This window comes from Photobacterium sp. GB-210, from assembly GCF_003026075.1.
Lineage (GTDB): Bacteria > Pseudomonadota > Gammaproteobacteria > Enterobacterales > Vibrionaceae > Photobacterium.
Genome location: NZ_PYNU01000029.1, coordinates 1 through 51,054 on the forward strand (window position 1 = coordinate 1; position 51,054 = coordinate 51,054).

Below are 51,054 nucleotides of genomic sequence, written 5' to 3' on the forward strand. Positions count from 1 at the left end.
ATATATTATTGGTTATTACAGCCAATTACGACCACATCAATATAATGGCGGATTAACACCGAATGAATCAGAACGATTATATTGGTTAACCTCTAAAACCGTGGCTAGTATTTGTTGACCACTACACAAAACGACATAGCTTATGTGATGATTTTCTTATCTTACTTTAAAAGATTCATGCTTGAATCAATTATTTATTTAAGAGTGAATGAATGAAATCACTATCCGAGATTGTGGAATCAACTAGATTAAACCTATTGCTATCAGTAATATAAATATTGTTATTTTCTTTCTTGAATTTAACTATTTTTGAAATTTTTATTCCTTCTGAATTGACGTGTCCAAAATAAAAAATAATACTATTACTTAACTCAATAGATAACATTGGATTCAAGGTTAACAAATTAGATAAATAAGATGCTTTATTATGACTAAGAAAATCTGATGAAAATAATTTATCAATACTATCATCACCCTGTAACCCTCTTGCATCGTCAAAGAAGTTCATCAACAATTCACTTTTAATCTCATTCTCATAAACTTCAACATTAGCAATAAGAAATAGATTACAACTATTTTCTATTTTTTTAACTATACAGTTTCGTTTGAAATCTTTGTTAATATTATTATTTTTAAAATTATTGTCATGCTTTTTAATCAATGCATACAATGGAATAATATACGAGTATTTATTTTCATTAACATCTGGAAATTGATAACCATGCTTCGTTTTTTCTAAAGAGATAACTTTATTACTTCCCTCTACAGAAAGAACATAAAACACAAAGTCACCAATTTGACTATAACCCTCTAGTAAAATTGAATTCGACTCTCTCAACCAAGAAGAATTTCTATAAATAAGTGAAAACATTTCATCCGAATATTTTTGTTTTCTGTTTTTATTGATGAAATCATAAAACATCTCTTTATTTTTAAAATTACTGATCGTTTTAGATAAAAACTCTTTACCTGGAAATTTAAACTCGTTATTAGATTTTATATCTACAGCACCATTAACGACTTTATAATCAACAACTACACTGAAATCATTATATTTATCCGTACCAAGATACATTGGGATGTTATATTCTACATTTATATTTTCAGAATAAGAAAAAGTTGGAGTAAATAAAAATAAAATACAAAAAAATCGCATCATCATCTCTAATTTTTGACTAGACATAAAATATATATACTTAAAATATAATAAATCAAAAAAACACGTTGAATTTTAAAGTTACATCAGCAGATTTAATTAGTAAATAAATAGGAAGTCAGCAGCTTTTTTTAGGGAGTTATATCGCAGAATTACAGGTCTTATTACATACATTAGCATCAATTTATAAAATAAAGGAAAAATGTAAAGTAATATCACCACCGATACCAGAGAATATATTAATAATATCTGAGTTTCGGTGGTGATAATAAAATTCGCCTAACTAAACTTATAGTTTATAGCTACCGATATCGCCGTTCCGTTATTTTTCACAGAGACAAGGCGAGTAGATCCCGTATAGTATTCTTTCGGTATGTAATGCTCTTGAAGCCATGCACCAGTAACTGTCCATTTATTATTGAATTTATAGCTTGTTCCAAGACGGTATCGCTTATCTTTACCACCTAAACTATCAATCACTTCATACTCACTATAGCCAGCCATAAATAACCAATTACCCCATTGGTAACTGCTCGATAATGCGACACGTTTGCTATTTCTCTCCCCCACAAGTAAACCAAATGGGTCATTGTATTCACTGTAATGAATACCTTTGCCTTCCCACATAGTTTCACTTACAGAAACATTTATTGTCCATGCTTCGGTCGGTAACCAAGAAAAATAAAAACGCGTTTGAGCAGGGAGATCAAAGTTAGCCTGATGATCGCCAAAATTACTGCCATATTGATGTTTTACCGCAAAACTTAAATCAGATCTTGGTTTCCAAGTTAGACTCAGAGATCCAGACCAACCGTTGTCATTACCTTCCCATCGACTATGTTTATCACGACCAAATTGTCGACGATTCTGCTCTAACTCATACTCGGCATGCATGTATTCGACACTTGCTGCAATGCTCAATGTTCCCCAGCGGTACGCTAATGTCGGTACAGCAGATAACACAATTGGACTAACCCGTGTTTCATAAAATAATGGAAGAAAACTCGAACCAATGGCTGGAACAGAAATATCAGCCGCAATTCGACTATAAAGACCAAATCCAGCATAAAAATTATGACTTAATGGCGATGATATAAAGAATGATGGTATTGGATGTTTCTTTTTATACTCAGACACCTTACCAAATATTTCATAATCTGATGTCACGCTATATTGTGTAATCTCAGCGGTGATCTCTTTAGATTCCAATTGGGTGATACTTGAAAGTGCCAGTGCAAGTACACTTGCATCCAATGCAATAGCGCCATTAGCCGCAGCTAGCGCAGTATTCGTTGCTGATGATTCAGAAAAACTTAATCCTGTCGCAAATATTGATGAAGAAAAGAGTAACGGAATAAGTGAAATAATTGGCGAGACAAAGGTATTCCTTTAATACAAATATGCACTAAATGATTCAAACTAATATAGTGAAGCATTGGAGTACGTTTTTTAAAACTATATGATATTCACTTTAAAGTGAGCACAATTAATTAAATATAAAAAACTTATCTATATATCACATTAGGTTACCTGATTAACGGCTAGATTAAGCTAACATAAAAGATTTATTCTGATCTCAGTTATGATTAAGTACAAAATTCAATCAAGACTTAAAGGTAAGAGAGCATTTAATCTATGACAGTTAAATAGAACAATTAGGTAAATGATCATTTATTCCCTCTCTATTCTTCTTCACAATGACGAAAACCACTTATCTTTCATAGCGACCACTCATCACACTATCCTGCCACTGACCTATTAACTAAATGCAGCTAACTAAAAAGACCAATACCATACACCCTAGCTTCCCCCTACAATATTAAGGACAATTGCTATGATGTGGTTTCTGACCTGTGTTGCCGCGCTTATTGGTGGCTACTTTATTTACGGTGCTTTCGTAGAGAAAGTATTCGGTATAAAAGAACACCGTAAAACCCCTGCACATACCAAAACAGATGGTGTCGACTTTGTTCCTATGTCGACAAAGCGTGTCTACCTCGTCCAGCTACTCAATATCGCCGGTGTTGGTCCTATTTTTGGCCCTATCATGGGTGCGCTGTATGGCCCTGCTGCCATGCTCTGGATTGTGGTTGGCTGCATTTTCGCAGGTGCTGTTCACGATTACTTCTCTGGTATGTTATCTATCCGTAATGGCGGCGCATCAGTACCGAGCATTACAGGTCGTTACTTAGGCAATGGCGCAAAACACTTTATGAACCTTTTTGCCATTGTTCTACTCTTGCTTGTCGGTGTGGTCTTTGTTTCTGCTCCTGCCGATATGATCACTAACCTTATCAACGACCAAACCAGCCTAAGCGTTAATGTAACTACTATGGTTGTGCTTATTTTTGGTTACTACATTCTGGCAACGATTGTGCCTGTCGATAAGATCATTGGTCGCTTCTACCCATTATTTGGTGCTCTTCTCATTTTCATGTCTGTGGGCTTAATGGCAGCCATTGCGTTCTCTAGTGAACATACCGTAATGGGTGATTTCAAAGTGAGCGAAATGTTCACTAACTTAAACCCGAATGACATGCCACTATGGCCTGCATTGTTTATTACTATCGCTTGTGGTGCTATCTCTGGTTTCCATGCGACACAATCGCCATTAATGGCGCGCTGTATGCACAATGAGAAAAATGGCCGCTTCGTATTCTACGGTGCGATGATCGGTGAAGGTGTGATTGCGCTAATTTGGTGTGCTATTGCTCTGTCTTTCTTCGGCTCGCTTGAGTCACTTTCTGAAGCGGTGAAAAGTGGTGGTCCGGGTAACGTAGTTTACAGTGCATCCTTTGGTTTACTGGGTACGTTTGGTGGCATCTTGGCGTTCTTAGGTGTTGTGATTCTACCTATTACCTCTGGTGATACTGCGTTTCGTTCAAGCCGTTTGATCTTAGCTGAGTACTTCAATGTTGAGCAAAAAACATTGCGTAATCGTCTACTTATGGCTGTTCCATTGTTTGTATTAGGTGGCATTTTAACCCAAGTCGATTTCGGGATTATCTGGCGTTACTTCGGCTTTGCTAACCAAACCACAGCTGTAATGATGCTTTGGACGGCTTCTGCTTACTTGCTTCGCCATAATAAGTTGCACTGGATCACTACCGTTCCAGCCATCTTTATGACAACGGTATGTGTGACCTTCATTTTAAATAACAGCACATTAGGTTTCGGCTTACCAATGCAGATCTCAACTATCGTAGGTATTGTATTCTCGCTATTCGTAACAGGTTACGTAATAAAGATATCGAAAGGAAAAGGTGATACTGACTTTGCCGATGAGGAAGAAATAAAAGCAACGTCAGAAATAGCATAATCACAAACATTAATTTGCTTGATTCCTCAATCTAAGAGCCTGCGCACCGCAGGCTTTTTTTGTTTACCTTACAATCGCGCATTATTTTTATCATGAGCTCCAATATGGAATTGATAGTCTCTTTGCTACAGCAAATGTGTGTTTACTTAGTACTGGCTTATATGCTGAGTAAGACCCCCATTATTTTGCCTTTGTTGAGCATTTCTTCTCGTTTAAGCCATAAGCTAATCTGTTATGTGCTATTTTCTGGTTTTTGTATTCTCGGTACCTACTTCGGCTTACATATCGACGATGCAATTGCGAACACCCGTGCTATTGGTGCCGTTATGGGTGGGCTTTTTGGTGGCCCTGTGGTGGGTTTTGCCGTTGGTTTAACGGGCGGTATTCATCGCTATACTCTTGGTGGCTTTACCGATCTTGCCTGTACCATTTCGACCACTGCTGAAGGCTTAATTGGTGGCTTACTCCATGTTTACCTGCTTAAACGTAACAAAGGCGCATTGTTATTTAACCCTTGCATGGTATTTGGTGTCACCTTTGTTGCTGAAGTAGTGCAGATGATCATCTTAATCACTGTCGCCAAACCTTTTGACCAAGCCTATGAGCTCGTTTCTACCATTGCCGTTCCAATGATCATTGCCAATTCCGTTGGTGCGGCACTGTTTATGAGTATTCTGCAAGATCGTAAAACAATATTTGAAAAATACTCAGCGGCCTTTTCTCGCCGTGCTTTAACCATTGCAGATCGCTCGGTCGGTATTCTTAGTACCGGCTTTAACAGTGACAATGCCAATAAGATCGCCCGTATTATTTATGAAGAAACCAAGGTCGGTGCCGTTGCGATCACAGACCAAGAAAAACTTTTAGCCTTTGTGGGGATCGGGGATGATCACCATAAGCCAAACACCCCTATTTCTTCACAAAGCACCTTAGATTCGATAGAACAAAATGACATCATCTACCTTGATGGTCGTGAATCCCCTTATCAATGCTCTCTCGCCCATGACTGTAAGCTTGGTTCGGCGCTTATCATTCCACTACGCGCAGGCAATCAAGTTGTCGGCACCATTAAGTTATATGAGCCAAAACGTAAACTGTTTTCAACCGCTAACATGTCAATGGCAGAAGGTATTGCACAGCTACTATCCAGCCAAATTCTTTACGGTGATTACTTGCAGCAACAAACCTTATTATCACAAGCCGAAATTAAACTGCTACATGCGCAAGTGAATCCTCACTTTTTGTTTAATGCCCTTAATACCATCAGTGCCATCACAAGACGCGATCCAGATAAAGCCCGAAAGCTTATACAAAACTTATCGCAATTTTTCCGTAGTAACTTAAAGCAAAATATTAACACCGTGACGCTACGAGAAGAGTTGGCACACGTAAACGCCTACCTCACTATAGAAAAAGCCCGTTTTACGGATCGTCTTGATGTCGACATTAATATTCAACATGAATTACTTGATACCAAACTGCCCAGTTTTACGCTTCAACCTCTGGTAGAGAACGCTATCAAACATGGTATTTCTACACTGTTAGAAGGTGGAATAGTGAAGATTTATAGCCAACCTCACCCATTGGGCTACGAAATCACGGTTGAAGATAATGCAGGAAGTTATCAGCCACCAGCAGATACCCATGTCGGATTGGGAATGGAGATAGTAGATAAACGCCTATCCAATCAATTTGGTCGTGATTCAACGCTAAAAATCACATGCACACAGCACCAATTTACCCAAATAAGTTTTATTATCCCCAACGCACAATAAGTACAGCAAATCACATAAAAGGTAAGCTTGGATGTTAACTGCTCTTGTCATTGATGATGAACAATTTGCCCGTGAAGAGCTGGCAGAACTATTGGAAGAAACAGGCTATGTTACGGTGATTGGTGAAGCGCCAAACGCTATCATTGGGCTAAAGAAAATCAATGAGCTAAAGCCAGATATTGTCTTTGTTGATATTCAAATGCCACAAGTAACAGGTATTGAACTATTAAGCATGCTCGATCCTGAAACTATGCCCTATGTGGTGTTTGTAACCGCTTACGATCATTATGCTATTCAAGCGTTTGAAGAGAATGCTTTTGATTATTTATTGAAGCCAGTTAATCCAAGTCGTTTAACCAAAACAGTGAGTCGTTTACATAAAGTGATACAGCAATCAACGCCTCAACAAGCCATCTCCGCTATTGCACCGAATAAGCTCGATCAAATCCCCTGCATTGGTCATAACCGTATTGTGATTCTTACCACCGACACCGTGGAATGTGCCTATAGCGATATCAGTGGCGTACAAGTACGTTCCTATGATCAAACTGCTAGCACACAACTCACCTTAAAAACATTGGAAGAAAAAACGCCATTGGTGCGTTGTCATCGTCAGTATCTGGTGAATATCAAAATGATCAGTGAAATTAAGTTATTAGAAAATGGATTAGCTGAAATTATTACAAAAACAGGGTATGAACTTCCCGTTAGCCGTCGCTACCTTTCAGCACTTAAAAAGCTACTTGGTATATTGTAAATCACATTGCTTTATTGAAAATAATGGTCTTATAAATCAATTTAATTGACCTATAGGGCTATTTCTATAACTTGATTTTATTTATAAACGTTAAGAAAAATATTTTTAAAATAAACACTTATTACATATAGAATTTATATAAGAGACGCAATTTTCTATTAGAAAAAACAATGAAGATTAAATCCCCATATAAATATGAAATAATTATAATATTAATACACTTACATTAATGTCTTTATTTTATGACAATATACATTTCAATTTTCATATTAATAATTAATTTTAATAATTTTTGAAATTATATTTTAAAATCTACGGTCTGATTTTTTGGTGCATTTAATTTTTCTATCTTAAGGCTGGAGATATTATGCTTTTTAGTTTACGTGGTTCTTTCATTGCAATTCCAATACTCGCCCTATCTTCTTTATCTTATTCTCAATCATACGATTCTTTTAAAAACGAACCTGCCGGAACACAAATCACAGAAGTTGATTACTCAACAGATTTTATAGGTGATTCTTTTTCATATTCTAAGGGCTGGGCTGGTCAAGGTTTTGGTTTATCAGGCACTCAGAGAGGTGCTCCTGAATATATTGTTTCTCAAACAGTTCCGAACACTGAACAACATGCGTTAGTGTTTGCAAGTAAAAATCGGAATGAGGCATGGTATGCCTTACATCCTGGAGCGGCAGAAAGCAATATATATGCTGTTTCTGATGATGATGGACAAGATGATTTTTTCTTTTATGGTCAACCTTGGGTAAAAGAAGACAACCCTTACTTTTATGGACAACTCTATTTAGGCGAGGCTTCTCAAGTTACATCATTTAGACTAACAGTGAAGAGATTAAATAATAATCAACTAAAAGATCATTATCCGGGGCTTTGGATTTATCAGGATAGGCTTCATGTCCGAATACCTAAAAAAGTTAACTTTGATGTGAGGTTTCTAAATAGCTATCAACCATTATCGGGATGGATAACTGCAGGAATACATATTTCTGACACGGGTGAAGTAACTTATTATTTGAAAAAAGGCATGTATGATGAATATACTTTGTTTACATTACCTGATTTTAGAATTACAGCATCTGATGCCGCAAAATTATTGGGCTTTGAACGTTACTCGCCACGAGTAGTTGAAAGAAATGATGCTGCTATTATGTTATCTCAAATCATCTCAAAAACTCATTTAAATGATTTCTCAGATGGAAAGTTCAATGCGATTAAAGAACTGAAACAGGGAATTAATTTTGAATTAGGATGCGGTAATTGTGAAAAGATTAATAATTTAACTGAGGCGACTACTTGGGTACAAGTTAATTCATTCAGCCCCGAACAATATGACATTTCATCCTATGAATCGGTCAATCTAGAAGTTTCTGTTGATGGTCGAGTTTATTCAAACGTACTTTATTACTTTGATAACGAAAACTGGCAACATAATTTGTGTAGCTCACTCGATGGAGAAAATGATCCACTCGATATTCTACGATGTGGGACACTAATTGATAACGGGGAGGTGGTTACCTTATTGGGTCAAGAATATAATTATTTATTCAGTGATAGACCCGGTGTTGTGGTATCAGTGAGCTTCAATCAACCTATTGAACCTGAAAACAATAGTGAATCTGTTACGCCAAATGATGAACAACCTGATACGACTGAAGATATCAACGAATCGTCTGATACCGACAACAGTGAAACAACGACATCTCATCCAAATAATGAATCTTCATCAAACCCAGTTTCATCTTATTTTATGATGTTATTGACTTGGTTAATAAATATCATTAATAGTATTTTTTCTCGATGATATATTCTAACAATGATGACTAGTGGTATTACACCCCATAATACCACTATTTTTTAATGGTATTATGGGTGTCGGCAAGCTCGATATAATGTCATTATTTTAACTGGCTAGTAACGCTAAACTACAGCGAAATATAAGCAATTTAAAATAATGGCTTATCCGAATTAGGCGTTGGGAATAGCGATATTGAATGTTAAATTTTAATTAGAAAAGACATATCAAAGGAATGAGCCATGAAAGCAATAGCACTATATTACTTACATCTTAAATTCTTCTTCTAACCACACCTAAGTGATGTGCTTTTTCTAACTCTTTTTTGGTTGTTTTTTGTCTATTTATCATTATTAACCCAAGCATTATTTTCTTTAGTCGCTAATAATTTTCCGACAATATCTCTCAATTCAATTTTTACCGTGAAAAAAGGAGCATATGAAGAAGATGATACTTTCGCACCTCTTAAACATTTCATAAAAACAGTTTCAGATTTAATTATTTTATCTAAATCATTAATGTACATAATATTATATACTGACATTTATATTTCCTATTTATTTTAAGTTATTACTATGATTATTATTTAATTATTATCTAAACTTTATCGAGAAATAATAGAAACAAATATAATAATGATAAAAGCAATATTTTTAAGTGTTCGATAATGGGGCAGCAATAAAATGCTACCCTTTAGAAAGTCTTATAAAGCAACGACATTTGAAGCTTGAAGACCTTTTTGACCTTGTTCGACATCAAAAGAAACCTTTTGGCCATCCATCAATGTCTTAAAACCTTCAGAAACGATAGCTTGAAAATGTACAAATACATCTGCACCGCCATTGTCTTGGGTAATAAAACCAAAGCCTTTATCTTCGTTAAACCATTTTACTAAACCAGTATTTTTATTAGACATAATGTGTCCCTTAAATAAATTCATAAAATATCGCAAATGCGAAGTACTAAGAGTCTGAATTATCGATGTGACGAAGAAGCTAAGGGAAACACAGAGGATGGCAACAATAACGAAGATATTCTGAGGGTTTTACTTTTACTTGATGTTTCATTAATAACTCTGAACAACAGAGCCATTACAGTAGAGCACTAAATCGATAGGCTGTATATGTTTATTTTATCAAAATAAGAAAATGAAAACCAAGCAATTGATTTAAAACACATTTTATTGTTGGATTTATTTTTATATCTATTATTTGAATAACCTGTACAATAGCCGATGCAAAACAACGATTAATTAAATATTCCATTAAAAGCTTCTCTGTTTCTCTTCCATTTAATTCATCACATCTATTCTGCAATATCTTTTCTTCATTACTGAGTTAGATGATTGTCTTTGCACTACACCTCTAATATAGCGAGATCATGATGCGTAAATCTGGAAAGAAACCTGGAAAAAAAATAAGAAAGAATGCTTTTGAAGATCGATTTGCTCTTATCGTTGAAGACTACCACAAAGCCAAAGAAGTACTGGATTCCTTAATAGTAGGAACAGCTGAACATAACAAACAACAGACGATATGTAATAACCTTTTTGCAAGCGCAGAGCGCTGTATAAAATCAGGATCATAATAAAAATTAACTATCCTTAATTGTTACTATCTTTCAAAGCCGTAAGCTTCCTATCCACTCTCTATACAGCGTTTCAACATTCGACTGACTTTTACTTTTGAGTACCGACACCATGAAACTAATGACTTTTCGATCTGAATGTATTTGCGGTACTGCGACTATGCCAGCCTTTTTGTCAAAGCTTGGTGTCAAAATTCACAAAGTAGAAATAGCTAATGAACCTTCAAAAAAGGCTAAACAGCGCATGGGTGAAACAGGTATTTACACGATAGAAGTACAAGATAACCACACGTTAGAAAGCTTACGAGAGCTAATGACGAAAGAGATTGAGCAGGAAGGTATGTTTTTAAATCTACACAAATGCTACCAAACATTAAATCTTGGTATGTCGCCAGATGAAAGACATTTCAACAGCTAGTGCGAAATTTATCTCTTAAACATTACCTTACTCAATCAGCCAATCTCTACGTTTATTCATATCCCAAATAACGTAAAATTTAAGGACACTTATGATCACTATTAACCTTCGCCTACCGCATGGCAGCACTGAAGACTATACCCAACAATTTATCGCTTACACGAAATCGGGTGCTTTTCTTCAAGATCTTGATGGTGCGAACAAAGTCACTATTCCAGCCTACAGCATACTGTCTGTTATCCTAAAAGACGGTACTTTCAGTACATCAATGAAAAAAGATTTAAAATTAACAGAGCCAACAAAATTTGGCGATTACAAAGACTCGATGAAATTAATGGAAACAGCCGAGAAAAGCAGTAAAGAACAATAATAAACATTAGTGATGGGGTAAATATTTTCCATCACTTGTCTTTTAATCATTTATTCTCGAACTAGTTTTAATTATATAAATATGTGTAATTCCTCTTACACATATAACGACTAAAATATTCAAACGCTGAAATCAAATAAAAGATCTTCATACTTTCTTATAGTATTTCTTCCATGGCTTTTCTCCTATTTCAGTAGGAAGCCTATTTGTTTGAACCACTCTGCCATCAAGAATCAGCAGTAATCGCCAAGCAGGATAAGGAATTGACGATTCTCCATCTATCCAGCGGTTAATTGTTCGCATAGGGTTCGATTTCCCCTTTATACCCAGCATTTTTGTCACGATGCCTTTACTATGAACATGCGCTAAATGTTCAAATACCTCGCGTATTTCACTCGGTGTCGGTTCTCGATATTCAGGATCATCAATAGAACGGTAAGAATCAGGTTGATTGATGCTTTCTGCAATAAAATGAACGTAAGAGCAATGTCGACGACTTAATTCTTGTTCATATTCGTGGCGCTCATTAATTTCAGCCTGAACTTCTGCCGATAAACTAAATAAATCTGTATTCACTCTCAAGGTATCTTCCTAAAATAGCTGTAGAGCAATTATTTAAAATGACGTTTTTTCTAGGTAAGTTAGATAAAATTCCCATTAAGCTCATTGATCATTTAGCTAACTCAAAGTTAATACTTATATCCATAAGTTTTACCACTCGCCGACCAGCAAACGACTTTTAACACCATTAACTTGCAAACCCATCGCTTCAAAAACATCATCAAAGTTACGGCACGCTAACGGTAAATGAGGCAGTGATAATACCGCTTCATCAAAAAAACGTTTTTGCTCTTGCTCTGTTTGCCATGCTACTTGCCACCAATTAACGATACGCTCTCTCGAATCAATTAAACGGCGTCTTGTCGGCACTCGTGCCCTTTTTTGGTTATTCTCATTTTTACTGGCAGGCAATAAATTCCACTTATCATTATTCGGCCAATAAGCAAACGGTAAGCAATGATCTACCTGATAATCAGGCTGTAAGCGTTTACCACTCCATACACTTTCCAGTTCTACACCGTTTTGCTGTAAAGCAATGATCTTCTGGCGTACACCTCGGGTGTCATGACTTTCATCAATCCATTTTAGACAGTCGTAATAAGTTTGTAGCGGAATATCTCGCGCTTCATTTAACTTATAACGACGCATTTCCGCTATCCATTGATTCACGACTAATGGCTCTATCCAGCTACTGTATAATCGCAAACATTCCCACAAACTTTCGTCTAGCACGAAATAGCCAAATTCAGCTAACGCTTCTAGTTCAAGTACAAAGCAATCTGCTGTACGTACTTTTTCACGCTCCATTTGAAATAACGTATTATTTTTATCTCCCTGATAAATAAACGTAACAGGGCCATCTTGAATTGTTTTCAAACTATCTCGGATCGCTGTTTGGAGTGCTTTAGCTTCATCACCCGTAAACATCGCCCCAATAGATAAATCATCTGCACTAAGGTGTGTCAGTTTTTTCCAGCCTTGCTCTTTTACAAAGCCTAAGCCTTTTTTACTGTCGCTACTTTGTTGGATACCAAAGCCATCAATATCAATATCGATTAAGCGTTTAAATTGTCGTATCCAATAAAGTGCCACTAAGCCCAATGGCAATCGAACTTTATTATCTTCACGGCTGAGAACAGCACCGGGATGGGCGTCAGCAATATGAAGAAGAGTACGAAGTAACGCAAGCTTGTACGTGGCAGACTTAGCATCATTAACAATGATCTGCCTAACCTTGATCAGATCACCCGTACCATCATCAGGCAACTGCATCACCACGGTTTGCCATTGCACACTGCTACGACCTAATTCATCGGCATCATGTTCAGAAATGAAGTTAACTTGTAAGGCATGTTTATTGGCTAATTGTTCCAGTTCTTCAACACTGACATCATAGGCTTTGCGAGAATCAGAAAAATCACCATAACGCAGCGAGATCACTAGCTTTCCACTCGGTGCCAATAGGTTAGATAATTTGCGAAATGCTCGCTCACGCGCACAAGAAGAAAGGTGCATCCAGACCGCAGATAACAAAATACAATCAAAGCGCATACCAAGCTCTACAATACTGTGTAGCTCGGGTAGCTGATCATCAAGCCAAGTGATTTTATCATCATACTGCCGAGTATATTTTTCACCTTGTTCTCGTAATGCTTGTGCTGGCTCTATTGCATAGACATCACAATGATGCTCCGCAAACCATAGCGCATCACGTCCAGCCCCTGCACCAATATCAAGCACTTTTAAGGCATCTTTCGATGAACTGACAGGCCAATGCGCTTGCCAATTTTTATGTACTTGCTCAAAGGTTAACGACTGATATTGCTCACTCAGGCTTTGTGCATTTTGGTGATAAAAATCAATGGTTTTAGACATGATGATAGCTCTGAAAACAAGGTAAATTTATCATACTGTAAGTTATTGATATTCACGATTGAAATTTCAGTAATATTCTAATTTTGCTAAGGTTTTAATAATGTTTAGGCATTATTCTAAAAGCAAGTTTTATTAGATATCTAGCTTACAAAAAAGAAATGCCATTCGCTTTTCACAAATGGCATTAGCTCTAACGTCGCCTTTTTCCAAGCATCATTATTATATTTTGAATGTCCCTACATGCTTATCCAGCGTTTGCGATAAGTCTGCTAGTTGCTGGCTGGATGCCTCTAATTGTTCACTGGCGTTCAAACCAAGTTTAACTAAGTGACTCACCGTATCCATATTCAAGTTAATCTCATTCGCCACTGTTGATTGCTGCTCAGTGGCTGTCGCCACTTGGGTATTCATATCTAAAATAGTGGTGACTTGCTGTGAAATAGATTCAAGTGCTTGTCGCGCATGTTCTGTTTCGGTTGCCCCTTCGTTAATCAGTGCCTTACTGTTACTCATTGAGCCTACCGCGCTCTGGGCTTCTGTTTGTAACTGGTGGATCATGGCATCAATTTCATCTGTTGATTGGGCTGTTTTCGTTGCAAGATTACGTACTTCATCTGCAACAACTGCAAACCCGCGTCCTGCATCACCCGCCCTTGCTGCTTCAATCGCGGCATTCAATGCCAGTAAATTGGTTTGCTCTGAAATCCCACGTATTACTTCAAGAATCGTACCTATAGATTGCGTATTATCCGCCAAGCTAACAATGATATTTGAAGTACTGTTCATCTCATTTTCAAGGTTAGAGATGGCCGTTGTTGTTCGTTGTAGCGTTTTATACCCTTCTTGGGTTTCATTGGTTGCCATACTTGCTGCATCTGCGGCGTTCGCGGCGTTAGACGCAATTTCATTAACCGTGGCAATCATTTCATTCATTGATGTCACAACGAGCATGGTTTGTTCATTTTGCTCTTGTCCTCTCGCGAGTGCTTGCTGTGACTGTTCACGTAGTGCGATGGCAGAACCATTTAATTCCACGCCAGAATTCACCACTTGGGAAATAATGCCATGTACTTTTTCCACAAATACATTAAACGCTGACGAGATCTGGGCAACTTCGTCATTACCTTTTATTGGTAAGCGCACCGTTAAATCACCATCACCTTGCGAGATATCATGCAATGCATCTTTAAGTACCGATAGTGGGCGCATTAATTTATTAAGCAGTAGAGATAGCACTATTAAACAAAGTACGAAGATCACAATCATCGAACCTAGCTGGTAAGTGATAATGCCATTGGTTGCTTGGCTTACTTCGGTAATGGGAATGCCAATATCAAATGTGCCGTAAAGCTGACCATTCACATAGATTGGCGCCATAATGTCGAACACCCATACCTTTTGTACATCGGCATACCATTTGGAATATTGTTGGACGCCTTTTGTCGCGCCGTCTACGGTATACGCATCATCATATTTTTTGTTTAGCTTTTGCTTATCGCTATGTGCAACAGCTGTAACATTATTATCGATAACAATGGCATAGCTAACATCAGAACGTTGTTTCAAATCATCGACTAATGCTTGAAGATCTTTTTTAGGGGTATCGGAATTTTCTAGAATATACCCTGCATTTTTGGCTAAGAATTCCGCCTGTATTTGAGATTTATCGAGGATGATATTGTCTATCTTTTGGCTAGATATAAAGTAGGTCGATGCCATACTCGCCATAACGGCAATGCCAAACATGGCACAAACGGCTAATAGGATTATTTTTTTCATTCTTATTGTCTCAACGCAAGTTGTGGATCTCTATCAACAAATGTTGTCAATCTCATCATTGATAGTTCGAACTGAATATGTCATCTCGCAACACAAGATATAACCATTCAGTTACGTTATCTGTAAAAGTCGCAACAACTTTAACAAATACGCTCAAACTTATGCTGTTATCACAATTTCAACAAAGCGCGACATCTGATGCACTTACAAAAAAGTAATTAAGTCAACATCGCGTTTTTACTTTTGAATTGTGGCGATTAAATAATCAGTTTTATCCTCGATGTAAATGCAACTGAAAAGACAATAAAATTACTTAGTGGTATGACCTTGGTTAAATATGCTACTAACCACTATTAATTTATTCTTTTGTGTATATAGTGTGTGAATAAAAAGTTGCACACCATTTGCGTGCTATATAAAAGGAAAGTAAAAAATGACTCAAGTAACATTCCAAGGCTCACCTGTTCAACTTGCAGGTACATTCCCTGTTGTAGGTACTCAAGCACCAGCATTTACCCTTTGCGGCGCTGATCTTTCTGACATCACGCTTGATTCAGTAAAAGGTAAAAAAGTTGTTTTAAATATCTTCCCAAGCATCGATACACCGGTTTGTGCTCTTGGTGTAAAAGCATTTAATCAAAAAGCCGCAAACACTGAAAATACAGTTGTGCTATGTATCTCTGCTGACTTGCCTTTCGCTACTGGTCGTTTCTGTGCAGCAGAAGGTATTGAGAACGTTCAAACGGCCTCTCTATTCCGTAGCCCTGAATTTGCAGAAGCATACGGCGTTAAACTCGCTGAAGGCGCACTTCGTGATTTAGCGACTCGTGCTGTTGTTGTACTAAACGAGGAAGGTCTTGTGATCCATGCTGAACTTGTAGCAGAGATTACTGATGAGCCTAACTACGACGCAGCAATTGCAGCGCTACAAAAATAAGATAAAGATAAAAATTGAAGTGGCTCTTAAGGGGCCGCTTATCTCTTTTTCGCAAATTCTGTATGCATGAATTCACGGTCAAAAGAGTCGCCCCTTCTTCCTCTACCCTCTTATATATTGTTCGAACTCTCCCTGCATTGAGTAATAGTCTAACTCGATAATCCTGATACAAAACATTAATAAGAAAAGCTATGCTCTATTTTATTAATCAATCAGTTACATCAAATCCACTTTATACCCATCACCACCAATAACTAACGAGCTAGGGACTTGGTTATCTTGCAGCCAACAATCTAATTCATGCCCTATATGGGTAATGATAAATTGCTTTGGTCGTAGGCGTTCATAAACATCAAAGGCTGTATCAATATCGCTATGATTACCTCGTGCTAATGTCGGTGGAAAAGAGCAATCTAGCACTAATGCATCAAGTTTATTTACTGACAATAAGTACTGCTCAGTCTCCAGAGGTAAACCATCGGTATCTGTTAAGTAAGCGACTGTCTTTCCATCACACTCAAACAGATACCCAAACGTAGGTTTGGAGTGTTGCATCGACAGTGGTGTGATTTTCAACCCTTCAACATTAAAAGGTACTCCATGCTGAAGATACGGACGAAAATCTAAACAGCCGGAATGCTTCAGTAGATCAGCACAGCCTAAAGGATCATCAGGGCACCAAACAGGAATTAATCCACCATTCCCCCAACGTAAATGGAACAAGCCTTGAACATGATCTACATGAAAATGAGTGAGCAAAAAGCCAATATATGAACCAACAGAAAAACGCTTATGAAGATCCATGATGCCTGCATCAATAAGCAAACGCTTTTTATTCTGCTCATTTCCCCACTCTATCATCGCCGAACAGGGTTTTCTTTCGAGGTGATGATCATGGGTTGCAGCCTCACATGCAGAACAATGACAACCATATAGGGGAACACCACCAGCGGCACCTGTGCCAAGTAATGTCAGTGATAACATAATTACACCACTACGTTTTTTGATTAAGACTCGTATACAGCATATTTCATTTGAGCAAGAAACTGCTCAGTACTGCTTTGAAGAGAGCCACTATTATCAACCACAATTGCACATGGTGGTCTTACAGCGTCATAAGCCACTGCGCGCTCCAACCGTTGTGCTATCTCTTCTTCACTTTCTCGCCCTCGAAGCTGTAACCGTTGCTCTAGGGCTTCAGGGCTAACTGAGATCCACACCACTTGAAGTTGTTCACCAAAGCGTGCCTTGGCGGTTTCTAAATAAGCTCTGGAGCCATTAACCATGACATCCAATCCCTTATTGAGCCAATCATCCACTTCATTGCCAACGCCATATCGACAACCATTCGCCTGCCAGTGCATGACAAATAGCCCACGATTTATACGTAAATCAAATTCGGTATCCGATAACGCTATATGATTTTCGTTCCCCATAAATGCAGGTCGAGTAATATATCGATGTGCGATCATCAATCGTTCACTTAAACTTTCTCGAACCGCATTGATAAGAGAATCTTTACCCGCGCCAGATGCACCTAATATATAGAACAACCTAGCCAACACTGTTTCTCCTCTAGAAAACCCGATTGCCTTGGCGCCATACTTGTTGAATCACGGCTTGATTAGCTTTACGACCAACAAGCATTAAGTCAGCTCTCAACCCTTCTTTTATAGTCCCTCTATCCGTCAAATTGAGTGCCGCCGCTGGATTAGCCGTTGCTAGGCGCGTCGCTGATGCTAAATCAAGCGCGTTACGTTCATCGCTTGCTAACTTAAAAACAGCATCAAGCAAACTGCTAGGAAAGTAATCAGACGACAGCGCATCCAATACACCCAGCGTTGCTAATTCATGTGCCGCAATATTTCCTGAGTGCGAGCCGCCACGTACAACGTTTGGTGCTCCCATCATCACTTTTAATCCAAGCTCATGAGAGCGTTGAGCGGCTTCAATCGTCGTCGGAAACTCAGCTAATACCATTCCTAGTGAATGTGATTCTTCGACATGTAACGACGTTGCATCATCATGACTTGCTAAAGGTATGCGTTTTTCACGACACAATTTGGCTATCGCTTTTCGATTAGTACCTGACCACTGTAGAGACTGAGCTCGCTGATATTGCTCAAACTCTGCCATTTGCTGATCACTTAGGTTGTATTTACCTTGGTAGTATTCATTGTATTTGTTGATATTGACAAACTGACGTTGGCCGGGAGAATGATCCATTAACGACACCATGTGGATCTGTTCTAAGTCGAGATATTTTTCTGCCAATTCCACTGTCGCTGAATGCGGTAACTCACATCGTATATGCACAAAATGCTCGGCCCTATTTAACCCCAACTTTCCACTTTCGATGATGGTATCAATCATTTTGTCGAGGTTTTCCTGTCGGTGTCCTCCATCACGCACATCACCAACCGCAATCGCATCTAAAACAGTCGTAATACCAGAGCCAATTAACTGAGCATCATGCGCTGCCATTGCTGACAATGCAGGCCAATTGACTTTCGGTCTTGGGGTAAAGTATTTTTCTAAATTATCGGTATGAAGCTCAATCAGGCCCGGCATTAAAAAACTTTGATTTGCATTAATTGCTTCTGGTCGCTGGCTGCTTGAATCTGACATTGCTCGAATCAAACCATCCTTGATCTCAATCGAACCATTAATAACTTCATTTTCCAATACCAGTTGTACATTGGTAATAATCATCATGACTTCCTTTTTAATGATCAATTTCACTCAATTGTGCCGTGGACATATCGTAAATCTTATCTGCTACGCGTTTACGAACTGACTCATCATGGAAAATACCAACAATCGCGGCACCACGATGCTTAGCCTCTGAAATTAACTCAACGACAACTTGGCAGTTTTTCTCGTCCAATGATGCGGTAGGTTCATCAAGTAAGAGAATAGGCGATTCAACAATAAACCCTCGTGCGATATTAACGCGTTGCTGCTCTCCGCCAGAAAACGTCGCTGGAGCAAGGTGCCAAAGTGCTTCCGGTACATTTAACCGACGAAGGAGGATTTGTGCTTTTTCACGCGCCTCATCTTTATCGACACCTAAATCAATCAAAGGCTGGCTGACCACATCTAATGCACTGATACGAGGAATAACCCGTAAAAATTGACTCACCCAACCTACGGTATGCTTTCTTACCTCAAGAATCGATTTAGGTGTCGTATTGGCGAGATCTACCCAGTCATTATTATTTCGATTTTTGCGAACAAGAATGTGCCCAGCATCGACTAAATAATTGGCGTAGAGCGCTTTAAGAAGTGTACTTTTACCCGAGCCTGAATGCCCAAGTAACACCACACATTCACCACTTTCTACCTGAAAACTGCTGTTATCAAGGACAGATATTCGCGCGCTACTTTGATTGTGCAATACGAACGTTTTGCTGATGTTTTCAACCCGAAGCATTACTTTGTTATTGTGAGTATTCATCATGCTTCTTATCCTTGTAATACCGATGAAACGAGTAATTGCGTGTAAGGATGCTGTGGATCATCTAATACTTGATCAGTTAACCCCGTTTCAACAATGCGGCTTTCTTTCATCACGATTAATCGATGAGCAAGCAAACGAGCAACGGCAAGATCATGCGTTACAATGACGACAGACAACCCTAAATCAACAACCAGATTTCTAATTAAATCAAGAAGTCGGGCTTGTACCGATACATCTAGTCCACCGGTTGGTTCATCCATAAATACCAACTTTGGATGCGTCACTAAATTTCGTGCTATTTGTAACCGTTGTTGCATACCGCCAGAGAACGTAATAGGCATATCATCAATTCGGTCTAAGGGGATTTCAACCTGCCCAAGCCAATCAATCGCTTGTGCTCTAATATCCCCATAATGTCTGTTACCAACAGCCATTAAACGCTCGCCAATATTGCCACCAGCAGACACTCTAGAACGAAGACCGTCCATTGGATGCTGATGTACCACGCCCCACTCTGTGCGCAACAAACGACGACGTTCACTTTCAGACAAACCAAACAGGCTAACACTATGATTAGTGTCAATTTGATACTGAACATCGCCACTATCAGGTACTTCACGGCCAGATAAAACGCGGAGTAAGGTACTTTTTCCCGAGCCTGATTCCCCAACAATCCCCAGTACTTCACCTGGCCAAAGTTCAAAATCGATCTCTTGGCAGCCTTTCTCAGCTTGATACAATTTCGTCAGCTGCGTCACTTTAAGCAGAGGTCGTAATTCATCACAGGTTTGATTCACAACCGTCTCAGTCTGACTCTTTTCAATATCCATTAAAGACACAATGTCGTCTCCTTACTCTTTTGCAGTGCTTGTTGTTCACGGCAATAATCCGTATCTGAACAGACAAACATTCTCCCTCCTTGATCGTCGGTTACGACTTCGTCTAAGAAGCTATCTGTCGAGCCACAAATACTGCAGGGTTCATCCCATTGCTGAATTTCAAAAGGGTAGTCATCAAAATCGAGACTTTTCACATCGGTATAAGGTGGAATGGCATAAATCCGTTTTTCTCTGCCAGCCCCAAACAGTTGTAGAGCAGGCATTTGATGCATTTTAGGATTATCGAACTTGGGGATCGGAGAAGGATCAGTAATATATCGACCATTCACTTCAACAGGGTAAGCGTAAGACGTTGAAATATGGCCATATCGTGCAATGTCTTCATACAGTTTTACATGCATCACACCATATTCTTCCAATTCATGCATTTTCCGTGTTTCTGTTTCACGTGGCTCGATAAAACGTAATGGCTCAGGAATAGGAACTTGATAAATCAATATCTGCCCTTCATTCAACGGTTTCTCAGGAATGCGATGACGTGTTTGAATCAAGCTCGCATCACTGGTTTTTTCGGTCGTTTTAACCGCTGCCACTTTTTTAAAAAACTGACGAATAGAAACGGCATTGGTCGTATCGTCAGCGCCCTGATCAATCACTTTAAGCACATCTTGCTGTCCGATTATCGCCGCTGTAATTTGAATACCTCCCGTACCCCATCCATAAGGCATCGGCATTTCTCGGCCACCAAACGGAACTTGATAACCCGGTATCGCAATCGCTTTTAGCAGTGCTCGACGTATCATCCTTTTCGTCTGCTCATCTAAGTAGCCATAGTTGTAGCCACCGGTTTGGTTTGAATCAAACATCATGAAGGCCCTCTTTGATGATTTCACTCTGTTGCTCGTCATACTCTTTTTGTAGTTTTCGAATCAATTCAAGCTCAGATTGAAAATCAACATAGTGAGGAAGTTTCAAATGGCTAACAAAACCGGAGGCTTCAACATTATCGCCATGTGACAGAACAAATTCTTCGTCTTGAGCAGGACCTTGTGGCTCTTCATCGTACTCTTTATGTTGTAGTGAACGATCTACCAGTGCCATCGACATCGCTTTGCGTTCTGAAAAGCCAAAGCTAATTCCATACCCTCGGGTAAATTTGGCTTTTTCAGTCTTACTCCCTGTAAATGCGTTTATCATTTGACACTCTGTCAATTCGATATCGCCAATTTCGACAGCAAAGCCTAATTCTTCAGGAATAATTTCTAATGTCACTTGGCCTGAACGGATCTCACCTGCGAAAGGATGATTACGTCCATAACCGCGTTGTGTCGAATACCCCAGCGCAAGTAAAAACCCTTCATCACATCGTGATAATTGTTGTAATCTTGCGCTTCGATTAGCAGGATAAGCAGGTGGGGTTACGGTTATATCTTCCGGTGATTCCCCGTTATCAGACTCTTGTACTGCCAGCTCTAGTTTCTCTAAAATCTGCAGGACTTGGGGGCTTAACGCTGGTATTTCAGTGTTATTCAGCGGCTGTTCTCTATCATCACTTTCGCTACAGATATGCGCCTGTTCACCACCTTCAGCCAGTAGCGTGAAATCAAGTAAACGGTGGGTATAATCGTAAGTTGGCCCCAGTATCTGCCCCCCAGGGAGATCTTTATAAGCCGCTGAAATTCGACGCTCAATACGCATACTTTCCGTTTGTAACGGCTCAGTAACAGCAAATCTTGGCAGTGTTGTGCGATAAGCTCGAAGTAAAAATATCGCCTCAATTAAATCGCCTCCGGCCTGTTTAATGGCAAGGGCTGCCAACTCCTTATCGTAAACACTGCCTTCTGTCATCACTCTGTCTGTTGCGCCAGCTAACTGTTCAGCTATCTGAGCGACCTCAAGAGGTTGTTGCGAGGTTGGACCGCGACGTTTTTTCTCTTGAAGCCGATGTGCGGCGGCAATGGCTTTTTCCCCACCTTTTACAGCAACGTACATAGCGTATCCTCTTTATTATTTAATCGAATTTGCGTTGTTCTAGGTAGCGCCATAACTTGGCGACCACTTGTTAAATAAAGATCCACGCCATGCGGAAATACCCCTCGCCCATTCAATACCGCTGCAAGTAATTCGTTTGATAATCCATTGATATAGGCCGTGTTTTTTCCTTGAATACCGGGGCCTGTCAGCGACAGCTCAATACCAGATTGTAACGAGTCCACTTCTATAATGAGGGAGGCACTTCTGTCTGGATAATTCTCTTCGCCTTTAGAAAAACCGTTTAACGTTGTTATTTCGTTACCTGCTAACAACCCGAAATCAGCGTGCTCTCTTATTTGTGTAAAAGAAGCGGCGCAATGAAAACGGACATTCTCAATGAAAGACGGATCATTTAAATAGTGCGAAGACATAAATACTTGCGTCGAGTTATCCACCAGAGTAAGCATTAACTGTGTTGCGGCTTTGCTAACACCACCAAAACGTACATCACTTGGTAATTCAACCACGAGACCAGGTTTAGCCATTGCGTCCATTAATAAACGAAAAGTCTGCTGAGCGTCATGAACTGGACAATCAAATCCTTTTACTAGCTGGCTCATTCATCTTCTCCTCTCACCATGGTGAAAAAGTCCACCTTGCTGGCGGAAACCTGTTGAGCCCGAGACTGTTCTTGCTTCGCAATGTCGGCATTTAACGGGTTAATGAGCCGATGATGGAGATCGCTTTGCATCGATGTTTGCATTAGGGCATCAATCACAGCCGCTATCTCAGAGTGAGATTTATCACGACCTGTGATGTAGCTATACCCTAGCTCTCCACTATCAAGTTGGATCACTGTTCGCGTCATCGTAACGTCACCGATATTAAACTGGCTCCCTGTTGAACCCATTCTTGCGCGAACTTGGGCTAGACCAATCTCAGGTTCTCGAACAAAGTGATAACTCGGATCTAAACCAAGTTGTTGCCAACCGTTAGCTAAGGCACGATGATCGCATCGAGCTAACACAGCCATCCACTTTTGTCGTTGCGTTCTTTGTTCCGTTTCCATTTAGTGCTCCAAAACAATTTCAACCAAATCCGATCGCGTATGTGAAGATGAAAATTCCACGATCCGATCAGTGCCCTTTAAGGCATTGGTGGTTTTAAATGCCATAACTGGCGTTTTGCTAGGAAGTTGTAGTAGACGACAATCCGTTTTGGTGGGCATAACGGCCCTCAACCGCGTCGAACGTCTCGTCAGTTGAACGTCTAGTTTGTCTCTCAAATAGTGATGAAGCGATCCCACTTCAAAATGTTTTACAGCAGGCCACCAGTTCACATCAGAGAGGTAATGGTCAATCACACTGGCTGGTACACCATCAATTTTTCTTAATGTGGTGAGTTTAATAATCGATGACTCAGGTAAGACACCAAAGAGAGCAGCCACCTTGTCATTGGCGCGAGTTAAACCTCGTTCGATCACTCGACTCGTCGGTAAACTGCCCTGCTCCAACAAATTATCAGTAAAATGCGCCCCAGCATGTAATGGGTACTCGAATGGTTGGCTAACCACCATATTGCCTCGTCCTTGTTGGCGTTCGATCATCCCATTAAACACCAGCTCATCTATCGCACGACGCACGGTATGACGATTTACATTAAACCGTTTAGCAAGTTCTGATTCTGATGGTAAATAGTCACCGGCTTGAAAGTAGCGGCGAACATCCTCTTCTAAGTGTTTCGCAATATTCAAATACACTCTCATCATCAATCTCTCAGCATCACGGGTGACTTATCTAGACAAGTTATGAAAAATATTAAATAAACATTTTTCGGATATGTTGTGAGGCAAAATCAATCAAACTCACAGTGACAATGACGATCAACATAATGCAAGCGGTCTGTTGGAACTGAAAACCTCTTATCGCTTCCCATAACAGAACCCCTATACCACCAGCACCCACCATGCCTACCACAGTGGCCGAACGAACGTTCGACTCAAGCCGATATAACGTAAAAGAAATCCAAAGCGGTAATACTTGAGGAAGAACGCCATATAAAATCTCTTCAATTTTATTGGCACCTGTCGCACGAACGCCTTCTACTGGGCCAATATCAATCGCTTCGACCGCTTCAGAAAACAGTTTTGCAAGTACCCCTGTGGTATGTACAAATAACGCAAGTACGCCGGCAAAAGGTCCTAACCCAACAGCAACAACAAATAGCATTGCAAATACCATTTCATTGATTGCTCGAGCAGAATCCATCAAGCGGCGCATTGGCTGATATATCCACCAAGGGGCTATATTTTCTGAGCACATCAATCCAAATGGGATGGAAATAACGACGGCTAATATCGTCCCCCACAATGCAATTTGTATCGTTATCAAGGTCTCTTCGAGGTAAAGTTTCCAGTAAGTAAAATCTGGCGGGAAAAAATCCGCCCCTAGCTCAATCATGTTTCCAGAATCTTTTATTAATTGAACTGGATTCATTTCTGCACCTTGCCAAGACCAAGCAAGAACAAACGCAACCAATAACATGATTGCAAAGCGCTTCCATTGAGAAGTGGGACCCATTGGGATATTTTGAGTTGAACGGCTCATTGCATCTATCCATTAAAAACTGTGTGGCAGCAAAGGGCTGGAAAACTCGCGCCTCCAGCCCATGCGACGCTATTCCATTGCTTCAAGAGCACTCATTTGGCGGTTTAGAACAGCAAGCTTACTCTTCGCTGATTCTAATTTTGACGCTTGCTCTTTGGTTAAACTTGTTTGTTTATTCAAGCTATTTAACTGTTTAAAGAGCGCTAGCTGGCGAATGGGTAGCAGCTGTAAGTCACTCGATGGTTTAAAAGGAGCCCAACCGAGTTCTTTTAGAACGGCTAGCTCTTTCTCATCACCAGAAGTACCGTAATCCATGAAAAAACTGTAAATTTCATTTTTTGCTGAATCAGGGAGATTTTTACGCCACACAATAGGATCGGATGGAATCAGTGGTGACTGCCAAATCACTTTGATATTGGCAAACTTTTCTGGATTGGTAAGCTCGAAACGGCGCATGCTTTCGGTATTATTCGTCGCTACATCCACTTGCTGATTTGCAACAGCAAAGAGATTCACTTCATGACTAGAATTCAACGTGCGCTTAAACTCTGACGGTTGAATGTTATTTTTTGCAAAGACATAGTATGACGGTACAAGAAAACCTGATGTTGAATTGGGATCGCCATTACCAAACGCGAGCTCCGCACGCTGAGAAATCATGTCTTCAACACTGTTAATTGGGCTGTCTTTATGGGTGATCAATAAACTCCAATAACCAGGATTACCTTCGGAGTCTACCGTTTGCGCGAAAACCTCGCCCCCAGCTCGGTCAACCGCTTCCATCGCTGATTTGTTACCAAACCAAGCGACATCAACTTTATCGAAACGCATACCTTGAATAATGCCTGCATAATCTGGCGCAAAATACGCTTTCACTTCCATGCCCAGCTTATCACTCATATCTTTTAGGAACGGGTCCCACACTGTTTTGAGATTTTGCTGTGATTCAGTCGAAATAATACCGAAATTAAGCGATTCCAATTGCTCTTCAGCAGAAACGGGGATCGCTGTTGCAGCTGTAAGTAGTCCAAGACTACAAACCATCGTCTTTAGTGCTCGTAACATCTTCAATATCCTTTGTGTGTTAACGTAGTAAAGGGGTGGAATGGGTTTCTATTGACGCGAGTGGTAGAGGTTCACTCTCATCAATATTGACTTTGGGTTGATAGCTATAGAGCTGTTCAAGCTCTTGTTGGCTGATACTTGCGCTTTCACCTTGATAAAAGACTTTGCCTTCTTTTAACGCGATGACATGTTTACAATATTTAAGGGCATGCTCGACTTGGTGCAAAGTAACAACCACAGGAATCCCTTCCCGCTGGTTAATGTCTGTCAGTAATTCCATCACAATACGAGAAGACTCTGGATCTAATGAAGCAATGGGTTCATCAGCGAAAATGATCTTCGCTTTTTGCATCAAGGCACGAGCGATGGCTACACGTTGTTGCTGCCCACCAGAAAGAGTCGAAACACGTTGATAGGCAAAATCACTCATCCCAACTCGCTCTAAAGCCGCCAACGCTTGCTGTTTTTGTTCTAAACTAAATCGCCCACTTAAAGTACGCCACAACGGTGTATGGCTCATGGCACCAATTAATACGTTAGTTAGGACAGTGAGGCGATTAAGAAGGTTGAATTGTTGAAAAATGTACCCCGCTTGGGCGCGTCTTTGTCGAATATCTACCGTTGCACGACCATGCGCTTGGACCACTTCACCTAAAACACGGATCTCACTATTTTTATCTTTATCGCCATAGACTAAGCCACTTAAATGGCGCATTAATGTTGATTTACCCGATCCCGAAGGGCCTAAGAGCGCCGTCATTTCTTTATGATGAATACTGAAATCGATCCCATCTAAAGCTTTTTTATTTCCAAACGTTTTTGTCAACGCTTTGACTTCAATAATATTATCCATGCTATTGAGTCCTAGTTAAATAATGCTCATAGCGTGGCAATTTTTTGTGTCGCTTTTATAAAAAAAACATGTCAGAAATGTGGCAAAAAATCGTATCTAAAAAAGGTATAGCAGGTAAGATTCAAGCAAAATAAAGGAGCAGAGAGATTACCTAGACGAGAGCACTAACTTGTCTAGATAACGCCTTAATGAAAAGTTAATAAATGAATCAATAGCGCGGCTATATATAATAGAAAATAAAATAGCCTTTAGATTTCATCGTATTTAACCCATAAACAAAATATACTTTTTAGGTATTATCTTGAATTTAAGTTCTATATAATCATAAGGTTGATCATATTTCTATTATAATAAGCAATATCTAAAGTAAGGCGTCTGAATTGAAAAAAGTAATAACGCTAACCACATTAATATTGGTGTTAATGGGTTGCAGTAGCCATAGTGAAAAAGACTCAGTAAGCGATAATGAGCATTGTGTTCTCGTGAGTAACCCTGCACTAATGAGCAATGATAATGGAAATTGTACTAAATTCGACTTTAGAGCATTTTTTGAAGAAAGAAATAAAGATAAAGGATAAAAGATAAAAGCGTTAAATTGCAGAAAATCAGAAACGTTAATCCAAAGTCACTGCGTTTTTCTTAAATCATTTTCCGAAAGCCTTGAGTAAGCAACAATCTACTCAAGGTATGAACAGGCTACTCTCTACCTCAAAAACGAGTCAAAATCAAATCGCGATAGATGATTACAAAGAAAAATCATAATTAGTCGATTAAACATGAAACTTTTACATTCTGATTAGTGCCCCCCCTTCCAAACTCACTTTGAATGACACAAAAATCACTTTCACCTATTTTTCAACTTATCGTTTATCTATACAATCTTGGCGTTTTAAATTTAGAAGAATAAAAGAATGAATGAGCTCCTAATCTTTCACCACCGGCTAAAACAAGCCCGTGAAGAGCATGGCATGACCCAAGTCGATGCTGCAAAACACCTTAAGATAGCAAGACAAACCTACTTAGACTTAGAGAATGGTCGAACACAACCACGCTTAGATACACTTTTAGAATTATCAAAGATGTTTAATAAAAGCATTATGTTCTTTGCTGGTGATCGTCCTTCTTTAGATGAATTTGACACCTTGGAGTTACTGGCGGAGCTGCAACAACGCTATGTGACGCTTTCCACTGACAGGACTGAAGAGGCGACGGCTCAACCGGAATAAAAAAGTCTGGAAGATAGCAACCTTTTGGGAGGGTATTGCTAATGACATCCATGCTTTAAAGATTTCTACGATTTCCTCGAAGCTCACTTTGTATGGGGTGGCCAAACAACACGCATCGTTTACGCCATGAACGCTAGCTTGTCTTCAGTTACACCCAAATCTGCTAGGCGTTGTTTCCTCCCTACCTTTTCAGATAGCACATCAATGACTTCAAGGGCTACATTCACTGCTTGCTCTTGTGTCATTGCTGCCGTGTCGATACCCATCGCTTTGGCTATATCAACAAAAAACATAGATTGGTTCAAAAACCTAATATTGGCTGTCTCACATTCGCAACAATGAGTCATTTTGATCGGTCACTTATTTACCGAACACATAGTATGTCTTTTGCGCATATATAGCGCGTGTCACTTATTCTAGAATTGATGTTAAGGATACTACGTGATGAAAAAACTCCTTTTAGCTATACTTCCTTTTTTACTATTTTCAGCTCCATCTTTCGCCTATACAAAATATACGGTTTTAAACAGTACTTCAGGTACTGTTGACTACCTTATCTTTAAACAAATGAGCGGACTTTTTTGTGGTGAGCACTATATTGATAATCTAACACCCTGGTCATTAACGCCTGATTCTGATGGCAGGGGAGCTTGCCTGCTTAAGAGTATCCAAGGAATACTTCACATTGATGGCGAAGATATACCATTGGAATATCATTCATCAGGTACGTCATATGGCCAATTCGTTATTGTATCGAAGCGTGTTGATAATAAGGTAACAGCAAAAATAGTATCCGCCGATATTTTGGGTAACTATAACAATAGTGATGATACCCCTCAATATGATGATAATCCTCAATAACTAAATAACGACAAATGGAAAATAAAAAGCCGCTCTTTGGCGGCTTTATATATGTACTTATAAGCGACCAGATCACTTGAGAGATATACTTTTTTACAAATACATAGCGCGTGTCACTTATTCTATAATCGATGTTAAGGATACTACGTGATGAAAAAACTTCTTTTAGCAATACTCCCTTTTTTACTATTTTCAGCTCCATCCTTCGCCTATCCAAAATATACGGTTTTAAACAGTACACTAGGCACTATTAATAAACTTACTTTTTATCAAATAATTTCAGAATGTAGTCCTAATTATATTTATAATATAGGTCCCCAATCGTTAAAGCAGGAACAGCCCCCTTATGACAGGAGTAATTGCCTACTAACGGACATCAAAGGAACACTTCATATAGACGGTATGGATATCCCTCTAGAGTACCATTCATTCGGTACCACATATGGTCAATTCGCTATTGTAGCAAAGCAGATTAATAATAAGTGGAACGCTAAAATAGTGTCTGCTGATATTAGGGGAGACTATCAAGAGCCTAACATACCTAAAGATGTAGAGCATCAATAACTGAATAATGGCAAATACAAATTTAATCAGGTTTAAAATTATTTATATGATACATAAAATACGGCTATTTATACTTAGTGATAAAATAATTAAAAAGAATGTGAAAAATTACATCTTTATTTCTGATTTTTAATCATCTTTATACCTAGCCTAAATGTTTGATACAAAAAAGACCGATATTTATCGGCCTTTTTGAATATCATACAGTGAATGGAAATTACTCTTCTTTAGGGTAATGAATATCAACACCGAGCCCAGGATGACAGTCATAAAGTTTTACGTCACCTTTATGTAATTCAGCTACCGCTTTAACTAAAGATAACCCTATGCCTAAACCACCATCATTTCGTGCTTTATTGATCCGGTATAATCGTTCAAACACTCGCTCTTTTTCGCATTCAGGAATACCAGGGCCATTATCTTTCATCGCGATCATCACGGATTCATTTTCTTGTCGGCAAATCAGAGAAAGCTCACTTCCTTTAGGGCAATAACGCAATGCGTTTTCCACCAAATTAGCCAGTTGCTGGATCAACAATTCACGATCACCCTGAATAACAAGCGGAGACTTTGGCGTATGAACGTTTAAGACCATCCCTGCATCATCTGCTACATCGACATAGATATCCGCAATAATATTGACTACATCAACAATATCTACAGTTTCAAATCGTTGACGACGTTGACCTGACTCAATCTGTGAAATCCGCAATAGCGCATCAAAAATATCAGCCAAACGAGTAGATTCTTTGACAGCTAATGCTAACTGCTCAGATAAATGATGGCTATCAACTGTATTTTGTTGAACCAGCATTTCATCGAGAGTCAGTAAATGATACTGCAAACGTGTGATAGGTGTTTTCAATTCATGAGCAATATTGGCAGAAATATCGCTCATTGCCGCCACAACACTTTGTAAGTGAGAGAGCATTTCATCCACCGAATAACTGATACGATCCAGATCATTATCTTGCCGAGAAACGGTGGTTCTTGCCGATAAATTGCCTTCTGATGCTATTTTTAACACATGTTCAATACGGTCAATTTTTTCTTGGTTACGTTTACTCATGTAAGTGACGATTACGCCACTCAGTAGCACAACGAGTATCCCAGATAAGGTAAAGCCTGTGACTAAAACATCGATAACATCATCTTCATCAATAGGTTCTTTGTCTATTTCAGTTGTCATTCCATACATAAAGGCTTCAATGTTTTGCTCAATCTCGTCATTTAATTCATCTAAATGATAATCAACATACGAAATCGTGATACTTGATATCAGTAGCAAGCTCACTATAGAGACGGTAACAAACATTACTCCTTGTTGAATCGCAGAATGACGTAACCAAGGATGCGAAGCGCAAAATGTCTTTATGCGTTCGACCATTAACGGCAGTATTGCGCTTCTCATTTTTTGCACTCTAATTTGTAACCCGCCCCACGTACGGTATGGATCAACTGATCGCCAAACGGTTTTTCTAATTTATTACGCAAGCGACTGATATGTGTTTCTACTACACTGGTCTGAGGCTCAAAATACAATCCCCATACATGCTCAAGTAACATAGTTCGTGTGATCACACGGCCTGGATGACGAAGAAAAAGCTCCAAAATACGAAACTCTTTCTGCTGTAACTGTAAGTTTTGCCCTTGGCGACATGCGGTATGATCAAATAAATTCAGTGAAACATCAGCATAGTGCAATTCGTTAGTGGCTTTTTCTAGCAACTGATGTGAACGACGAGATAACGCAGACAAGCGTGCCAATAACTCTGAAAAAGCAAATGGCTTAGTTAAATAATCATCGCCTCCTGCCTCTAATCCATCAACGCGATCATCTATCCCCCCCAGCGAGGTTAAAAATAATACGGGCATGGTTATTTTTGATGCTCGTAATGCCTTAACAAGCGCGAGTCCATCTAAGCCTGGCAACATTCGATCTACAATCGCGATATCAAATTGTTCCGTGAGACATATCGATAATGCATGTCTCCCATCATCAACACATAAAATATTATGTCCGGCTTCTTGGAGGCCTTTCTCAACATAACGGCTTAAACTGATATCGTCTTCAACAAGCAAGATACGCATAATAATCGCTCGGTAATATAATCAGACTCACTAAACGTGCTGTCCAATAAAAATAAATGAACTAGATCAATACAGAAAAGCAGTGAGCGCTTTAACAACATCGCTCACTGCAATTATTTTAGAGGTAGGCTTATACTCAGAAAAAGTACGACGTATTTACCGTAATATTGCCACCATTCGCGATGCTATCTACATAGTATTCCATTGCCGCACCAATGTGAATATTTCGGTAAAGGTTATAATCAACGCCAACACTTGCAACAATACCTAACGCACTGTCTTTTTTATTATCACCACCAGAGCGAGGTAGATTTATCTCAATGTCATCATTTAATACGTGCTCATATTCATCATGAGATGATGAGGTGTATTTATAATGGCTATACGTTAAACCAAGACCGCCTTTAAGCTGTATGTTTTCAGATAATGAGTAAAACATCACAGGCTTTAGGCTAATTTGTTTAACCGATAAATCCGACTCCCACTCGCGCTCTAAAATAAATCCAGGTTTATCAGACAGAAGTAACTGACTGCTATCCCCGTCTAAATCAAACTGTTTATAGCTAAGTTCAAGACCATAATTGTTTTCTGTTTTATAGCCAATAAAACCACCGAACACAGAGCTAGAATCACTAGCTACAACCGTTTTATTATCAGCGAGAAAGTGTGTTTGGTAATCGTGTTTTACTGATGCTGCACCATATTCCAAACCCATATAAGGCGAAGCCACTGCACTACCACTTAGGAGGGCTAACGAAAGCAATACTGACTTTTTCATTTTATCTATCTGTAACTAATGAGGAGATTATACCATTTCAACAATTGTGAAATTATCGTGATATCTAGAGCGTATTAACTCGCAATTCGAATATAATCTACATCAATAGCAGTATGATTAAATTCTTTATCAATTTCGCCAGAGATCGTTATTTTCGTTTCCGGTGTAACTTGGATGCCGAACCACTTGTCATGATCAATCTCAATCGTGACAGAGCCAGTACCATCAGTAAATGTGTAATGCTCACCACCTAAAGAGCGGGTAATATTTCCTGTCAGTGCCACCGGTGTATCATCACTGAACATGCCAGCATCAAGCACAGCCTTCACTGTGTTTAAGCCGTAACTTGGTCCAGTAAATCCTTGTTGTTGAGTTTGTACTGCCATTGACGGTATAAAACCTTGAGTTGGCATTTCAGCTAAAACTGATGTTGATAACAATGCTGCTGGTAAAAGGAATAAAGAAATACGTTTAATAGACATGTTGAAAACCTTATGTTTGTTTTGATGCTGAAAGAATACATAAGGTTCTATACACCAACCTGTCATGAACTTTACATTTTTGTAAGGTTCGCAATAGCACCGTACACAAGGTAAAGAATGTTTTGAGTCACCAGAGGTTGTTGCAAATAATCTTAATAGGTAAATGATCGGACTCTATCCTATTGTTGAGATACTTCACTAGTCGCTGTTGCTGTTGCTGTTACTGCTTATTCAGGAATAAAGTGTTTCTATTTGAATTTAAAATAGGCCATTGAATAGCTTAATTAAATATAGAAAACTATAATTCTAATTTCATATTGATTTTTTTCACCAAGTCCTTTTATATTTATCCTCTTTCAGACAACAAACATTAATCTCATTTAATTACTCTTGTTAATATTTACCAACAACGACGAAAAATTAATTTGTCATTCTCATGAAATATATTCATTAAAGATATGAGAAATAAAATTTACTTTATATATTTAGAATGTGAAAATATAACCCTTACATACTCGTGTTCACATTGCAATGATCGATAAAATAACACATAAAAACAAAACGTTAATTACTTTTATTAAGCCATTCGTGCTATTTTTTACGATAATATCATGTGGATATTTTGCTTATAATGCCTATCATTTAGAGAAATTTTATAAGCAATACTTCAAGACAATAAATTCAGTATATTCTGTAAGCCGTCGTTTTAGTTCATTTTACAACAATACAGATACTAGACTTATCCCAAAAGGCCAACAGTATTTCAATGGTGTTTCCGTGGTTATAAACCATACATCTGAAGTGAAAAACTTATCTAAAGGGATAAACCTTCTTCGTGATCAACTGGATCAACTAACAGATAACAATATTTGGACAATCGCTGTTTTTGATAATCCAGCAACTCATGCGCATTTTGATCCCGCACGTAGACAATATTTAGAATCTTATAAAAACTATGAGAAAAATTCTGTCATCAAAAGGATTATAGATAAAGAAGGCCTAGGTGAAACCTATAGTTATTTTTATGGCTGTAATATAAAAATGACAGAGAAATATATAGAAGATGGATCAAACCAAGCAATCAGAACATTATACTATCCAATTTATAACAACCGTAAATTAGATGCATTACTAGCTATTGATATTAAAAACAATATACTCAATGATGCACTTAAGATTTATAATAATAAGTATAAAACTGTACTTTATTCGAATCCATCAAAGTATGACTTTTCCATTAAAAAACTCTTACCTTGCTCAAGCCAAGACCCTTTTTATGTCGGAGTTAACTTATTTAATATTTTAAAGTACTCACTAATACCTGCATTATCATTAACTTTTTTTATTTACTGGTTAACCGCAAAAATAAAAATGAGAAAGTTCTCATTACAACGAGATCTCATGACCCACTTCTATCGACGTGATTACTATGAGAAAAAACTACATGCTCAAAAAGGTTTCTGCTTACTGATTATTGATATTGATCACTTTAAGTCAATTAATGATACCTATGGTCATGAAGTAGGCGATGAAGTGATACGTAAGTTAGCAGAAAGGTTGGGGCGATGCATACGTCAAAGTGATATTGCTATCCGTTGGGGTGGAGAAGAATTTATCCTAAGCTTTACGTCAATGACGAAAGAACAATTGAAGTTAAAAGCTGAAAAAATTCGACATGTTGTGCAGGTATCCCCTATCCATAACATTGCTGTCACTATTTCAATTGGTGGTACTGTGTCAGACACATTATCATTTAGTGAAGCATATAAAGTTAGTGATAATGCGTTATATCAATCAAAACATAATGGTCGTAATCAATCGACGATTGTTTAATTCGCTAATACTTAGTTTTAATAAAGTTTAAATCAGCGACTATTATATGCCATCCTTGATAGCTTATTCAGTGTTCGAGGATGGCAATATGATTACAGGTTATTGCCCTTCTATCACCGTGGCGAACTAACACTCGAAAACGGCCTAACCGATATACAAAGTGGGCGTAGGTGCCCCAAGCCTGATTTATGCCGAAGTAAAACAGTTAGATCTAGAGAGCTCCTACATCCACATTAAAGACATTGTGGTAGTGAAATATGTTTAGTAATTTTTACTCACACTTAAAAAGAGTAAGAAAAGCAACTAAAGTTAATAATAATATGTAAACTTGCCAGCGAGTTTTAACTTTCTCATCATTCACCAATAATATTGGATAATTCAGTTAGAAAAACTTCATTCTGAAAATATAAATACGTATCTTCACCATTGTTTCCATATATAGCAGTTGAATAATTAGGATCATTTATCTTATCGAAAGTTACAACTTGAATAGGACCTTCACGCCCACTTTCAAATTTAGGCTTAAAAAACAAAAAATATGTGGACTCATTTTCAAGACTTCCGAGTAATTTCACTGCAGACCAGCTAGTTACCCATTGAATAAAGGGCTTTGGCTGATAGAATTTTTTTTCAATATGTTTACCAGAATAACGCATAACCACTATAGCCTCTCTATATGAGATCCCTCTCACCTCTGAGATAAATTTGGCAAGTTTTTCCGGTTCTAAAACATTAATAGATTCAAACTTATTTAAAAAAACACACATTGCTAGTTCAACATTACTTTTATAAGTAATATTGCAATCATCTTTCCTCGATATAATTTTTTTGCTATAAGTTTTATCAAAGTTAAGATAAAAAGACATGGGATAGGTTTTGTTAACACCACCTAAATCTTTTGGATGATTTACAGTCACTTTAGTAAAGTCAATTAAGTCGCTTTGGCTCACTCTCCTATATATTTTCCCTTCCAGCATCTTGTATGTAAATAAATTGAGTTCTAACAACTCGTCAATTTCATTTTTTTCCAAAAAACGTGTAAAGACAATTTTACATTCAGAAGTACAATTAACTTTCTCTTTCAAAGAAAATTTCTGTCCAGTATCACTTATAAAAGTGACCCATAAATAAACAAATGAACTCCAGCGCTGAATATGATTAATTTTTACTTCTGAAAGGTTTTTGAATCCTTCTAATTTCAACTTTTTTGATTTTATAGCTTTAATAAATTCTTCCTGACTACCATCATCAATATAATACAAAGAAGAAGCTTTATCAGTATTCCCATTTTTAAGTAACCAATAATATTTAGCTAATAATTGCTCTGCTGTTCTAGGTGATTTTATATCTGATAGATTTAGCAATCTACCATCAATCGTATCCTCAGCAAACTCAGAAAGTATAAAGCTACTATTATGGGAGTCATAAGTAATTGGTAGCAATTCCAATTTAGCAGCAAAAACTTTGCAACTGTAAATAGCAATAATCACTAATATAAAAAATTTTATTTTTATTTTCATCCAGCACAACTCCCTTTATAACCTTCACTAAGAACGACAGGTTTAGGTTTATATGTAGCGGAATACTTCAATAACCATACCTATAAAGATACATAAGCCTCTGCTTTTGTAGTAACCTCTACCGCTTCTAGTTCACACTTACTTTCACCACACGTATCTGTTTTTGCAGATAGTTTGATGTCTATTTGAACATTTTCTTCGGCATTACCATCTATCCCTATACCTCTAACCACAACAGTCGTATTGTTCCAATTTACTCTTCGCTACTCCAAAGTTTCCACAACCAGTTTCTAAACTTTCAGTCCATTCTTGATATCTACCTGCAACCTTCCCAGTTATTGCAATTTTACCTCTGCCTCGACATCAGCACCTAAAGCATTACAGGATAATAGCGACAGTGCTAACCAATGAGATGAAGGTTTAAAGCTACAAAAAAGTGGCCATTATTTTGGTCACCGAGCATTTTCGGCTCCATCTATTCAGTGAAATAGCGTTGGTTGTTTTCTGGTGTTTCCCTATCCATGATCTCAATTGTTGGCTTTTTTTCCGTCCACAAACTCAGTGGCTATTCAAATTCCCTCAATTAAACTAGCCAGTTTTTTGTGAAAAATTGAGGATTGTATAATAGTATGAAGCTCATCATTTTCAGGCGTCTGCTTAAGCTTATAATCTGCGTTGTTAATAGAAAAAACCAAAAGTTCTACATTATTTTTATTTATGCTATTACCAATTATATAAGTTTCGTTTTCTGCATACAGGTACCCTAATACATAGTATGAGTCCATATTAGTTAGTTTTTGAATATAAGCAGATGGAATATAATAGCTTTTTTCTAATTGTTGACTTTCAATATTTTTATTAAATATTGTGAACATTTTGCTAGGATTAAAATCTATCCAATTTTCATTTATTGCTTTTGCTTGCTCTGTTTTTTGAGCCTCAGGAGAATCAATACCCAAGTTTAACTTCCAGAGAGTTAATAAAAAACTAGAAACTCTGGATAACTTTTTCTCTTTTTTGTTTTTTTCTTTTACTTCCTTTAAAGAAATCTCATAAGGTTCTCTCAACCAATCAATATTAAAAGACAAATTAAGAGGGCTTTTAGTCACGATTTGATTTTCATCAGGAAGTATATTTATACTATAGGATAATTTAATTGCTGTTGATAATGGGCGTTGGTAGATAAGGTTAATAGCTTCGGCATAAATACTACTTCGTTCACTTCCATTAATCATCAGATTACTAATAAAACATTTACTTCGTTCGGTACAATAAATAGCATCATACCAACTCATCACTTTTTTTTCCTTATTAGTAAACCAATCAACGACATAAATTTCATATCCCCCCCAATAAAGATGCTTTGTTGCTTCAACTTTATACAGCTTTTTAAATCCAGAAAATTTATCAGGAACCGCTTTTAACTCATTATCCATCCAAGTTAAAGAACCGTCCTGAGAATAAGACAGTTGCTTTATTTTATCTGTATTATTTTTCTTTCCTAATGTGTAGTAATATTCAAGGGTATTAAAGCTATTGTCATTATTGGCTGTAGCTTTTAGCTCAGTTTCTGAAAAATCATTATTTGTATAAATATTACCAATAAATGTATTTTCTCCAGAAGCACTACTTGCCACAACAAAGTACTCTTTCTGCCCTTTTGCTGAGACCAAAGAAGAACTTAATAGACATACCAGAAACAAATAATCTAATTTAACTTTAATCACAAGTACCTCCACTTCCAGATCTGCCAAATGTTACAGAGACATCGTTTTTGATATTGGTACTTATATATCCCCGAAACTTCTACTTTATATTGTACTTCACTCTTAAATTCAGCTTTACCTTATTAATAACTATAATAATCAGTTTTTGTACACACCTGACCACCAAAATTTTTATTTACAATATTAGCAGTAAATTAAAACCACTCTTAGCTTCAGCTTCTCCTACTACTACGTCATCATAATCTTCTTCATCAATAAAACTGCATTTTTAAAAGTAACATTTTCACCACTAATATTAAAAATAACCGTTGCATTTTCAGCTAAACCAGCAACAGAGAATATGTGCTTGTCCTAATATATTTCCGTCAATATTAAAAATTTGTATAGGTGACTTTTTATACCCCATAAAATATAACCCGCCCCACTTAGATTCTGTGGTACCACGAGTATTAAATTCAGTTAAGTAATCAGAAATCATTTGATAATTAGGCTGAGTAGCAATAATAGAAAAAGGTAGCTCGCCTTGTTCTAATGAACTAATTTCTGGTAAGCCATCAATAACTGACTGACTCAGGTAGTCATCACCTTGGATTCTTATATTTCCTCGATAAATTTGTCCTGTAGTAAACTTTGCATTACCTTCAACGAGTAAAGAGTAGTCTGAAATCTTGATATTCGGATTAGTAGCAACACTATAACCTCCAAGTTAAAGATCCCCTCCTGCAGCTATCGCACCATCGGAATTACCACTACCTGATATAAAGTCTCCGAAAACATAAGCTCCAAAGTTACTTGCTTTTCCTAAAGGAAGTTCATTTGATAACACATGGCTGCTACAAAACAACATGAAGCTTATTATAATAAAATTCAAAATATACATTTAAATAAAATTCAGTGATTAAGTTAATCACATAAAAATATACACATTTATCAAACAGATAAATGTGTGTGTTTTTTTTATGGAGTTATATCAAAAAAAATTTAAGTCTTTACTTACATTACAATAAATTTATAAAACTTTAATTTTATATTATTAATTCTTAGCATATATACCCACTCTTATATTATAAAAAGTTAGAAATTCGAGAGTGTTTAGTTAGAATATCTAAAAAATAGATCTCACTTATAGGTTTTAAATCTAAGTTTCATCAATATAGTGGCAATTAATAATAGCCTAACCACTTTATAGTGAACGTTAACAATATAAAACTAAGAGGTATAAAAATAAAATTATTCGGGTTTATTGATGTTTATCTTTCCCTGTCTTGCTACTTCGCCAGGTGGTTACTCTTACAGTTTTTATCCAAGCACTTACACACAAAAATTAATTGGGTACTAATATGAACTTAATCGTTAGATTATTGAAATCCTAACTCTTTATCAATCAACAGCTCATACTTCTTTTATATAAAATAGAACGTTAAGCCCTGTTTTTGCATCATTTCAGCATCACTTGTGGCTAAAATGGGCATTGAATCTTGGTTAAGGACGCAACCAATCAAAGCAAAAAATTTCATCCCCAATATTACTACCAACAACCAAAACTAACTCTCTTTCACCACCCTCGCTATAGTCGCTCTACTACACCCTAACTTCTGCTGTATTTCTGAATAACTCCGCCCAAGTTTTAACTGATCTCGTATATCTTGATGCAGTGACTCATTCACACGGCGCCCACGGTACTTACCTTCCGCTTTTGCTTTCGCAATGCCTTGCGCTTGGCGTTTATGGCGAGTTTCGTAATCATCACGGGCCATCGCTGCACCCAAGTCCAACATAAATTCGGTTAAGGCTAAGGTAATGCTGTTTTGCTCTCCTGCGCTGAACACCGCATGCGTCATAGGCTGATCTACCACCACTATCACCAACCCTTTTTCCATGATACGTACTTTTAAAGTTTTCCATTCAAGCCAAGGTAAACGAGTAAGGCGATCCATCTTTTCAATCAGCAACACATCACCGGCTTCGCTGTCATCTATCAGCTTGTTGAGTTCTGGCCGTTCTAACTTGGTGCCAGATTGGTTTTCGATGTAGTAGCCAGCAATACGACTTCCAAATTTGGCGCCAAAGGCTTTGAGTTCTTCTTTTGCCCGTTGGGCATCTTGCTCGGTAGTAGAGGCACGAAGGTAAGCACGGATCAGCATGGTTTCCCCTAAACTGGTTTAATTTAAGTTGGTTTCTAAAAACAGTTTAGTATAGGTGGTTTCACAAATGAAGTGGGAAGGATTGAGAGGCTGTGGGAGGTGGTTTCGTTAGGGTATACCCATAAAGCTTGTTTTTTATAATTGTTTCAAGTTGTAAGCAGAGACATAAATCAAGTTGCCAACTTGATTATTACAATATAAAACAGCAAAAAAATCACTATCTTAGGTCATGCTTTCATGCAAAAAAAACTTATTGCTGTTGCTATTAGCTCCTCAATTTTATTGGTGGGTTGTCATGGTGATGATACATCTAACACAACCATTATTCCTCCAACCGAAATTCTGCCGAGTAAACCACTTCCAGAACCAGATATTGACGACCCTGAGATCCCACTGCCACCTGTTGAACCACCAACGGAGCCAGAAATCACGCCACCAGTTGTTGATCCTGAAACAGGTGATCCAGAAGTCATCCCTCCAGTAGAGCCAGATCCAACCGCCACCGCACTTTTTGCTTTAGATAGTGATCTTATCTTTGGTGGCAGTGTGCTGTGTAATGGTGAAACCGCAAACAGCTTGATTATTAACAATGGCGATACTGTCAGTTGTTATTACGGTGCTGTTGAGCTTGCAACATTTAGCAATATCGAGCTTAAAATCACCAAAGACACAGCACTAGAAAAAGTTAAGCGCTTAAACTTAGCGGATTCAGATCGTTTTGTTGCGATCACAGATGCTATTGAACTGCAAAATGCATTAGATAACACTCGAAGCCTATTGCTTAAAAGTGGTACTGCTATCGGTGGCGTAGTTGAACTGTCATTATCTTCTGCTGAGCAATTACGTTTTAACAGCTTGTATCACTCCACAGAATTACAGACCTTAAGTAAAGATGAGTTTAACAAGTTATTAGCCGATAAAGTCGAAGAAAATACCGAAGCGGATAGCAAACCTTCTACTCATGAACCTGATGTAAAACCAGAAGTCACTCCTGGTACAAGTGACGATCTAAATTCTAATTTTGTTTCTGCCAATGCGGAGGCAAACTTGGTTTATCAACCGACAAAGGTGATCCTATCTCAAGGTACGCTGGTTGATAGTCACAACAATCCAGTACAAGGTATTGAGTACTACAGCCATTCATCTCGTGGCATTACCGATGAACAAGGCAAATTCTCATTCAACTGGGGTGAAACTGTCTCTTTTGGTATCGATACCTTTGAATTAGGTGAAATCAAAGCCAATAAAACACAGTTTTCCATTGCAGATTTAGGCGCTGAGCACCTAGGCCGTAATGCTGAACGTTTATTGCAACGTTACTCTCATGATGATTCACAGCTTGTGATCAACGATCGTGTGCGCCAAGTATTTGCCATGTACCCGAACGTCATCAATGAAGCGATTAACCTATCACTGTCAGAGCCTGTGATGCTTGATAACGGCACTGGGACTCCAACACCTATTGATGGTGAGTTTGATAAACAATTTAACCAAGGTTTAGCACTAGATATCGACACCGCGATTTGTGAAGGTAAATGTAGTGCCACACGCAGTATCTCAAGCTTATCTTTTCCTCGTGTGATGGATGCTGGCGGTAACATTCAAGCGAATATTTTAAAGCTATGGGGGGCCGGTGTTGATGCGCAGTCAGAAGGCTGGAAACCTGTCACTAAATTCCACGTATTTAGTGACGAAACATGGTACTACGGCAGTCCAGGTTATCCTCGTGGACAAGGTGCAATCAACATTTCGAATGCAGCATTTCCTGTATTGATGCCGCGTAACGATAATAACTTTTGGCTACGTTTTGGTGAGAAGAAAGCATGGGATGAACGTTCTCTTGCATACATTACTGAAGCGCCATCAACAGTCAAACCAGATTTAGTCGGTGGTAACACTGCAACCTTTAATCTGCCATTTATCAGTATTGGTGAAGTAGGTGCAGGTAAAGTTATGTTGCTAGGTAACAGCAAATACAACACGATTCTGGTGTGCCCTGAAAGCTATAGTTGGGATAACGGCGTAAGTGACAACGGAGCATGTTGGAATAACACCCAAGACTCCGAAGATATGGCGAATTTCTTCTCCAATACCTTCCGTTATTTAATTGGTGATAAATACACGGCATCAGTAGAACCAATCAACATTGGTACCAATATTCCTGATGTTTATTTCCGCCGTTCAGGACACCTAATAATTGGTAATAAAGCACCATTTATTATTGATCCTCGCTTTAAGATGACAGCTCAACAGCTTTCAAGCTTTAGTGGTATCGATCCCGTTGATATGCCGTTGTTAATTCTAAATGGCTACGAAAATAGTGTATCAATCAGTGGTGAGATCCCTTCTTTAGCCAACACCGAACAACCTAAACTAACGCAACAAGATGTTTCTGATCTACTCAATTATGTAGAGCGTGGCGGTAATATCTTGATCATGGAAAGTATTACTAAACGTGTGAACGATGACTTTACTCGTTTACTGGACGGTGCAGGATTAGCCATTAATAGTCAATCAACCGCAGGTGGTAATGCCCCAAGTTATGGCTACCCTGATCGCGTCCGTTCTCAACGTCAACACGGTTACTGGGTCTTAGAGCGCTATGCTGCTAGTAAAGACGAAACAACAGGTAATATTAAACTGCCTTATACCATTAACTCTGATGGTTCTGTTAGTTGGGACTTTATTACTAACGAAAAGCCTGACGATAAACCTCAGTTAGAAGTCGCCCGTAAGACAATTCAAAACGCACAAGGCGAGAATGTTCAATTACTGGCATTCGTTGATACCTACAAAGATGGCAAAGAAAGAACGCCAGATGAGATCACTGCAGATAAAAAGCAAATTATTAACGAGTTCAATGTCAAAGAATGTACGCTAACGGATTATCACTATGAGATTAACTGTCTAGAGTATCGTCAAGGAAATGGTGTTCCAATTATTGGAGCCATGAATCGTGCTGCTTACAAAGAACTTCCGCTAGATGAAGCGACAGCAAAGGCCATGATTAAAGCTGCAGATCTTGGTACTAATATCGAACGTTTATACCAACACGAACTGTACTTTAGAACTAGAGGCAACCAAGGTGAACGCTTAAGCAGTGTTGATCTTAATCGTATCTACCAAAACATGACAGTATGGTTATGGAACGATCTCGATTATCGCTTTGAATCTGGTAAAGAAGACGAACTTGGCTTTGAACGCTTTACTGAGTTCCTAAACTGTTATGGTGATACCGCTGCTGGGCAAACCACCTGTAGTGATGCGCTAAAGCAAAGTCTTGAAGCCAACAACATGGTTTATGGCGCAGAGAAAGAAAACGTAGGTAAATACGCAGGCTGGATGAACCCAAGCTACCCATTAAATTACATGGAAAAACCGCTAACACGCTTGATGTTGGGTCGAACTTACTTCGATCTTGATATTAAAGCAGATGTTCGCCAATACCCAGGTGAAGTTACAACAAGTGGTGGTAGCACTAGCATCACTGTTGATTTAAGCAATAACACTGCCGCTTGGTTTGCAGGAAACCGTCAAGCTACGGGTCAATGGGCAATTGCACATGAACCAATGACAATCACGGCATCCGGTAATAGTAATCCGATCACAGTAACCGTTGCACTGGCAGATGATTTAACAGGTCGTGAAAAACATGAGTTAGGTTTAAAGCGTCCGCCTCGTATGACCAAGACCTTTACTCTACAACCCAATGCAACAGCTAATTTTACAGCGCCTTATGGCGGCCTCGTATATGTGCAAGGTAATGAAACCAATCCTGTGACATTAAACTTCTCAGGTACGGTGAACGCCCCTTGGTTTAAGGTCGATAAATGGGTTAACGATCAAAGCTCACCAGCACCTATTGGTGAAATTGAATCGAATACCTTTATTTACACCGCTGCCGCTAAGAATTTAACAGCAAACAATTATGGTGGTGATAGAACCAAATTTGCGGCAGAACTTGATTTGTTCTCCGCAGATATCAATGATTTCTACGCTCGTGATGAAGCGGTTGGAGAAGGAAATGGTCATAATGGCAAAGCGACAGATAGCACGCGATCAAATAACAAGCACCACTTTGTAAACGATATCGCTATTTCTATTGGCGCAGCCCACTCCGGCTACCCAATGATGAACGGCAGCTTTAATAAAACATCAACATCACTATCAACTACACCATTAAATGACTGGTTGTTATGGCACGAGGTTGGTCACAATGCCGCTGAAGCACCATTTAATGTGGAAGGTGCTACAGAAGTGGTGAACAACATGCTGGCACTTTACATGCAGGATAAATACCTCGGTAAAATGTCCCGTGTCGAAGCTGATATCAAAATGGCACCTGACTTTGTCCGCCTAGAGCAAGGACATGCATGGGCTGCTGGCGGTAACGGTGAACGTTTACTGATGTTTGCTCAGTTAAAAGAATGGGCAGAGCAAGAGTTTGATATCAATAACGCTATCAAAGCACCTTTGCCATCTTACTACGCGAATACTGTAACCGGACTAAAAGGCTGGGATTTGATCAAGCTAATGCATCGTTTAACGCGTAATAATGAAGAAGACAACACGCTATTACCAACCAATAACGTTTGTCGTAATCAAAATGGATTAAGCAAAGGTGATCAACTGATGTTATGTGCCTCTTACGCAGCACAAAAAGATCTGTCGGACTTTTTTGCTGCATGGAACCCAGGTTCAAAAGCCTACCTTGTTCCTGGTGAGCCTAAGCCACAATATGAAGGTGGGATCACTTCAGAAGGTTTAAGCGCAGTACAAGCACTAAAACTACCTAAGCCAACATTAGATCCGCTATCGATAAATCGTGTGACGATGTCACTTAACTAACTATTTAGTCTTAAATACGTTGATGGTTTTTAATAAAGGCTAAGTGCATGCACTTGGCCTTTTTCGTTATGCGCCGAACATGATGTCAACCTAAGAGATGAAGACTTCTACACACCTTGTCGAGCGGGAGGTGTTAGCCTATACAAGGAGCCTATCGTGAGGTGGAAGCTGAAGGAGGCAAATGGCAAAACATAGCTTTGACGAACAGAAATCTGATAGCGGCATAATCAACTTGAGTAACCTAGCAACAAATAAAATAGCCCAAAGTTTGCGACAGAACCCTATTTTCTAACTCATAGTAATGAAGAACGATTAAACACAAAGCGTTATATCATCTATTTAGTGGCAACTTTCCACCCTCACCATTTATACGAAAAACCACTTTCCCTACTTTTCAACTTCCCGTTTAGCGATACAATCTCTTGGTCCGACGTATAAAAACATAGAAGAACTAAAATAGTGAACACCCCTAACGTATTTCACTTTTTGCTAAAACAAGTCCGTGAAGAGCATGGCATGACGCAAGTCGATGCCGCTAAACACATGAAAATAGAAAGATAAACCTACTTAGATTTAGAGTACGGAAAAACACGACCACGACTAGATACACTGATTACGCTATCGACACTTTTTAATAAAAATATTTCGTATTTTACTGGCGAACGTCCCTCGTTAGACAGTTTTGATGTTGGCTTGTGGCCAAAGCGATCACCGATGCCAAACTGAGCGCGGAAAATTTAACATAATTGCTGTTTTATGCGTTGTGCCCAGTGCCCGCCAGCTTGCTGGAGTTAGGCACGTAACATTTCGCATAAAACATACAATATGTTAAATAGAGCCCATTTGGGGCAAATTATTGCCTAGCCACTTTTTTATTTACAATGATTCAAACTCAATAAACTTTCTATTTTTAAATGGCTAAATCTCTAACATAGCTCTCGCCGCCTACTGAGCTTAATCGTCATGACAGCTTAGTCAAACAGACTGAACGTGCTAATAAATCCGAATTGGCTAAAGAAGCTAGGGCGCAAAAAACACTGGATACGTTAGCTCGTATTGAGGCTAATCAACATTCATTGAAGCATGAGCAACTGATGAATAATATTTCAGGTAATGGATTATTCATTGGTCAATGTACAACACAAGAAGAATTAGAAAAGAATCACCAATCTGTATTGATTCTTACCGAAGAAGATACCTTCTATTCCATAAAAAACATGATTGATGAACGATACCACCAAAAGGGTGAAGTCCCATCGACATTGATTTTGAAAGATATAGATAAAGTTAAAACATGGGGTGAGTATTTAGCTACAGGTTTTGGCGCTGTTATGTTGACTCAAGCATTTGGCGATTTTGGTGTAACAGCACGATATTCCGTGATCAATGGGAAAACACGTGTGTCAATATCAACTCGAAATAATGGCAATCAGATGTTACGCCATGTGATGGTTAAAGGTATGCGTATTAAGGTGAACGGAACGAAGACCTATGCCATAGATAACCCGAAAGTAGTACAGCTAGGATTAGCCCCAAAACAGCGTATAGGTGCAGGTATAAAAGCCGGTGCTATGACCATGATTATATCAGCCGCGATAAATACGAATGATCTGATTTTTAACGATGAGACCGATTTTTACGATTGGTTCGGGAATGTAGGCGCTGATTTTATAAAAACCGCATTATCTATTTATGGTGCAGAGCTGATAGTTGGATTGATTGTTGGAGGTACTGGAGTTTTACCGTTAGTGATTATTGCCGCTGTTTCCATAGCTCTTAGTGTAGTACTGGACCCATTATTTGAAGTGAAAAATGTTTCAGGAGAACTGACAAGTGCGCTTAGAAAATTACAAATATGAGAAAATATCATTAAAAAATAAAGTTGGGTTTATTTTTATAACATTACTACTCAGTGCTGGGTGTTTCTGGTTCATTAGTTCATGGATAACCGCACTTTTTAATGCGTATTCATTAACGAATATCATTAAATATTCAGTAAGCGCACCGCTTGTCGGAATATCATTATTTGGTGTTGTTGTTTGGTTGTGGCTTGCCATGTTTATTATTATCAAAACAAATAAAGTAGCAGCACATAGTTGGACTGACACGCAAAAGGAACAACATAATAAAATGTTAATTTTATGTTGTGCGATAGCTGTGGTTATTAGTGCTATTTCGTATTTTTATATTGATAATCGTTTAATGAATCATGGTTATAGCGTTACAACTAAAGTAACTAATGTAAATATATATAAGACCTATACAAAGGAATAAAACTGTTGAGGTTTAAACGGCTTTTACCTAGATATTAGATTATTAATGATATCCCTTATGCCAAATTTACTGTGGCACTAAGATTACCTAAAATTGGTTAGTGCGTATAAAAACCATTATGTTAAGGCTGCTTTGTGCCAGCAAAAGGCACCAAGTAGCCGTAATTGTGAAGCGCCAGCACCCACGATACCCAAACGCACGGTAATGGCGAACCACAAACCAATTCAGTTAAACCTAGGAGCGTGAGCCATTACGGTGCGAACGGCTCTTGTTTGCGCGAGCGTAAACTTCCCCAAGATTGGGGATAGGGGTTGGAAACAAGCTCCTAAGCTAGCCAGCGGCAAAATGAATGGAAAACCGCCCCGACAACACCATGACGTTGTCTTGGTGTGAACGATGCTTGCATTGCGGCTTTTCACACGAAGGCGTTTTAACGTGATGGTGTTAGGGTATGGTTTGAAATGAATGTCGCGTCTCGCTGGCGAGCCTTATCCTCGGAGTGTCCGCAAATGGTATCCCACAAAGCATATGAAAAAATAGATAAAACATTGAAAAAAATAACAATAAGCTTAATATCGCTTTTGTTTTATTGAAGAATTTTATTATGAATAAACTATTTATTACTTTTGCTTTATTTGGGCTAGCTGGTTGTGCAACAACAACTACGGGTCCAACACCTTCAGGACAAGATCAATATGTTATGTCGCGTCAGGAAGGGGCTTTTCCATCGGGTAGTGAACCGTTACTACAAGAAGTACTAGAGCAAGCTAACAAGTTTTGTCAAAGCTTAGATAAAAGCTTAGAGGTACTAGATACTCACGAAAACCAAGGGCCATTTATCTTAGGCAATTACCCAAAAGCAACAATTCGCTTTAAGTGTTTATGATATTAAAGATCGTCAATAGACGATCTTTTTTTCTGGATTCACAACAAATCGCAACTTTTATGTTATTAGGATAAGTGACACTAAAAATACTTCCCATCGAGGCGGTATTTCGATATCTGGTCGTTACCGCATATCGGATCGATTTAACCATCATCTATTAAATATCGATATTTCTTTATCCTTTTCAATATTTATAAATCAATGAGTAAAGCGTATTTATCTGTTTCTCTCTTTTAAATCAGGATTAAATATATGTATCAAAAAAATATCTGTCTAAATACAAAAACTTGGGTCGCGTATTCCACTGGTAATCAGGGATACCGTAAGCTAATCAAGAATCCAAAGCCTACCGCAGATGATGTTCGACGTGCTTTATATAAACGTTCAATTAAGAGGCGGAGCGAAAATACTAGGGATTATTACAATCAGTGGTCTGAGTCTGTTGAAAGGGATGGCTTGGATTTTTTCTTTGTTGTCACTGTTAAAGCTAAAACGAAGGATGAAGCTGATGCAAAGGCAAAAGAAATTATTTCTGACAATGGATGGAAAGAAGCAAGTACAGCGACATATGCGACAGAAATTTAGATACAAGAACGACTCTCAGCTGGGAGTCATTCTCTGTTTTTTAACCGCATTATTAATAGAGCCGTTAACAGCACTTAGTGCGCATAAATAACCATACGGTCAAATAAGCCCTACTCTCAGGGGTTATTAACAATAATAATCACAATCCACTTATCGAAATATATGACTAGAACAATAAAATATTGGCAACACGCTGCAGGTGACCAAGATAGAGATTATGTAGATTTATGTCTTAAATGGGATGTAATTATTACAGGACCTGGTTATCAAGGAGCTTGGCCTGATTGTGCTGAAAAATTAAAAAAAAATGAATGGTCATCGAGAAAGATTACCAATTTAAAGCGCTTTTGCGAAACGATCATAGACAGAGATATTGTTGTTCTTAGACTAGGTACTTCACAAGTTTATGGTGTAGGTATGGTAGTCGGCGACTATGAATATAATGAAAACTTTGGCGATGTAGACGGATGGGGATTGCAACATATCCGTCGAGTAAAATGGTTATGGAAATATAACGAAAATCCAGAAACTTTTGATACTTATTCACTTAAGTTAGGCGATACAACACAAGAACTTACATCAGATATCGTCATCAACTGGATACACTCTTTAAAATTAGATTTTGATAGTCTACCAACACTCACAAAACTACCACAGGTTAACGTTCAAAAAGATATCTGTTTTGAAAATATATCAGAATCACTATTTGATTACGGTGTATCTAGCACTTCAATTGATGTACTAACCAAAGAAATTGATGAATTAATAAGAATTGCTAAGTGGTATCAAAAATACCAAGACCCTTCAGAATTTGAAACGGTTGCCTACCTTGCAGTACCTCTATTGAGAGCCCTCGGTTGGACACCTCAAAAAATGGCTATTGAGTGGAATAAAGTAGATATTGCACTATTTAAACGTTTACCGAGAAATGACTCTAATTTAGATGTTGTTGTTGAAGCAAAAAGAAAAGGTAACTCGTGCTTAAATGCCATTTCACAAGCAGAAGGATATGCTCAAGGAAAAGAAAACTGTAAAAGACTCATAGTAACTGATGGCCTTAGATACGGCGTATATTTAAAAGATGGAGAAAACTTTAAATTATATGCGTATTTTAATATTACACGTATTAGAGAATCTTACCCTATTTACGAGTGTGGTGGAGCTTCGATGGCATTAAAAGCAATGACTCCTGAGTGGCAAGGTGAAATCTAAAGTAATCTAAACGTAAGTCCAATAAATTTGGGCTTATTAAAATAGGTTCTATCGCAAATCTAGTGAAATGTGTGAAAGAACCAGTAAAAGTCCTAATTATTTGCGACATAAATCTTTATTGAGCAGTAGAGAGCATCGGTGATGCACTTATAAAAAATTAAGCACCAAGTGGCACATTTTGAGCTATCTATTAACAAAATAGCAAAAGGGCGTTGAAGTTACCTTCAACGCCCTTTTTAAATTCTTTAAACGCTTATTTGATTTGCGCTTTGTACATAGAAGCGAAAACTGGAGTGTATAAGCTAACAACTTTGTTAATGATACGTGACATTGTGAATTCCTTAATAAAGCAAGTTTTTTATAACGTACAACCTTGCCTAAACACAGTATTTATAAGGCGTGGGTCGCGTTTCGATGTGGGGCATTATAGGAGTTTAATCGGCTTTTAAAAGTGAGAAATAATATAATTTTTGATTAGTTTTTCTAATGCAAAAATTACATAAAAAAACAGTAATAACCATTCATTAAAACCGAATAAAACAGCGCTCATTATTATTTATTGTGAACTCCTGCTAAAGGTTACGTAAGTTATGAAACTTAAGTAAGTTAAAGATTGATAAAATAATTTAAAATGAATGGTGCGTTTTAGAACGATTAAATTCAGGTAACAAATACCTACCAACTAGCAGTGGCAAACTGAATAATGGGAAGTAGTAGGACGCGTCCTACTATGTGTGATTGTTCGATGACTGTATTTGTGTAGTGGTACATTAAATTTGGCCACCTACTCAGAGGTGATATCATCACCTCTTAACATGGATAGGTGACATCATGACAAAACGAACAAGACGATTATTTAGTGCTGAATTTAAATTAGAGGCAGCA

At 38.3% G+C, this 51,054-nt stretch carries 47 protein-coding genes and 1 pseudogene; 18 read left to right on the forward strand and 30 right to left on the reverse strand.

Annotated features, from left to right (window positions below):
- Positions 1–190: 190 nt before the first annotated feature.
- Both C9J38_RS19910 and C9J38_RS19915 read right to left on the reverse strand, forming a co-directional pair.
- Positions 191–1,183, reverse strand: coding sequence for a hypothetical protein (locus C9J38_RS19910; RefSeq protein WP_107287321.1), 993 nt, complete (start codon positions 1,181–1,183; stop codon positions 191–193).
- A 252-nt stretch (positions 1,184–1,435) separates the two neighbouring features.
- Positions 1,436–2,410: an OmpP1/FadL family transporter gene (locus tag C9J38_RS19915; protein WP_107208605.1), complete on the reverse strand. Its 975-nt coding sequence runs from the start codon at positions 2,408–2,410 to the stop codon at positions 1,436–1,438.
- Positions 2,411–2,990: 580 nt separating this feature from the next.
- On the opposite strand from C9J38_RS19915, the gene C9J38_RS19920 reads away from it, so the two are divergent.
- From C9J38_RS19920 to C9J38_RS19935, 4 genes are all read left to right on the forward strand, one after another.
- Positions 2,991–4,475 carry a carbon starvation protein A gene (locus tag C9J38_RS19920; RefSeq protein ID WP_107208606.1) on the forward strand — a complete coding sequence of 495 codons (1,485 nt, stop codon included), beginning with the start codon at positions 2,991–2,993 and terminating at the stop codon, positions 4,473–4,475.
- A gap of 104 nt (positions 4,476–4,579) precedes the next feature.
- The gene (locus C9J38_RS19925) at positions 4,580–6,250 is read left to right on the forward strand and encodes a sensor histidine kinase (protein ID WP_107208607.1); all 1,671 of its coding nucleotides are present in this window, start codon (positions 4,580–4,582) and stop codon (positions 6,248–6,250) included.
- Positions 6,251–6,281: 31 nt separating this feature from the next.
- Complete coding sequence (gene btsR, locus C9J38_RS19930) at positions 6,282–7,007, forward strand: two-component system response regulator BtsR (protein ID WP_107208608.1); 726 nt, start codon at positions 6,282–6,284, stop codon at positions 7,005–7,007.
- Between the two features lie 367 nt (positions 7,008–7,374).
- Positions 7,375–8,823 (forward strand): hypothetical protein, encoded by a 1,449-nt coding sequence (locus tag C9J38_RS19935; protein ID WP_107208609.1) that lies wholly within the window; start codon positions 7,375–7,377, stop codon positions 8,821–8,823.
- 331 nt (positions 8,824–9,154) lie between these two features.
- Here the strand turns inward: C9J38_RS19935 and C9J38_RS19940 are convergent, their stop codons facing one another.
- Complete coding sequence (locus tag C9J38_RS19940) at positions 9,155–9,358, reverse strand: hypothetical protein (RefSeq protein WP_107208610.1); 204 nt, start codon at positions 9,356–9,358, stop codon at positions 9,155–9,157.
- 159 nt (positions 9,359–9,517) lie between these two features.
- A complete protein-coding gene (locus C9J38_RS19945) occupies positions 9,518–9,730 on the reverse strand; it encodes a cold-shock protein (RefSeq protein WP_005363823.1) in 213 nt (70 codons plus the stop codon).
- 464 nt (positions 9,731–10,194) lie between these two features.
- Here C9J38_RS19945 and C9J38_RS19950 point away from each other — a divergent pair, with 464 nt between their 5' ends.
- From C9J38_RS19950 to C9J38_RS19960, 3 genes are all read left to right on the forward strand, one after another.
- Positions 10,195–10,401, forward strand: a complete 207-nt coding sequence (locus C9J38_RS19950; RefSeq protein WP_369917488.1) for a hypothetical protein — start codon at positions 10,195–10,197, stop codon at positions 10,399–10,401.
- Positions 10,402–10,522: 121 nt separating this feature from the next.
- Complete coding sequence (locus C9J38_RS19955) at positions 10,523–10,819, forward strand: hypothetical protein (RefSeq protein WP_233217853.1); 297 nt, start codon at positions 10,523–10,525, stop codon at positions 10,817–10,819.
- Between the two features lie 91 nt (positions 10,820–10,910).
- Positions 10,911–11,189, forward strand: a complete 279-nt coding sequence (locus tag C9J38_RS19960) for a hypothetical protein (protein ID WP_107208613.1) — start codon at positions 10,911–10,913, stop codon at positions 11,187–11,189.
- A gap of 147 nt (positions 11,190–11,336) precedes the next feature.
- Here C9J38_RS19960 and C9J38_RS19965 read toward each other — a convergent pair whose 3' ends face one another.
- The 3 genes from C9J38_RS19965 to C9J38_RS19975 all read right to left on the reverse strand — a co-directional run bounded on the left by C9J38_RS19965 (position 11,337) and on the right by C9J38_RS19975 (position 15,371).
- Positions 11,337–11,771 carry a hypothetical protein gene (locus C9J38_RS19965; protein ID WP_107208614.1) on the reverse strand — a complete coding sequence of 145 codons (435 nt, stop codon included), beginning with the start codon at positions 11,769–11,771 and terminating at the stop codon, positions 11,337–11,339.
- 129 nt (positions 11,772–11,900) lie between these two features.
- Positions 11,901–13,625, reverse strand: a complete 1,725-nt coding sequence (locus C9J38_RS19970) for a class I SAM-dependent methyltransferase (RefSeq protein WP_107208615.1) — start codon at positions 13,623–13,625, stop codon at positions 11,901–11,903.
- A gap of 219 nt (positions 13,626–13,844) precedes the next feature.
- On the reverse strand, positions 13,845–15,371 hold the full coding sequence (locus tag C9J38_RS19975) for a methyl-accepting chemotaxis protein (RefSeq protein ID WP_199195429.1): 1,527 nt from the start codon (positions 15,369–15,371) through the stop codon (positions 13,845–13,847).
- Positions 15,372–15,837: 466 nt separating this feature from the next.
- On the opposite strand from C9J38_RS19975, the gene tpx reads away from it, so the two are divergent.
- On the forward strand, positions 15,838–16,341 hold the full coding sequence (tpx, locus tag C9J38_RS19980; protein ID WP_107208617.1) for a thiol peroxidase: 504 nt from the start codon (positions 15,838–15,840) through the stop codon (positions 16,339–16,341).
- A 216-nt stretch (positions 16,342–16,557) separates the two neighbouring features.
- On the opposite strand, the gene phnP is transcribed toward tpx, so the two are convergent.
- The 13 genes from phnP to phnC all read right to left on the reverse strand — a co-directional run bounded on the left by phnP (position 16,558) and on the right by phnC (position 27,138).
- Positions 16,558–17,325 carry a phosphonate metabolism protein PhnP gene (gene phnP, locus C9J38_RS19985; protein ID WP_107208618.1) on the reverse strand — a complete coding sequence of 256 codons (768 nt, stop codon included), beginning with the start codon at positions 17,323–17,325 and terminating at the stop codon, positions 16,558–16,560.
- A gap of 23 nt (positions 17,326–17,348) precedes the next feature.
- Entirely contained in the window at positions 17,349–17,903 is a 555-nt protein-coding gene (phnN, locus tag C9J38_RS19990) for a ribose 1,5-bisphosphokinase (protein ID WP_107208643.1), read from the reverse strand.
- A gap of 13 nt (positions 17,904–17,916) precedes the next feature.
- Positions 17,917–19,053 carry an alpha-D-ribose 1-methylphosphonate 5-triphosphate diphosphatase gene (gene phnM, locus C9J38_RS19995; RefSeq protein WP_107208619.1) on the reverse strand — a complete coding sequence of 379 codons (1,137 nt, stop codon included), beginning with the start codon at positions 19,051–19,053 and terminating at the stop codon, positions 17,917–17,919.
- A gap of 13 nt (positions 19,054–19,066) precedes the next feature.
- The gene (gene phnL, locus C9J38_RS20000) at positions 19,067–19,801 is read right to left on the reverse strand and encodes a phosphonate C-P lyase system protein PhnL (RefSeq protein WP_107208620.1); all 735 of its coding nucleotides are present in this window, start codon (positions 19,799–19,801) and stop codon (positions 19,067–19,069) included.
- Positions 19,802–19,806: 5 nt separating this feature from the next.
- Positions 19,807–20,631, reverse strand: coding sequence for a phosphonate C-P lyase system protein PhnK (phnK, locus tag C9J38_RS20005; RefSeq protein ID WP_107208621.1), 825 nt, complete (start codon positions 20,629–20,631; stop codon positions 19,807–19,809).
- Positions 20,631–21,509: an alpha-D-ribose 1-methylphosphonate 5-phosphate C-P-lyase PhnJ gene (locus C9J38_RS20010; RefSeq protein ID WP_005363794.1), complete on the reverse strand. Its 879-nt coding sequence runs from the start codon at positions 21,507–21,509 to the stop codon at positions 20,631–20,633. The genes phnK and C9J38_RS20010 overlap by 1 nt, the downstream gene beginning before the upstream one ends.
- Entirely contained in the window at positions 21,499–22,632 is a 1,134-nt protein-coding gene (locus C9J38_RS20015; protein ID WP_107208622.1) for a carbon-phosphorus lyase complex subunit PhnI, read from the reverse strand. Before C9J38_RS20015 ends, C9J38_RS20010 begins: the two co-directional genes overlap by 11 nt.
- Complete coding sequence (phnH, locus tag C9J38_RS20020) at positions 22,617–23,234, reverse strand: phosphonate C-P lyase system protein PhnH (protein WP_107208623.1); 618 nt, start codon at positions 23,232–23,234, stop codon at positions 22,617–22,619. The genes C9J38_RS20015 and phnH overlap by 16 nt, the downstream gene beginning before the upstream one ends.
- The gene (phnG, locus tag C9J38_RS20025; protein ID WP_107208624.1) at positions 23,231–23,683 is read right to left on the reverse strand and encodes a phosphonate C-P lyase system protein PhnG; all 453 of its coding nucleotides are present in this window, start codon (positions 23,681–23,683) and stop codon (positions 23,231–23,233) included. The genes phnH and phnG overlap by 4 nt, the downstream gene beginning before the upstream one ends.
- Entirely contained in the window at positions 23,684–24,379 is a 696-nt protein-coding gene (gene phnF / locus C9J38_RS20030) for a phosphonate metabolism transcriptional regulator PhnF (RefSeq protein WP_107208625.1), read from the reverse strand. It abuts the gene before it with no gap.
- Between the two features lie 52 nt (positions 24,380–24,431).
- Complete coding sequence (gene phnE, locus C9J38_RS20035) at positions 24,432–25,220, reverse strand: phosphonate ABC transporter, permease protein PhnE (protein ID WP_199187051.1); 789 nt, start codon at positions 25,218–25,220, stop codon at positions 24,432–24,434.
- A gap of 69 nt (positions 25,221–25,289) precedes the next feature.
- A complete protein-coding gene (phnD, locus tag C9J38_RS20040; RefSeq protein ID WP_107208626.1) occupies positions 25,290–26,285 on the reverse strand; it encodes a phosphonate ABC transporter substrate-binding protein in 996 nt (331 codons plus the stop codon).
- A 19-nt stretch (positions 26,286–26,304) separates the two neighbouring features.
- A complete protein-coding gene (phnC, locus tag C9J38_RS20045; RefSeq protein WP_107208627.1) occupies positions 26,305–27,138 on the reverse strand; it encodes a phosphonate ABC transporter ATP-binding protein in 834 nt (277 codons plus the stop codon).
- A 911-nt stretch (positions 27,139–28,049) separates the two neighbouring features.
- Between phnC and C9J38_RS20050 the strand changes: the two genes are divergently transcribed.
- Complete coding sequence (locus C9J38_RS20050; protein ID WP_107208628.1) at positions 28,050–28,364, forward strand: helix-turn-helix transcriptional regulator; 315 nt, start codon at positions 28,050–28,052, stop codon at positions 28,362–28,364.
- A 119-nt stretch (positions 28,365–28,483) separates the two neighbouring features.
- Here the strand turns inward: C9J38_RS20050 and C9J38_RS20055 are convergent, their stop codons facing one another.
- Positions 28,484–28,657, reverse strand: coding sequence for a hypothetical protein (locus C9J38_RS20055; RefSeq protein WP_233217788.1), 174 nt, complete (start codon positions 28,655–28,657; stop codon positions 28,484–28,486).
- 151 nt (positions 28,658–28,808) lie between these two features.
- Here C9J38_RS20055 and C9J38_RS20060 point away from each other — a divergent pair, with 151 nt between their 5' ends.
- Entirely contained in the window at positions 28,809–29,225 is a 417-nt protein-coding gene (locus C9J38_RS20060; RefSeq protein ID WP_107208629.1) for a hypothetical protein, read from the forward strand.
- Positions 29,226–29,375: 150 nt separating this feature from the next.
- Positions 29,376–29,789: a hypothetical protein gene (locus C9J38_RS20065; RefSeq protein ID WP_107208630.1), complete on the forward strand. Its 414-nt coding sequence runs from the start codon at positions 29,376–29,378 to the stop codon at positions 29,787–29,789.
- Positions 29,790–30,006: 217 nt separating this feature from the next.
- On the opposite strand, the gene C9J38_RS20070 is transcribed toward C9J38_RS20065, so the two are convergent.
- From C9J38_RS20070 to C9J38_RS20085, 4 genes are all read right to left on the reverse strand, one after another.
- Positions 30,007–31,200: a cell wall metabolism sensor histidine kinase WalK gene (locus tag C9J38_RS20070; RefSeq protein WP_199190698.1), complete on the reverse strand. Its 1,194-nt coding sequence runs from the start codon at positions 31,198–31,200 to the stop codon at positions 30,007–30,009.
- Positions 31,197–31,880 (reverse strand): response regulator transcription factor, encoded by a 684-nt coding sequence (locus C9J38_RS20075; protein WP_107208631.1) that lies wholly within the window; start codon positions 31,878–31,880, stop codon positions 31,197–31,199. The genes C9J38_RS20070 and C9J38_RS20075 overlap by 4 nt, the downstream gene beginning before the upstream one ends.
- A 136-nt stretch (positions 31,881–32,016) precedes the next feature.
- On the reverse strand, positions 32,017–32,658 hold the full coding sequence (locus C9J38_RS20080; RefSeq protein ID WP_107208632.1) for an AcfA family outer membrane beta-barrel protein: 642 nt from the start codon (positions 32,656–32,658) through the stop codon (positions 32,017–32,019).
- A gap of 74 nt (positions 32,659–32,732) precedes the next feature.
- The gene (locus C9J38_RS20085; protein WP_146144072.1) at positions 32,733–33,140 is read right to left on the reverse strand and encodes a NirD/YgiW/YdeI family stress tolerance protein; all 408 of its coding nucleotides are present in this window, start codon (positions 33,138–33,140) and stop codon (positions 32,733–32,735) included.
- A gap of 531 nt (positions 33,141–33,671) precedes the next feature.
- Between C9J38_RS20085 and C9J38_RS20090 the strand changes: the two genes are divergently transcribed.
- On the forward strand, positions 33,672–34,973 hold the full coding sequence (locus C9J38_RS20090; protein WP_107208633.1) for a GGDEF domain-containing protein: 1,302 nt from the start codon (positions 33,672–33,674) through the stop codon (positions 34,971–34,973).
- Positions 34,974–35,326: 353 nt separating this feature from the next.
- Here the strand turns inward: C9J38_RS20090 and C9J38_RS20100 are convergent, their stop codons facing one another.
- The 5 genes and pseudogenes from C9J38_RS20100 to C9J38_RS20115 form a co-directional block, all read right to left on the reverse strand.
- On the reverse strand, positions 35,327–36,493 hold the full coding sequence (locus tag C9J38_RS20100; RefSeq protein ID WP_107208634.1) for a hypothetical protein: 1,167 nt from the start codon (positions 36,491–36,493) through the stop codon (positions 35,327–35,329).
- A gap of 80 nt (positions 36,494–36,573) precedes the next feature.
- Positions 36,574–36,726, reverse strand: a complete 153-nt coding sequence (locus C9J38_RS21835; protein WP_158259271.1) for a hypothetical protein — start codon at positions 36,724–36,726, stop codon at positions 36,574–36,576.
- A gap of 336 nt (positions 36,727–37,062) precedes the next feature.
- Positions 37,063–38,220, reverse strand: coding sequence for a hypothetical protein (locus C9J38_RS20105; protein WP_107208635.1), 1,158 nt, complete (start codon positions 38,218–38,220; stop codon positions 37,063–37,065).
- A 316-nt stretch (positions 38,221–38,536) separates the two neighbouring features.
- A pseudogene (locus C9J38_RS22175) lies at positions 38,537–39,100 on the reverse strand (choice-of-anchor A family protein).
- A 664-nt stretch (positions 39,101–39,764) separates the two neighbouring features.
- A complete protein-coding gene (locus C9J38_RS20115) occupies positions 39,765–40,364 on the reverse strand; it encodes a recombinase family protein (RefSeq protein ID WP_107208637.1) in 600 nt (199 codons plus the stop codon).
- Positions 40,365–40,601: 237 nt separating this feature from the next.
- On the opposite strand from C9J38_RS20115, the gene C9J38_RS20120 reads away from it, so the two are divergent.
- The 6 genes from C9J38_RS20120 to C9J38_RS20150 all read left to right on the forward strand — a co-directional run bounded on the left by C9J38_RS20120 (position 40,602) and on the right by C9J38_RS20150 (position 50,169).
- The gene (locus C9J38_RS20120) at positions 40,602–45,212 is read left to right on the forward strand and encodes an SslE/AcfD family lipoprotein zinc metalloprotease (RefSeq protein ID WP_107208638.1); all 4,611 of its coding nucleotides are present in this window, start codon (positions 40,602–40,604) and stop codon (positions 45,210–45,212) included.
- Positions 45,213–46,219: 1,007 nt separating this feature from the next.
- A complete protein-coding gene (locus tag C9J38_RS20130) occupies positions 46,220–47,071 on the forward strand; it encodes a hypothetical protein (RefSeq protein WP_107208639.1) in 852 nt (283 codons plus the stop codon).
- Positions 47,046–47,486, forward strand: coding sequence for a hypothetical protein (locus C9J38_RS20135; protein ID WP_045187065.1), 441 nt, complete (start codon positions 47,046–47,048; stop codon positions 47,484–47,486). The genes C9J38_RS20130 and C9J38_RS20135 overlap by 26 nt, the downstream gene beginning before the upstream one ends.
- Before the next feature lie 604 nt (positions 47,487–48,090).
- A complete protein-coding gene (locus C9J38_RS20140; protein WP_107208640.1) occupies positions 48,091–48,372 on the forward strand; it encodes a hypothetical protein in 282 nt (93 codons plus the stop codon).
- Positions 48,373–48,624: 252 nt separating this feature from the next.
- On the forward strand, positions 48,625–48,957 hold the full coding sequence (locus C9J38_RS20145; protein WP_107208641.1) for a hypothetical protein: 333 nt from the start codon (positions 48,625–48,627) through the stop codon (positions 48,955–48,957).
- Positions 48,958–49,119: 162 nt separating this feature from the next.
- The gene (locus C9J38_RS20150) at positions 49,120–50,169 is read left to right on the forward strand and encodes a hypothetical protein (protein WP_107208642.1); all 1,050 of its coding nucleotides are present in this window, start codon (positions 49,120–49,122) and stop codon (positions 50,167–50,169) included.
- Positions 50,170–51,054: the final 885 nt, after the last annotated feature.

Coding starts and splice junctions, on each gene's coding strand:
- C9J38_RS19910 (WP_107287321.1), bottom strand. CDS start 1,183: ATGTCTAGTCAAAAATTAGAGATGATGATGCGATTTTTTTGTATTTTA.
- C9J38_RS19920 (WP_107208606.1), top strand. CDS start 2,991: ATGATGTGGTTTCTGACCTGTGTTGCCGCGCTTATTGGTGGCTACTTT.
- C9J38_RS19925 (WP_107208607.1), top strand. CDS start 4,580: ATGGAATTGATAGTCTCTTTGCTACAGCAAATGTGTGTTTACTTAGTA.
- btsR (WP_107208608.1), top strand. CDS start 6,282: ATGTTAACTGCTCTTGTCATTGATGATGAACAATTTGCCCGTGAAGAG.
- C9J38_RS19935 (WP_107208609.1), top strand. CDS start 7,375: ATGCTTTTTAGTTTACGTGGTTCTTTCATTGCAATTCCAATACTCGCC.
- C9J38_RS19940 (WP_107208610.1), bottom strand. CDS start 9,358: ATGTCAGTATATAATATTATGTACATTAATGATTTAGATAAAATAATT.
- C9J38_RS19945 (WP_005363823.1), bottom strand. CDS start 9,730: ATGTCTAATAAAAATACTGGTTTAGTAAAATGGTTTAACGAAGATAAA.
- C9J38_RS19950 (WP_369917488.1), top strand. CDS start 10,195: ATGATGCGTAAATCTGGAAAGAAACCTGGAAAAAAAATAAGAAAGAAT.
- C9J38_RS19955 (WP_233217853.1), top strand. CDS start 10,523: ATGACTTTTCGATCTGAATGTATTTGCGGTACTGCGACTATGCCAGCC.
- C9J38_RS19960 (WP_107208613.1), top strand. CDS start 10,911: ATGATCACTATTAACCTTCGCCTACCGCATGGCAGCACTGAAGACTAT.
- C9J38_RS19970 (WP_107208615.1), bottom strand. CDS start 13,625: ATGTCTAAAACCATTGATTTTTATCACCAAAATGCACAAAGCCTGAGT.
- C9J38_RS19975 (WP_199195429.1), bottom strand. CDS start 15,371: ATGTTTGGCATTGCCGTTATGGCGAGTATGGCATCGACCTACTTTATA.
- tpx (WP_107208617.1), top strand. CDS start 15,838: ATGACTCAAGTAACATTCCAAGGCTCACCTGTTCAACTTGCAGGTACA.
- phnP (WP_107208618.1), bottom strand. CDS start 17,325: ATGTTATCACTGACATTACTTGGCACAGGTGCCGCTGGTGGTGTTCCC.
- phnM (WP_107208619.1), bottom strand. CDS start 19,053: ATGATTATTACCAATGTACAACTGGTATTGGAAAATGAAGTTATTAAT.
- phnL (WP_107208620.1), bottom strand. CDS start 19,801: ATGATGAATACTCACAATAACAAAGTAATGCTTCGGGTTGAAAACATC.
- phnK (WP_107208621.1), bottom strand. CDS start 20,631: ATGGATATTGAAAAGAGTCAGACTGAGACGGTTGTGAATCAAACCTGT.
- C9J38_RS20010 (WP_005363794.1), bottom strand. CDS start 21,509: ATGATGTTTGATTCAAACCAAACCGGTGGCTACAACTATGGCTACTTA.
- C9J38_RS20015 (WP_107208622.1), bottom strand. CDS start 22,632: ATGTACGTTGCTGTAAAAGGTGGGGAAAAAGCCATTGCCGCCGCACAT.
- phnH (WP_107208623.1), bottom strand. CDS start 23,234: ATGAGCCAGCTAGTAAAAGGATTTGATTGTCCAGTTCATGACGCTCAG.
- phnG (WP_107208624.1), bottom strand. CDS start 23,683: ATGGAAACGGAACAAAGAACGCAACGACAAAAGTGGATGGCTGTGTTA.
- phnF (WP_107208625.1), bottom strand. CDS start 24,379: ATGAGAGTGTATTTGAATATTGCGAAACACTTAGAAGAGGATGTTCGC.
- phnE (WP_199187051.1), bottom strand. CDS start 25,220: ATGAGCCGTTCAACTCAAAATATCCCAATGGGTCCCACTTCTCAATGG.
- phnD (WP_107208626.1), bottom strand. CDS start 26,285: ATGTTACGAGCACTAAAGACGATGGTTTGTAGTCTTGGACTACTTACA.
- phnC (WP_107208627.1), bottom strand. CDS start 27,138: ATGGATAATATTATTGAAGTCAAAGCGTTGACAAAAACGTTTGGAAAT.
- C9J38_RS20050 (WP_107208628.1), top strand. CDS start 28,050: ATGAATGAGCTCCTAATCTTTCACCACCGGCTAAAACAAGCCCGTGAA.
- C9J38_RS20055 (WP_233217788.1), bottom strand. CDS start 28,657: ATGTTTTTTGTTGATATAGCCAAAGCGATGGGTATCGACACGGCAGCA.
- C9J38_RS20060 (WP_107208629.1), top strand. CDS start 28,809: ATGAAAAAACTCCTTTTAGCTATACTTCCTTTTTTACTATTTTCAGCT.
- C9J38_RS20065 (WP_107208630.1), top strand. CDS start 29,376: ATGAAAAAACTTCTTTTAGCAATACTCCCTTTTTTACTATTTTCAGCT.
- C9J38_RS20070 (WP_199190698.1), bottom strand. CDS start 31,200: ATGAGAAGCGCAATACTGCCGTTAATGGTCGAACGCATAAAGACATTT.
- C9J38_RS20075 (WP_107208631.1), bottom strand. CDS start 31,880: ATGCGTATCTTGCTTGTTGAAGACGATATCAGTTTAAGCCGTTATGTT.
- C9J38_RS20080 (WP_107208632.1), bottom strand. CDS start 32,658: ATGAAAAAGTCAGTATTGCTTTCGTTAGCCCTCCTAAGTGGTAGTGCA.
- C9J38_RS20085 (WP_146144072.1), bottom strand. CDS start 33,140: ATGTCTATTAAACGTATTTCTTTATTCCTTTTACCAGCAGCATTGTTA.
- C9J38_RS20090 (WP_107208633.1), top strand. CDS start 33,672: ATGATCGATAAAATAACACATAAAAACAAAACGTTAATTACTTTTATT.
- C9J38_RS20100 (WP_107208634.1), bottom strand. CDS start 36,493: ATGAAAATAAAAATAAAATTTTTTATATTAGTGATTATTGCTATTTAC.
- C9J38_RS20115 (WP_107208637.1), bottom strand. CDS start 40,364: ATGCTGATCCGTGCTTACCTTCGTGCCTCTACTACCGAGCAAGATGCC.
- C9J38_RS20120 (WP_107208638.1), top strand. CDS start 40,602: ATGCAAAAAAAACTTATTGCTGTTGCTATTAGCTCCTCAATTTTATTG.
- C9J38_RS20140 (WP_107208640.1), top strand. CDS start 48,091: ATGAATAAACTATTTATTACTTTTGCTTTATTTGGGCTAGCTGGTTGT.
- C9J38_RS20145 (WP_107208641.1), top strand. CDS start 48,625: ATGTATCAAAAAAATATCTGTCTAAATACAAAAACTTGGGTCGCGTAT.
- C9J38_RS20150 (WP_107208642.1), top strand. CDS start 49,120: ATGACTAGAACAATAAAATATTGGCAACACGCTGCAGGTGACCAAGAT.